The sequence below is a fragment of the Pseudomonas sp. GW822-FHT03F04 genome, assembly GCF_058801405.1.
The window spans coordinates 114961-171597 of the sequence record NZ_JBXANF010000006.1 but is presented as its reverse complement, the minus strand read 5'-3'; the positions used below and the strand labels follow the sequence as shown (position 1 = coordinate 171597).

Sequence of the window (56637 nt, the reverse complement as noted above, 5' to 3'; positions counted from 1 at the left end):
CCCGGCGAAGCCCGCTCCGGCGGCGCCGCGACCGTACGCAAGACGGATCAGAATTCATTTTCCCTGCCCTCCGCGAATCTTCCGCCCTCGCGTCGGGTGGACTTCAGCGTCGGCAACAGCTTCTTTCGCAGCCCTTGGGTGATCGCACCGTCGACCACCACCGCCCGCGACGGCCTCGGCCCGTTGTTCAACACCAACGCCTGCCAGGGCTGCCACATCAAGGACGGCCGCGGCCATCCGCCGACGCCGGATGCGCCCAACGCCGTATCGATGCTGGTGCGCCTGTCGATTCCCGATGCGCCGCAGTACGCCAGATTGATCGAGCAGGTCGGCGTGGTGCCGGAGCCGGTCTACGGTGGGCAGTTCCAGGACATGGCCGTGCCCGGCGTTGCACCGGAAGGCAAGGTGCGGGTCGATTACACGCCAGTGCCGGTGCGCTTCAAGGACGGCACCGAAATCGAGCTGCGCAAGCCGGTCTTACAGATCACCCAGCTCGGCTACGGCCCGATGCACCCGGACACACGTTTCTCCGCACGCGTTGCGCCACCGATGATCGGCCTGGGTCTGCTCGAAGCCATCCCCGAGGAAGCGATTCTCGCCAACGCCGCCGCGCAGGCCAAAGAAAACAACGGCATCAACGGCCGGCCCAACCGCGTCTGGGATGACGCACAGCAAAAGACGGTCATGGGGCGATTTGGCTGGAAAGCCGGCCAACCGAACCTCAATCAACAAAATGTTCACGCGTTTTCTGGTGATATGGGCCTCACCACGAGCCTGAGACCGTTTGATGACTGCACCGACGCGCAAATCGCCTGCAAACAGGCGCCGAATGGCAATGGCCCGGACGGCGAACCTGAAGTCAGCGATAACATCCTGCGCCTGGTGCTGTTCTACAGCCGCAACCTCGCCGTTCCCGCACGCAGGGGCGTCAACGATGCCCAGGTGCTGGCCGGCAAGAATCTGTTTTTCCAGGCTGGCTGCCAGTCCTGTCATACACCGAAATACACCACCGCCGCCAACGCGGCCGAACCTGAACTGGCCAATCAAGTGATTCGCCCGTACAGCGATCTGCTGCTGCATGACATGGGCGAAGGCCTGGCCGACAACCGCACCGAATTCCAGGCCAGCGGCCGCGACTGGCGCACGCCGCCGTTGTGGGGCATCGGCCTGACGCAGGCGGTCAGCGGTCACACTCAGTTTCTGCACGACGGCCGCGCCCGCAACCTGCTCGAAGCGGTGCTCTGGCATGGCGGCGAAGCCAAGGCGGCGCAGCAACAGGTTTTGTCTTTCAATGCCGAGCAGCGTGCCGCGCTGCTGGCGTTTTTGAATTCACTTTAAACACTTAAAAGAATCGGGAGCCCGACATGTTCCGTCCCAAGCTGTTGTTCACCAGCCTTGCCGCACTGGCCCTCGGCGCGTGCTCGCCACAAGACCCGCAAGCGGTCACCTCGGCCGCCATCGCCAAATCGGTGATCCTGCCGACTTACACCCGCTGGGTCGAAGCCGACAAGCAACTGGCTGTCAGCGCCCTCGCCTACTGTCAGGGCAAGGAAAACCTGGAAACCGCCCGCGCCGACTTCCTGCACGCGCAGAAAGCCTGGGCCGAGCTGCAACCGCTGCTGATCGGTCCACTGGCCGAGGGCAATCGCTCGTGGCAGGTGCAGTTCTGGCCGGACAAGAAAAACCTGGTCGGCCGTCAGGTCGAGCAACTGGTCACCGCCCAGCCGCAGATCGATGCCGCTGCACTGGCCAAGTCCAGCGTCGTGGTCCAGGGCCTGTCGGCCTACGAGTACATCCTGTTCGACGCCAAGCCTGACGTGGCCAACGACGCGCAGAAAGCCAAGTACTGCCCGCTACTGGTGGCCATTGGCGAGCGCCAGAAACTCCTGGCCGAAGAGATCCTCAGCAGCTGGAACAACACCGACGGCATGCTTGCGCAGATGAGCAAGTTCCCGAACCAGCGCTACGCCGATTCCCACGAAGCGATCGCTGATCTGCTGCGGGTACAGGTCACCGCCCTCGACACCCTGAAGAAAAAGCTCGGTACGCCAATGGGCCGCCAGAGCAAAGGCGTACCGCAACCGTTCCAGGCCGATGCGTGGCGCAGCCAGTCGTCGCTGACGGCCATGGAAGCCAGCCTCGCCGCCGCCAAGACCGTTTGGGAAGGCGTCGACAACAAAGGCCTGCGCGGCTTGCTGCCAACTGAGCAGAAACCATTGGCGGACAAGATCGACGCCGCTTACGCAGCCTCGCTCAAACTGTTCGGCAGCACTCAACGCTCGCTGACTGAAATGCTCGAAGACGACGCCGGTCGCCAGCAACTCAACGACATCTACGACAGCCTCAACGTCGTCCATCGCCTGCACGAAGGCGAACTGGCCAAGGCGCTGGGCATCCAACTGGGCTTCAACGCCAACGACGGTGACTGATGAGGGCAAGTGCCATGCTGCGACGCCAGGCTCTGACTTTAGGTAGTTTGCTGCTGGGAGCAGTGACACTGGGCGGCTGGACGCTGTTCAAGCGCAAGGATCAGAGCCCGCTGCTGCTGTCGGCGCGGGACGACACCGACGGCAAGCACTACGCCGTCGGCTATCGACTGGACGGCACGCGAGTGTTCGCCACTGAAGTCGGCCAGCGCTGCCACGACATCATCAATCACCCGACGCTGCCGATCGCGCTGTTCGTCGCCCGGCGTCCGGGCACCGAGAGCTACCTGATCGACCTGCGCGACGGTGCGTTGTTGCAGACCGTGCCCTCGCAGCCGAACCGGCATTTTTACGGCCACGCGGTGATCCACCACAGCGGCGATTACCTGTACGCCACCGAGAACGACACCACCGATCCGGGCCGCGGCCTGCTCGGGGTGTACAAGTTCGAGGGTGAACGGCTGGTGCACAGCGGCGAGATTTCCACCCACGGTCTCGGCCCGCATCAAGTGTCGTGGATGCCCGACGGTGAAACCCTGGTGGTGGCCAACGGCGGGATCCGCACCGAAGCCGAAAGCCGGGTCGACATGAACCTCGACGCCATGGAACCGAGCCTGGTGCTGATGCAACGCGACGGCACCCTGCTGAGCAAGGAAACCCTCGCCCAGTCGATGAACAGCGTGCGGCACCTGGGGATCGCCGGCGACGGCACCATCGTCGCCGGCCAGCAATTCATGGGGCCTTCCCAGGAGCGTTCCGAGTTGCTGGCGATCAAACGTCCGGGCCAGCCGTTCGTGGCGTTCCCGGTGCCGGAGCATCAGTTGCAGTCGATGGGTCATTACACCGCCAGCGTCGCCGTCCACAGCGACCTGCGTCTGGTGGCGCTGACCGCACCGCGTGGCAACCGCTTCTTCATCTGGGATCTGGACAGCGGCGAAGTACGCCTCGATGCACCGTTACCCGACTGCGCCGGTGTCGGTGCGGTGAAGGACGGTTTTGTCGTGACCTCGGGGCAAGGACGTTGCCGTTATTACGATTGCCGCCAGGACGAACTGCTGGCCAAACCGCTGGATTTGCCCGCAGGGCTCTGGGACAACCATCTTCATCTGATGGCCTGAAATTCGCCGCCGACCGCTCGGTCGGCGGCACCGCTTTTCTACACCTTCCTCCATCACACCCTGTAAAAACTGGCAGTTGGAATCCCTGCCGGAGTCGGGGTAATGTGCCCGCCTGTCTCGCCTGATTTTCTCCAAGGAACTGGAATATGCTGCGTCGCCGCATGCTGATCATGTTGGGTGTTGTACTGCTGATCGTTCTGCTCCTCGCCGGTTACAAGGCCTTCTCGATCTACACGATGATCCAGGGCTTTGCCAAACCGAAGCCGCCGATCAGCGTCGCCGTGGCCACCGCCGCCGAGCGCCCGTGGCAGATGCGCCTGCCTACCGTCGGCACGCTCAAGGCGCTGCAGGGTGTCGAGCTGAGCCTGGAAGTCGCCGGCACCGTGACCGAACTCAAGTTCGAATCAGGCCAGAAGGTCAAGGCCGGGCAACCGTTGCTGCAACTCGACAGCGCCGTCGAATCCGCACTGCTGGAAACCGCCAAGGCCGACCTCGGTCTGGCGCAACTGGACTTCGGCCGTGGCAGCCAGCTGGTTGGCAGCAGTGCCATTTCAAAAGGCGAGTACGACCGACTCTCGGCGGTCCTGCAAAAGAACAAGGCCACGGTCAATCAGCTCAATGCATCGCTGGCAAAAAAACGCATTTCCGCACCGTTCAGCGGCACCATCGGCATCCGTCAGGTCGACGTCGGTGACTATCTCGCCAGCGGCACGAAAATCGCCACCCTGCAGGATCTGAGCAGCCTCTACGCCGACTTCTATGTGCCTGAGCAATCTGTGCCGAAGCTGGCCATCGGTCAGCCAGTGCAGATTTCGGTTGCCGCCTATCCCGGGCAGAACTTCCCTGGCGCGATCAGCGCGATCAACCCGATTGTCGAAAGCACCACCCGCAACATTCTGGTCCGCGCGACGCTGGCCAATCCCGACGGCAAGTTGCTGCCGGGCATGTTCGCCAGCCTTGAAGTGCTGCTGCCGGACCCGCAGAAGCACATCGTCGTGCCGGAAAGCGCGATCACCTACACCCTTTACGGCAACTCGATCTACGTGGTCGGGCAGAAGAAAGCCGAGGACGGCAGTGTCGAGAAAGACGACAAGGGCCAACCGGTACTGATCGCCGAGCGCCGTTTCATTGAAACCGGTGAGCGCCGCGAGGGGCTGGTGATGATCAACAAGGGCGTGCAGAGCGGCGAACAAGTGGTGACGGCCGGCCAGATCAAACTGGACAACGGCGCGCACATCGCCATCAGTGACGACAAGACCCTCGGCGAGCAGAACAGTCCGCGCCGCGCTGACTGATCAAGGAATCCTCATGGCCTTTACCGATCCGTTCATTCGCCGCCCGGTGCTCGCCACCGTGGTCAGCCTGCTGATTGTGCTGCTGGGCTTCCAGGCCTGGAGCAAGCTGCCGCTGCGCCAGTACCCGCAAATGGAAAACGCCCTGATCACGGTGACCACCGCCTACCCCGGGGCCAACGCCGAAACCATCCAGGGCTACATCACCCAGCCGATGCAGCAGAGCCTGGCGAGCGCCGAGGGCATCGACTACATGACCTCGGTCAGTCGGCAGAACTTCTCGGTGATTTCGATCTACGCACGCATCGGTTCCAACAGCGACCGCTTGTTCACCGAACTGCTGGCCAAGGCCAACGAGGTGAAAAACAAACTGCCACAGGATGCCGAAGACCCGGTACTGAGCAAGGAAGCCGCCGATGCCTCGGCACTGATGTACATCAGCTTCTTCAGCAAGGAACTGAGCAACCCGCAGATCACGGACTACCTGTCGCGGGTGATCCAGCCAAAACTGGCGACGCTGCCAGGCATGGCCGAAGCCGAGATTCTGGGTAACCAGGTGTTCGCCATGCGCCTGTGGATCGACCCGGTGAAACTCGCCGGTTTCGGCCTCAGCGCCAGCGACGTGAGCAACGCGGTGCGCCAGTACAACTTCCTCTCCGCCGCCGGCGAGGTAAAAGGCGAGTACGTGGTCACCAGTATCAACGCCAACACCGAACTGAAGTCGGCCGAGGCCTTCGGCAAGATTCCGCTCAAGGTCAGTGGTGACAGCCGTGTGCTGCTCAGCGATGTGGCGCGGGTGGAAATGGGGGCGGAGAACTACAACTCCATCAGTTCCTTCGGTGGTACGCCCTCGGTGTACATCGGGATCAAGGCGACGCCCGGCGCCAACCCGCTCGACGTGATCAAGGAAGTGCGCAAGATCATGCCCGAGCTGGAGGCCCAGTTGCCGCCCAACCTCAAGAGCGAGATCGCCTACGACGCGACGCTGTTCATCCAGGCCTCCATCGACGAGGTGGTGAAAACCTTGTTCGAAGCGGTGCTGATCGTGATCGTGGTGGTGTTCCTGTTCCTCGGCGCCCTGCGCTCGGTGGTGATCCCGGTGGTGACCATTCCGCTGTCGATGATCGGCGTGATGTTCTTCATGCAGATGATGGGCTACTCGATCAATCTGCTGACCCTGCTGGCGATGGTGCTGGCGATCGGTCTAGTGGTGGACGATGCCATCGTCGTGGTGGAAAACATCCACCGACATATCGAAGAAGGCAAGACACCGCTGGACGCCGCACTTGAGGGCGCCCGGGAAATCGCGATGCCGGTGGTCTCGATGACCATCACCCTGGCAGCGGTGTATGCGCCGATCGGTTTCCTCACCGGGCTGACCGGGGCACTCTTCAAGGAGTTTGCGTTGACTCTGGCCGGGGCCGTGGTGATTTCCGGCATCGTCGCCCTGACCCTGTCACCGATGATGTGTGCCTTTCTGTTGCGACATGAAGAAAACCCCAGCGGACTTGCCCACCGACTCGACCGGATCTTCGAAAACCTCAAGCGACGCTATCAGAGCATGCTCCACGGCACCCTCAACACCCGGCCAGTGGTGCTGGTGTTCGCAGTGATCGTGCTGTGCCTGATTCCAGTGCTGCTCAAGTTCACCAAATCGGAACTGGCGCCGGATGAAGACCAGGGCATCATTTTCATGATGGCCAACGCGCCGCAGCCGACCAACCTCGATTACCTGAACACCTACACCGACGAGTTCGTGAAGATCTTCAAGGAATTCCCGGAGTACTACTCCTCGTTCCAGATCAACGGCTACAACGGTGTGCAGACCGGTATCGGCGGTTTTCTGCTCAAACCGTGGAACGAGCGCAGCCGTACACAGATGCAGATTCTTCCCGAGGTGCAGGGCAAACTCGGCAACATCCCGGGGTTGCAGATCTTCGGCTTCAACCTGCCTTCCCTGCCCGGCACCGGCGAGGGTCTTCCGTTCGAATTCGTGATCAACACGGCCAATGACTACGAGCTGTTGCTGCAGGTGGCTGACCGGATCAAGAAGCGTGCGATGGAGTCGGGCAAGTTCGCGTTCGTCGACCTTGACCTGGCCTTCGACAAACCGGAGGTGGTGGTCGATATCGACCGCGCCAAGGCGGCGCAGATGGGCGTGTCGATGCAGGATCTGGGCGGCACCCTCGCCACCCTGCTTGGCGAAGCGGAGATAAACCGCTTCACCATCGAGGGTCGCAGTTACAAGGTCATCGCCCAGGTTGAACGGGCCTACCGTGACAATCCGGACTGGCTGAACAATTACTACGTGAAAAACACCCAGGGCGAGTTGTTGCCGCTGTCGACCCTGATCACCGTGACCGACCGGGCACGACCGCGACAGCTCAACCAGTTCCAGCAGCTCAATGCGGCGAAGCTGTCCGGGTTCCCACTGGTCAGCATGGGCGAGGCCATCGAGAGCGTGGTGCAGATCGCCCGGGAAGAGGCACCCGCCGGTTTTGCTTTCGATTACGGCGGCGCTTCACGGCAGTTCGTACAGGAAGGCAGCGCGCTGTGGGTCACCTTCGCGTTGGCGCTGGCGATCATTTTCCTGGTGCTGGCGGCGCAGTTCGAGAGTTTCCGCGACCCGCTGGTGATCCTGGTGACCGTACCGCTGTCGATTTGCGGGGCGCTGATTCCGCTGTTCCTCGGCTGGTCGAGCATGAACATCTACACCCAGGTCGGGCTCGTGACACTGATCGGCCTGATCAGTAAACACGGGATCCTGATCGTCGAATTTGCCAATCAACTGCGCAAGGAAAAGGGCCTGACGCCCCGTGAAGCGGTCGAGGAAGCGGCGGCGATTCGCTTGCGACCCGTCCTGATGACCACCGCTGCCATGGTGTTCGGCATGGTGCCGTTGATCCTCGCCAGTGGCGCGGGTGCGGTGAGCCGCTTCGATATCGGGACGGTGATTGCCACCGGGATGTCGATCGGGACGTTGTTTACGTTGTTCGTCTTGCCCTGCGTCTACACCGTGCTGGCCAAACCCGATCCCAAACCCTCCACCTGACCGCCGCTTCCACACAAGCATAAAAAAAGGCCTCGCATGTGCGAGGCCTTTGGCTCTTGTAGACGTTTCAACTCTGCGGCCTCATCCCTTGAGAAAGTCCGAACATGAACAGCAGCAAATCATGGTCGGGCTTGGTTGCCACGGAGGCTTTCGCCACCCGCGGCATCGGACAATGGGCATCGTTGGTCGATGCCCCGATCACTTGCATGCGTGGCTGTTCCCAGGCCGCCACCGCCAAAGATGCAACTGCCAAGGCTCCTACCAGAAACAAACCTCGCGCAATTTCTAGTTTCATCGCTATAAACCTTTGATAGCGCTGCCAAACGCCGTCTCATAAAAATAGACGAGTTTCTTCCAGTCCGTAGGGCTGAACGACGAGTGGCGGCGCAATTGTTTCATGTCATGGGAGGCCGCGCGATGAGCGGTCAGGCGTTGACGGCACTTTTCCAGATCGATCAGGGCCACTTCGACTTTGGCTGACTCACCCTCGCCGGTGACGCGGACAAATACGTGCTTGATGTAAATGCAGCTGTGCTGCCAGCGACCCTTGTGCATGCGAGCCAGGTTCTCCGCGAGATCCTTGAGTACACGCTCATACACCGCTTCACCGTACTGCTCGCGGCCGCCTGCCGCTTCCCACTGTTCAAGCTCCTGAAAGCCGTCCAGCGACTTGGTGACCAGCAACGCCCGCCACTTGTGCTGCGGGTCAGGCTGAGCACCGCAAAAGACAATTTCCGGCACCCGGACGCCGAGTTTCGTTACACCGGTCAGTGCATCCAGTTCACGCAAAACAGTCGGTCGCCCGAACGGGTGCAGCCAACTGCGATAGATATGGCCTGTCTGGCGCTTGGCATACAGCAGTTGACCATCGCGCCCCACCACCCGCTGTACACCACTTTCACCACCACGACGCACGTTGGGTTCTTCCACCCATTCACCGCGCTGGTTCCAGTAGTAGTCAAAGCGATCCTGGGGAGCGACTCCCGTTTCTGCTGCAAATTGCACTGCCATCCTCTTACCTCTTGCGTAGTACGTAAACTCGCCACATGGCATAGAGCGGAATAAAGTCCAGTTGTTCCTGGATCCTGAATCCTGCCTCTTCGAATTCCTTTTCAACCGTAGCGGCCGGTAGCACAAATCGATTCTGGTAACCTTCCTGCCCGCGTTTTTTCTCGGCGCGCTTGCGTTTCCAGGCCTTGAAATTGCCATCTACCCACAACGAAATGATCACACTGTCCCGGGTAACGCGTTCGAACTCACGCAAAATCGTCTGCCGATGCTCGGCCTCGCCGATGTGGTGCAGCAGACGCATGCAGAAAATGCTGTCCACGGAGTTGTCAGGCAACGCAATGTCGAACGCCGATGTGTGCAAGGGTTGTACCCGTTTCACCACATCCGCCGGTTGGGCCTGCATCGCCGTCTTGATCATCGACTCGGAATTGTCTGCCCCGATGATCACCCGATTGGGCTTCTCTGCCAGCAATGGCCAGAAACGCCCGGCACCGCACGGCAGATCCAGCACCAGCCCCGGCTCACCGACCAGGGTCAGTGCCTTGCGAGCCAACTGCTGATCTCGCCAGTTGGACAAACGACGCCCCAGACCATCCTGATGCTTGCGCAGGTATTTCTGCGCGTGGTTGTCGTCGTACTTTTCGGAAAAATCGAGTTTGATCGGGCCGGCCATCGTCGGGACTCCTGAATGCTGATAGCTCCACCTTAGGCACGGGAGTGTCAGCGTCAGGTCATCCCTTTGTGAAAAAAACGTCGCGTAAACCCCCGAACTATTTCAAGGTTATACAGGATTCGTTCAGGTTGGCAGCTTTTTTACGTCGCCCGGGAGGGATTCAGCGCTTGCCAAGATCTACTTCGAAACGGCAGCCATTGGGCTCCATCGTACTCAATGTGACACTCCAGCCCTGGTTCTCGCAGATGCGCTGTACCAATGACAGACCGAGCCCCAGACCCTCTCCACGCTTTTCGCTGCCCCGTACGAAGGGCTGGAACATCGCCTCGCGTTTCTCCTCGGGAATGCCCACGCCCGAGTCCTCGACCACAAAGCCGTTGTCATTGAGCGTCAGCCGAATGAAGCCATGCTCGGTGTAGTGCAACGCATTACGCAGCAGGTTGCCCATCACGGCATTGAGCAGGGTGGCGTTGTAACGGGTTTCCGGCGGGTTGCCCGGTTCGAAAATCAGATTCAGGCCCTTGGACTCGATCGGCTCGCGCCACAGGCCCAACAGATTGTCCGCCACCTGGCCGAGACTGTGCTGGGGCGCTGCCCCCGCATCTTCGCGCTGGGCACGGGCCAGCATCAGGAAAGTCTGCACCAGTTCGCGCATTTCTTCGCTGGCACGGGCGATGCGTTCGACCTGGGCGCGGCCGCGCTGATCGATGCCCGGGTTTTCCAGCAGCAGCTCACAGGAACTGGCCAGCACCATCAGCGGTGTACGCAACTCATGGCTGACGTCACTGGTGAACAGCCGCTCACGCGTCAGCGCCTGACGCAAACGCCCCAGCGTCGCATCGAATGCCACCGCCAGTTCACCCACTTCATCGGCGGCGTAGTCCGGCGCCAGCGGCGGTGCGAGCCCCAGCAACTGATCGCGATGACGCACCTGACGCGCCAGCCGGACCACCGGCGCCATCACCTTGCGTGCCAGCACCCAGCCGAGGAAAACCGCCAGCGCCAGGCTGAGCACGAAGCCCACCAGCACCACGGCAAACAGTACGCGCTCACGCTCTTCGAAATCGCTTTGATCCTGCAGCAGCACATAGCGCCGGCCGTCGACGATTTCGACCATCGCGTGATACGACAGCTGCTCGCGGAAGACTTCGTGGAACCCGGAATCCAGATGCCGCAGATCCTTGGGCAACTCGAAGTCACCCGGGCCGCCGCTGAAATAGAACAGTTGATCCGGCTCCGGCCGATGGCTCCAGTCCGAGACGTTGTCCATCAACAACAGGCGCTGCAAGTCGCCGCCCAGTCCTGCGGAAATCAGTTTTTCTTCCACCAGGTGCACGGTCGCGACGATGCCCATGGCGAAGGCCCCTGCCACCAGTGCGCTCATCAGCGCAAAGGCGATGATGATCCGCTGGGCAAGGCTTTGCTTAAACTCCATCGCGGCCCTCGGCCAAGCGATAACCCACGCCGTGCACAGTGTGCAGCAGTGGTTTGGCGAACGGCTTGTCGATCACCTGACGCAATTGGTGGACGTGGCTGCGCAGGCTGTCGCTGTCCGGGCAGTCATCGCCCCACAGGGCTTCTTCGAGAATTTCCCGACGCAGTACATGCGGGCTCTTCTGCATCAGCACCGCGAGCAGCTTGAGGCCGACCGGGTTGAGCTTGAGCAGCTTGCCTTCGCGGGTCACTTCGAGTGTGTCGAGGTCGTAGCTCAGGTCACCGACCTGCAGGGAACGGCGACCGCCGCCCTGGGTCCGGCGCATCACAGCTTCGACCCGCGCGGCCAGTTCCGACAACGCAAAGGGTTTGACCAGGTAATCGTCAGCCCCGGACTTGAAGCCCTGCAGGCGATCGTCGAGTTGATCGCGGGCGGTGAGCATGATCACCGGCGTGTCGCGGCGCGCATCTTCGCGCAGGCGTTTGCACAGGGTGTAGCCGTCGATGCCGGGCAACATGATGTCGAGCACGATCAGGTCATAGTGCTCGGTAGCCGCCAGATGCAGGCCCGACAGACCGTCCTGGGCGCAATCGACGGTATAGCCCTTCAGGCCCAGGTAATCGGCCAGGTTGGCCAGGATATCGCGGTTGTCTTCGACCAATAGAATTCGCATGGGCACCTCTTCCGTACACAGTAACGGCCGTCATGGCCCGCGCAGCTTACGGCCAACTTCGGCTCAGGGCTAGGGTTGCAGCCCCGACAGATCGATTTGCTCAACCAACATAAATCTTTAACAAAGTTTTCACTATCGGTTCACAACCTCATTACAGTGGCTTCGCGAAACTCCCGCGCCATTGATAAAAGGAAAAGAAAACAATGGGTTTCTTCAAGACAGCGCCTATGCGCTATCTGCTGCTGGTCACCGGTGCCTGGCTGGTCGTGTTTCTCCTTACCCGTATCGTACTGCTGCTGACTCATCTGGATGAGGCCGGTGGCGGTGCGCTGTCCGTGTTCGGTGTCGGTCTGGTCTACGACCTGGGCTTCCTCGCCTATGCCGCTTTGCCGATGGGCCTGTATCTGCTGCTGTGCCCGCCGGCCTTGTGGCGCCGTCGCGGTCACCGCTGGTTCCTGCAGGGACTGCTGACCGTCAGCCTGTACGCCATGCTGTTCACGGCGGTGGCCGAATGGCTGTTCTGGGATGAGTTCGGGGTGCGCTTCAACTTCATCGCCGTCGACTACCTGGTGTACTCCGACGAAGTGCTGAACAACGTGCTGGAGTCATATCCGATCGGCAAGTTGCTGAGCATCCTGGCGGTTCTGGCCGTGGGGCTGAGTCTTGTCTTGCGCAAGGCATTCAATGCAGCGCTCAACGCTCCGCTACCGCCATTGCGCGGTCGGCTGCTGAATGCCTTGGCGCTGTTGGTGGTGGCGGGCCTCAGCCTGCAACTGGTCAGTCAGGACGCACCGCGTGCCCAGGGCGGCAACGCCTATCAGAATGAACTGGCGAGCAATGGCCCGTATCAGTTCTTCGCCGCGTTCCGTAACAACGAACTGGACTACAGCCAGTTCTACAAGAGCCTGCCAGCGGACAAGGTTGCCGGTCAGATTCGTGCCGAACTGAACGAGCCCAATGCCCGTTTCGTCGGCCAGGATCCGCAGGACATCCGTCGCAATATCGATAACCCCGGCGTCACCCGCAAGCCGAACATCGTGCTGGTGACCATCGAAAGCCTGAGCGCCAAATACCTGGGCAGCAATGGTGATGGCCGCAACCTGACGCCGAACCTCGACGCCTTGCGCAAGCAGAGCCTGTACTTCAACAATTTCTACGCCACCGGCACTCGCACAGACCGTGGACTGGAAGCCATCACCCTGGCCATTCCACCGACGCCGGGCCGTTCGATCGTCAAGCGCATCGGTCGCGAAAGCGGTTTCGCCAGCCTCGGCCAGCAATTGAGCGCTGTCGGCTATGACAGCGTGTTCGTGTACGGCGGGCGTGGCTACTTCGACAACATGAACGCGTTCTTCAGTGGCAACGGTTATCGCGTTGTCGATCAGAGCAGCGTCGATGAGTCGGAGATTCACTTCAAGAACGCCTGGGGCATGGCTGACGAGGATCTGTACAAACAGACCCTGAAGCTGGCGGACGCCGACTACGCCAAGCAGCAGCCTTTCCTGTTGCAGCTGATGACCACCTCCAACCATCGTCCGTACACCTATCCGGATAACCGGATCGATATCAAGTCCGGCAACGGTCGTGATGGTGCGGTGAAGTACACCGACTACGCCATCGGCCAGTTCCTGGCGCAGGCGCGTGAGAAGCCGTGGTTCGACAACACGATCTTCATCTTCGTTGCTGACCACACCGCCGGCAGCGCGGGCAAGGAAGACCTGCCGATCACCAACTACCAGATCCCGCTGTTCATCTATGCACCGAAGCTGATCGAAGCACGGGAGAACGCGCAACTGGCCAGCCAGATCGACCTCGCGCCGACTCTGCTGGGGCTGCTGAACCTGGATTACCAGTCGACGTTCTTCGGTCGCAATCTGCTGCAGGACAACCCGCTGCCGCCTCGGGTCGTGGTGGGCAACTATCAGCATCTGGGGCTGTTCGACGGCAAGGATCTGGCGATCCTCAGTCCACGCCAGGGCCTGCGCCGGCATGACGACGCACTGACCGAAAGCCGCGAGTCCCGGGTCAACAGCGACGACCCGCTGGTGAGTCGCGCCATCACGTATTACCAAACCGCCAGTTATGGCTTCAAGCAACAGCTGCTTGGCTGGAAAGCGCCCAAGGAGGGTGCCGCGCAAGTCAGCGATCGTTAATCGAAGCGCCCCGGGCTGATGCCCCGGGGCGTTTTCCCGTTCTGGATCCCTCATGTCATCAAGCGTTGTACGCCCTGCCCCTCGCCCGCTGAATTTTTGGCTGTGCCTGGGGATACCCGCCGTCGCGGCCGCCATTCTGGTCTTGCTCGAACTGACCGATCTGGACATGAACCTGGCCCGGATGTTTTACGACCCCGCCGCCGGCGACTTCATCGGGCGCCACAGTTACTTCCTGGAAAACATCCTTCACGACCGCGCCAAACAGGTGGTGATCGCGTTTTCGGTGTTTTCCGTCATTGGTTTCATCGCGGCGTTCTTCATCGCGCGGCTCAAGCCCTTCAAGCGTGAGCTGGGTTGCCTGGTGCTGTCGCTGGGCCTGGCGACGTCATTCGTGACACCGATGAAAGCCGTGACTGCCGTGCAGTGCCCGTGGAGCCTTGAGCAGTTCGGCGGCCATGAAACCTACAGCAAACTGCTGGATCACCGCCCGCCGACCGACAAGCCCGGACGTTGCTGGCCCGGTGGCCATGCCGCAACGGGTTTCACCTTGTTTGCGCTGTTCTTCGTGCTGCGTGACCGTCGCCCGCGACTGGCGCGGCAGGCATTCATCTTTGCCTTTGCGCTGGGCTCGGTGTTCTCGATCAGCCGGATGATGCAGGGTGCGCACTTCTTTTCGCACAACGTGTGGACGGCGATTTTCTGCTGGTTGATCTGCCTGGGGTCGTATTACTGGGTGCTCTATCGCCCGACCGTCAAAGCGGAAGCGGTCACGCAGGCACAACCGGTAAACGCCTGAGTACTTGAAGCTCTGCCTATAAAATCAGGGCAATAAAAAACCCCGCCTGCTCATCGCAGGCGGGGTTTTTCGTTTCGGGGTAAGGCTGGCTTACATCATGCCGCCCATGCCACCCATGCCGCCCATGTCTGGCATACCGCCGCCAGCAGCACCGTCTTTCTTCGGTGCGTCAGCAACAGCAGCTTCGGTGGTCAGGATCAGACCGCCGATCGACGATGCAGCTTGCAGAGCGGAACGGGTTACCTTGGTTGGGTCCAGGATGCCCATTTCGATCATGTCGCCGTATTCGCCAGTCGCAGCGTTGTAACCGAAGTTACCTTTGCCGTTCTTGACTTCGTTGACCACAACGCTTGGCTCGTCGCCGCTGTTGGCAGCGATCTGACGCAGCGGTGCTTCAACGGCACGACGCAGAACAGCGATACCTACGTCCTGGTCGGCGTTGTCGCCTTTCAGGTTGATGATCGCGTTCAGAGCGCGGATCAGCGCAACGCCACCGCCAGGTACCACGCCTTCTTCAACGGCTGCGCGGGTTGCGTGCAGGGCGTCTTCAACGCGGGCTTTCTTCTCTTTCATTTCAACTTCGGAACCGGCGCCAACCTTGATCACTGCAACGCCGCCGGACAGCTTGGCCAGACGCTCTTGCAGTTTTTCACGGTCGTAGTCCGAGGAAGTCTCGGCAACCTGGGCACGGATCTGGTTGATGCGTGCTTCGATGTCGCCCTGAACGCCAGCACCGTCAACGATGATGGTGTTTTCCTTGGACAGGGTCACGCGCTTGGCGCTACCCAGGTGTTCCAGGGTGGTGCTTTCCAGGCTCAGGCCGATCTCTTCGGAGATAACGGTACCGCCGGTCAGAACAGCGATGTCCTGCAGCATGGCCTTGCGACGGTCGCCGAAGCCTGGAGCCTTGACGGCTGCGACTTTAACGATGCCACGCATGTTGTTCACTACCAGAGTCGCCAGGGCTTCGCCTTCAACGTCTTCGGCAACGATCAGCAGTGGACGGCCGGCTTTGGCAACGGCTTCCAGTACTGGCAGCATTTCGCGGATGTTCGAGATCTTCTTGTCGACCAGCAGGATCAGCGCGCCTTCCAGCTCGGCAACCATGGTCTCTGGCTTGTTGACGAAGTATGGGGACAGGTAGCCACGGTCGAACTGCATGCCTTCTACAACCGACAGTTCGTTTTCCAGGCCCGAGCCTTCTTCAACGGTGATCACGCCTTCTTTACCGACTTTTTCCATGGCTTCGGCAATGATGTCGCCGATGGAGTTGTCGGAGTTGGCGGAGATGGTGCCAACCTGAGCGATCGCTTTAGTGTCGGTGCATGGTGCGGACAGCTTTTTCAGCTCGGCAACGACAGCGATGGTCGCTTTGTCGATACCGCGCTTCAGGTCCATCGGGTTCATGCCGGCAGCGACGGCTTTCAGGCCTTCGTTGACGATCGACTGAGCCAGAACGGTAGCGGTGGTAGTACCGTCACCAGCGTCATCGTTGGCACGGGAGGCAACGTCTTTGACCAGCTGCGCGCCCATGTTTTCGAAACGGTCTTCGAGTTCGATTTCCTTGGCGACGGAAACGCCGTCCTTGGTGATGGTCGGAGCGCCGAAGCTCTTCTCGAGGATCACGTTACGGCCTTTCGGGCCCAGGGTCGCTTTTACCGCGTCAGCCAGGACGTTTACGCCAACCAGCATTTTCTTGCGGGCGGAATCGCCGAATTTAACTTCTTTAGCAGCCATGATCGATATTCCTTAAATACTTTGTAGTAGCGGGAAAATGAACGGGGGTAATCAGCCTTCGATAACAGCGAGGATTTCGTTCTCGCTCATTACCAGCAGGTCTTCGCCGTCGACTTTCACAGTGTTGCTGCCGGAGTAAGGACCGAACACAACCTTGTCGCCTTCCTTAACGGACAGTGCGCGCACTTCGCCGTTTTCCAGAGCTTTGCCCGGGCCTACAGCGAGAATCACACCGTGGTTGGCTTTTTCAGCAGCCGAACCTGGCAGGACGATACCGCCAGCGGTTTTCTTTTCTTCTTCGCTGCGACGGATAACGACGCGGTCATGCAGAGGACGAAGCTTCATTGTCGATCTCTCCTAATTGTGGTTTTCATCGGCCGGTGTAGTCCCGGCGGGTTTAACGAATCCGGCCTGCGCCGGTTGCGGCTCGTCGAGCGAACCGCGGAAGTCTGTCCGACTCAAATGTCGGAAACCTTTCGGTGACCGATACATAAGGGCGCATAAGCTTATTACAAGGGCGGTGCTAAAAAAATTTCACTGCGGCTTCATGAATTGGCCCCACAAACGAACACGGCACCCGAAGGTGCCGTGTCGATGCAGAAGTTACTGGGTGTCGCGGTGTTCGAACTCGCCTTCGATCACATCGCCTTCGCGACCCAGAGGCTGGCGCGGTGCGGGACCGCCGCGAGGTTGCAGGTCATCGGCGAACGCGCGCTGACGCATGGCCTGTTCTTCGGCGCGCTGACGCATTTTGTTGGCGACCAGACGACGGCTGAATGGCAACAGCAGCACCAGACCGACCACGTCGCTGATGAAACCCGGCAGGATCAACAGACCACCGGCCAGGGCCAGCATCAGGCCTTCGAGCATGGTTTGCGCGGGCAGTTCGCCGCGGTTCAGGCTTTCACGGGCACGCAGGGCGGTTGCCAGTCCGGCGACGCGCAGCACAAATACGCCGAACATCGAGCCGAGAATGATCAGCAGCAGGGCCGGGAAAAATCCGATCGAACCTGCCACTTTGACGAATACGAACAGCTCCAACACCGGGAACAGCAGAAAGAGCAACAAAAAAGGGCGCATCAAAGTTTCCTCAACGCAAGAAATGCCTTGCAGTAAGCCTTAGATGACGTCGCCCTTTCGTGAATTCAAGCGTCGGCCACCGCATTTTTTGGCCAGACCTCGGCGTGAGCCAGAGAAACCAAGGCTTCGCGCACTTGTATCGGCGTATGACAAGGCGCTTGAAACGGCAGCCAGTACAGCACCTGACCGATGCGCAGGTGCATGCCTTCGGTGTCGATCCCGGCCATTTGCGCCGGGACGGTTTTCGGCAGCCCGGCGAGGTCGACGTAATGCGCGATGGCCTTGGCGTGGTCGCTGTTCATGTGCTCGACCATGCTGATTTCGGCCTTGCCGGCGAACGGGTTGGCCAGGGTCAGGTGATCGACCCAGTGGATCGCGCCGAAACCGCCGATGTAGCGATGACGTACCGGAGTGAGCACCCAGAAGTCGAAATCGTGGGCCTTGTGGTAATTCTGCGAGTCGGGGAAATAGCGGTAGTAGCGCTCGGCGGCGGCTTCGATGGCAGCCGCATCTTCGAGCTTTTGAGCCTCGGCCAGATAGGTCAGGCGACCGACGGCTTGCACGTCATCGGCCTCGCGCTCGCCCACCAGCAGCGAACACTTCGGATCTTTCTGCAGGTTGTGGGTGTGCTGGGCGATGCGGCTGATCAGGATCAGCGGCCGGCCCTGTTCGTCCAGGCAGTAGGGAACCACGGAGCCGAACGGAAAACCGGGCATCGATTTGGAGTGGGTCGACAGCACGCCACGGTATTCCTTGAGAAGCAATTCTCGGGCATTCTTAGCCGCTTCAACGCTCAATTTATGACTCCTTAAATAGAATCCGTCGAAAAAACGGACGGGCGACATGGATAAGTTTCAGTCGCCACAGGGGCAGTTCTCATGTGCAGCCGGGCTTTGTCAGGCGCAGATCGAGAGGCTCTCTAAAGGACACCACTCTGACCTGCTCTCGGGGACATGCGAATGCAACTCAACGACAAAGTAATCATTATCACTGGCGGTTGCCAAGGCCTGGGCCGCTCGATGGCCGAGTATTTCGCAGGCCTGGGCGCGAAGCTGGCACTGGTCGACCTGAACCAGGAAAAACTCGATGACGCCGTCGCGGCCTGCAAGGCCAAGGGCGTCGAGGCGCGCAGCTATCTGTGCAACGTCGCCAATGAAGAGCAAGTGACGCACATGGTTGCCCAGGTCGCCGAGGACTTCGGCGCGATTCACGGCTTGATCAACAACGCCGGGATCCTGCGCGACGGCCTGCTGCTCAAGGTCAAGGACGGCGAAATGACCAAGATGAGCCTGGCCCAATGGCAGGCGGTGATCGACGTCAACCTGACCGGCGTGTTCCTCTGCACCCGTGAAGTGGCGGCGAAAATGGTCGAGCTGAAGAACAGTGGCGCGATCATCAACATCTCGTCGATCTCCCGCGCGGGCAACGTCGGCCAGACCAACTACTCCGCCGCCAAGGCCGGTGTGGCGGCAGCGACCGTGACCTGGGCCAAGGAGCTGGCGCGCTACGGCATTCGTGTGGCCGGCATCGCGCCGGGCTTCATCGAAACCGAGATGACCCTGGGCATGAAACCGGAAGCGCTGGAGAAAATGACTTCGGGCATTCCGCTCAAGCGCATGGGCAAGCCGGAAGAGATCGCCCATTCGGCGGCGTACATCTTCGAGAACGACTACTACACCGGCCGGATTCTGGAGATGGACGGCGGGCTGCGCATCTGACCTCTGTCGCGGAATGAAAAACGCCCCGGTGCTTAAGCACCGGGGCGTTTTTGTTTAAACCACAGGCATCAATCGTCGCTGATGGTGATGTTCGGCATCGCCGGCGATGCCGCTTCCTGCAACACGATCCGCGCGCCAACGTGGCGGGCCAGTTCCTGATAGACCATAGCGATCTGGCTGTCCGGCTCGGAAATCACCGTCGGCTTGCCGCCATCGGCCTGTTCGCGGATCAGCATCGACAATGGCAGCGACGCCAGCAGTTCGACGCCGAACTGGGTCGCCAGCTTCTCGCCACCGCCCTCACCGAACAGATGCTCGGCGTGTCCGCAGTTCGAGCAGATGTGCACGGCCATGTTTTCCACCACGCCCAGCACCGGAATGTTGACCTTGCGGAACATCTCCACGCCCTTGCGTGCGTCGAGCAGCGCCAGATCCTGCGGCGTGGTGACGATCACGGCGCCAGCCACCGGGACTTTCTGCGCCAGGGTCAGCTGGATATCGCCGGTGCCTGGCGGCATGTCGATCACCAGATAATCCAGGTCGCCCCACGCGGTTTGCGTGACCAGTTGCAGCAGCGCGCCGGAGACCATCGGCCCGCGCCAGACCATCGGCGTGTTGTCGTCGGTCAGGAAGGCCATCGACATGACTTCCACGCCATGGGCCTGAAGCGGCACGAACCACTTCTGATCCTTGACCTGCGGGCGGGTGCCCTCGGGAATGCCGAACATGATGCCTTGGCTCGGGCCGTAGATATCGGCGTCGAGAATCCCGACTTTCGCGCCTTCACGGGCCAGTGCCAGCGCCAGGTTGGCGGCGGTGGTGGATTTGCCCACGCCGCCCTTGCCGGACGCCACGGCGACCACGTTCTTGACGTTGGCCAGCCCCGGAATCTGCGCCTGGGCCTTGTGCGCGGCGATCACGCTGTTGACCTCGACCTTGGCCGACACTACGCCGTCGAGGTTTTCGATGGCCAGTTGCAGCAATTGCGCCCAGCCGCTCTTGAACAGACCGGCGGCATAACCGATTTCCAGCTGCACGCTGACGCGATCACCGGTGATTTCGATGTTGCGCACGCAACCGGCGCTGACCGGATCCTGGTTCAGGTAAGGGTCGGTGTATTGGCTGAGGACGGCTTCCACCGCTGCGCGAGTGACGGCGCTCATGGGCAACTCCGATAACAAGACTGGGAAAAGATGGCGGGTATCCTACCCCTTCTGTCCTCCGGACGGCATGCCCGGCAACGATTTGCAGGGGTGAAATATCTTTCCCGGCGCTTTATAGTGGCCGACCTCCGTTTCATCAAGTAGCGAAGCCCCACATGTCCGAACCACGCAAGATTCTCGTCACCAGCGCCCTGCCCTACGCCAACGGTTCGATTCACCTTGGCCATATGCTGGAATACATCCAGACCGATATGTGGGTGCGCTTCCAGAAGCATCGCGGCAATCAGTGCATTTACGTCTGCGCCGACGACGCCCACGGTTCGGCGATCATGCTGCGCGCGGAAAAGGAAGGCATCACCCCGGAACAACTGATCGCCAACGTCCAGGCTGAACACAGCGCCGACTTTGCCGAGTTCCTGGTGGACTTCGACAACTTCCACTCCACTCACGCTGAAGAAAACCGTGAGCTGTCGAGCCAGATCTACCTGAAGCTGCGTGACGCCGGACACATCGCCCAACGTTCGATCACCCAGTATTTCGACCCGGAAAAGAAAATGTTCCTGGCCGACCGCTTCATCAAGGGCACCTGCCCGAAATGCGGCACCGAGGACCAGTACGGCGACAACTGCGAAAAATGCGGTGCGACCTACGCGCCGACCGACCTGAAGGATCCGAAGTCGGCAATCTCCGGCGCCACTCCGGTGCTCAAGGATTCCCAGCACTTCTTCTTCAAGCTGCCGGACTTCCAGCAGATGCTGCAGACCTGGACCCGCAGCGGCACCCTGCAGGATGCCGTGGCCAACAAGATCGCCGAATGGCTGGACGCCGGCCTGCAACAGTGGGACATCTCCCGCGATGCACCGTACTTCGGTTTCGAGATCCCGGGCGAACCAGGCAAGTATTTCTACGTGTGGCTGGACGCGCCGATCGGCTACATGGCCAGCTTCAAGAACCTGTGCAACCGCACGCCGGAGCTGGACTTCGACGCGTTCTGGGGCAAGGACTCCACCGCCGAGCTGTACCACTTCATCGGCAAGGACATCGTCAACTTCCACGCCCTGTTCTGGCCGGCGATGCTTGAAGGCGCGGGTTTCCGCAAGCCGACCGGGATCAACGTGCACGGCTACCTGACCGTCAACGGCCAGAAGATGTCCAAGTCCCGCGGCACCTTCATCAAGGCCCGGACCTACCTGGATCACCTGTCGCCGGAATACCTGCGCTACTACTACGCGGCCAAACTGGGCCGTGGCGTGGACGATCTCGACCTGAACCTCGAAGACTTCGTGCAGAAGGTCAACTCCGACCTGGTCGGCAAAGTGGTCAACATCGCCAGCCGTTGCGCCGGTTTCATCCAGAAGGGCAACGCCGGCCTGCTGGTCGACAACAACGCCGCACCGGAACTGACCGACGCGTTCCTGGCCGCTGCGCCGAGCATCGCCGACGCCTATGAAGCCCGCGACTTCGCCCGTGCCATGCGCGAAACCATGGCCCTGGCCGACCGCGCCAACGCCTGGATCGCCGACAAGGCACCGTGGTCGCTGAACAAGCAGGAAGGCAAGCAGGATGAAGTCCAGGCGGTCTGCGCCACGGCGATCAACCTGTTCCGCCAGTTGGTGATTTTCCTCAAGCCGGTGCTGCCGCTGCTGGCTGCCGATGCCGAGGCGTTCCTCAACGTCGCCCCGCTGACCTGGAACGACCACACCACCCTGCTGGCCAACCACCAGTTGAACGAATTCAAACCGTTGATGACCCGCATCGACCCGGTAAAAGTGCAAGCCATGACCGACGCCTCGAAAGAAGACCTGACCGCCAGCCAGACCGACACCGGCGCCGCCGCGCCTGCCGGCAATGGCGAACTGGCCAAGGATCCGCTGTCGCCGGAAATCGACTTCGACACCTTCGCCGCCGTCGACCTGCGCGTCGCGCTGATCGTCAAGGCCGAACACGTTGAAGGGGCGGACAAGCTGCTGCGTCTGACCCTCGACATCGGTGACGAACAACGCAACGTGTTCTCGGGGATCAAGAGCGCCTATCCGGATCCGTCGAAACTCGACGGTCGCCTGACCATGATGATCGCCAACCTCAAGCCACGGAAAATGAAGTTCGGCATCTCCGAAGGCATGGTGATGGCGGCCGGCCCTGGCGGTGAAGAAATCTACCTGCTGAGCCCGGACAGCGGCGCCAAGCCGGGTCAGCGCATCAAGTAAGGTTCTGCACTGACCGATCCCACAGGCGTACCCCGTGCGCCTGTGGGATTTTTCATATCTGGCCCACCCGTCATGGCCGCCGGATAATGCCTAATCTTAAGTGACACCCGCCCGCTCTCACCGGCAGAACCATGACCGAACTCGTGCTTACGCTCTTCAGTGCTGCGCTGATCAACAACTTCGTGTTGCACTGGCCGCTGGGCGTCGATCCGCTGCTGGCTGGCGAGCGCCGTCAGGTGCATGCGCTGGGGCTGGCGACGTTGTGTCTGATGTTGATTGTCGGTGTGGCGGGTTACGCGATCTGGCATTGGCTGCTGGTGCCATTGCAACTGGAATTCCTGCGTCTATTCGTATTCCTGCCGCTGAGCGTCCTGCTGATCACACCGTTGCTGAAGTTGCTGGCGCGCTGGCGACCCGCCCTGCCGTTCGACGGTTTGTGGCCGTTGCTGCTGGGCAATGCCGGTGTGCTGGGGCTGACGCTGATCAACGCGCAAACGGATAAAGGCCTGTTTCATGCAACTGCGCTGAGCCTTGGCGCCGGCCTGGGTTTCTGGCTGGTGTTGAGCCTGTTCAGCGATTTGCGTGAGCGCACGGCCGACAACGATATTCCCCTGCCCTTTCGTGGCCTGCCGATCCAGTTGATCGGCGCCGGATTGATGGCCGTGGCTTTTCTCGGATTCAGTGGACTGATCAAAACATGAGTCTGATTCAACGCATCGATGCCTTGCTGCCGCAGACCCAATGCGGCAAATGCGGCCATCCCGGATGCAAACCCTACGCTGAAGGCATCGCCGACGGCGAGCCGATCAACAAATGCCCGCCGGGTGGTGACGAAACCATCGCGGCGCTGGCCGAACTGCTGAAAATCCCGGTGCTGGAGCTGGACATCAGCCGTGGCGCGGCACCGCCGCAAGTGGCGTTCATCCGTGAAGCCGAGTGCATCGGCTGCACCAAGTGCATCCAGGCCTGCCCGATCGACGCCATCGTCGGCGCGGCGAAACTGATGCACACGGTGATCATCGACGAGTGCACCGGTTGCGATCTGTGCGTGGCGCCGTGCCCCGTCGATTGCATCGAGATGCACCCGCTGCCGCTCGGAACGCTGCCAGTGGTGGGCGGCCTGGCCAACAGCCTCGAAGAACAACAGGCGCGTACCGCCAAGCGCGATCACGCCCGGCAACGCTTCGAACGGCGTAACGCCCGGCTGCAAAGAGAAGAGCAGCAGAAGCAGGCCGAACGCGAAGCCCGTGCGAAACGTGCGGCGCAGGTTGAAGTCGCAGCCACCACACTCGATCCGGTGCAAGCGGCGCTGGAACGGGTACGTGCGCAGAAAGCCGCGACAGCCGACGCCGCGCTGAAGAAGGCCAAGATCGATGTGGCGATGAGCCGCGCTCAATTGCACAAATCGTTGAAAGCCTTCGGTCATCCGCCGACCTTCGAACAACAGTCGCAATTGATCGTATTGCAACAGCAGTTCGAAGCCGCCGAACAAGCGCTGGCGAAACTGGAAAGCAGCGCCGCACCTGCGCCGGTCGTGACAGCCCCAGCAAAAGACGCCGACCTGAAACGAGCGAAAATCCAGTTGGCGATGCGCCGTGCCGAGCTGAAAAAGGCGCAGACCGCAGAGGCTCCGCCGGAGCAGATTGCAGCGCTGGAACAAGCGCTGCGTGACGCCGAACAAGCGTTGCACGACGCCGAAGCCACGAGCGATCAACCGCTGCCCGACCTTGTGCGCGTGGAGAAACGTCCGATCGACAACCAGCTTCGTCAGCTGAAAACCGAACTGGCCTACGCTCGCGCCGACCTGAACAAACTGCAACGACGTGACGGCACGCCAGCCGAGATCCTCGACAAGGCCCGCACCCGCCTGCAAGAGGCGGAGCGGCAGGTAGAAGCCCATGTCATCCATTGAAACCAGAGACGAACGCCTGCAACAGGCAATGAAGCTGGTTTTGCTGGCGACATTGCCGGGGTTGTTGGCGTTGTTCTGGTTTTACGGATGGGGTGTGTTGATCAACCTGATCCTGTCCGTCGTCACAGCCTTGAGCGTCGAAGCCGCCGTGACTCGTCTGCGCCGGCAGCCGGTGCAAGCCACTCTCACCGATGGCAGCGCAGTGGTCAGCGCCACACTGCTGGCAATCGCCTTGCCGCCTTACTGCCCGTGGTGGCTGACGGTCACGGCGATCGGCTCGGGCCTGCTGTTAGGCAAACACTTGTACGGTGGCGTGGGCAGAAACCCGTTCAATCCGGCCATGCTCGGTTTTGCTTTCGCGATGGTGATGTTCCCGCAGCCGATGACCCATTGGCCGGCCCATGGCATGGATCTGACGACGGCCATTGAACAGGTGTTCAACCTGGGCGTGGCGCCGGACGCCTGGGTTCAGGCCACCGCACTGGACAGCCTGCGCATCAACAAAAGCCTGACCATCGATGAGTTGTTTGCCAGCAACCCGGCATTCGGCCACTTCGGCGGGCATGGCGTGGAGTGGGTGAACCTGGCATTTCTTGCCGGTGGATTGTTCCTGTTACAGCGCCGGGTGATCGGCTGGCACGCACCGGTCGGCATGCTTGCCAGCCTGTTCGTCATCAGCCTGCTGTGCTGGAACGGTTCGGGGTCCGACGCTCATGGCTCGCCGCTGTTTCATCTGCTGAGTGGCGCGACCATGCTGGGTGCGTTCTTCATCGTCACTGAACCGGTGTCGGGGGCAAAGAGTCCGCTCGCCCGCTTGTTGTTCGGCGCCGGCGTCGGCCTGCTGACCTATCTGATTCGCACCTGGGGCGGCTATCCGGATGGCGTGGCGTTCGCAGTGTTGCTGATGAATCTGTGCGTGCCGGCGCTGGAACGCATTGCAGCCGCTCGTCAGTCGCAGGTGATGCCATGAACCGCACAAGCAGCCTGATCACCCTGGCGCTGCTGGCAACGATTGGTGTCGGCGCGACTTATGTTGTGCAACGCAGCAATGCGCCGCAGATCGCCGCCGAGCAGCGCCAGCTCGAAAGTCGCAAACTGCTGGATGTGCTTTCAGTCGACGCCTATGACAATCAGCCTCTGGAACAGCCTCTGGCGCTGACCGACACCCACCTGAGCCACAGCGAGTTGCTGGGCGGTTATCGGGCGACCAGGGCCGGCCAACCCGTGGCGGTGCTGCTGCGCAGCCAGACCGAGGGTTATGCGGGTCGCATCGAGTTGCTGATTGCCATCGATGCCAATGGCCGATTGCTCGGCGTGAAAACCCTTGAGCAAACTGAAACGCCGGCGCTGGGCGGGCATCTCGGTGACTGGCCAAATAGCTGGTTGCAGGCGTTTATCGGCAAATCCAGCAGCCAGCCGACCGATGCCGGATGGGCCTTGAAAAAGGATCAGGGGCAATTCGACCAGATCGCTGGCGCAACCATCACATCTCGCGCGGCCATCAACGCCATCCACGATGCCCTGCGTTACTTCGACGACCACCGGACGAGCCTGCTGGGGAGCGCGCCATGAACGCATCAGCGACTCTGTCGAACTCAATGATGCTGGTGCTGTTGATCGGCGCCACTGACTCCGTGGCCGGCGCACTGGCGATCCTGCTGATGTTCGCCGTTGTGGTGAGTGCTTACGGTTTGTGCATGACAGCACTGCGGACTCGACTGAGCTCCGAGAGCCTGTTGCCGGTCGGTCTGGTGCTGGCCGCAACACTGGCGGGGTGCGCCGATATTCTGCTGCAGCGCGCCGCTATGCAGTGGCAACAACTGAGTAGCCTTTACGCCGGCCTGATCGGTTTGCAGTGCGTCATTCTGGAACACAATGGATTCTTTCGATTGCCAGCCCGAGGGCGTCTGACACTGTGTGGCGTGTTTGCCGCCCTGATGACCGTGCTGGCGGTGTTGCGCGAGCTGCTCGGTCAGGGCAGCATCGGCCATCACCTGTCGGATCACTGGCAAGGTTTTATTCTGTTCGGCGACGGCCTGCATTTCGCGACGCTGGCTCCCGGCGCCTTCATACTGCTGGGGCTGGTGCTCGCCGCCCGTCAGGCCTGTTCTCGCCCTGCCGCCCTACCCGAGGAAACGCATCACCCATGAATGCCGCAAAACGTCTGGAGATCTTCCGCAGGCTTCACGAGGATAATCCCGAACCCAAGACCGAACTCGCCTACTCTTCGCCTTTCGAGTTGTTGATCGCGGTGATTCTGTCCGCACAATCGACTGACGTCGGGGTGAACAAGGCGACGGCGAAACTTTACCCGGTGGCCAACACGCCGGCCGCCATTCATGCCTTGGGCGTCGAAGGTTTGTCCGAGTACATCAAGACCATCGGCCTCTATAACAGCAAGGCCAAAAACGTGATCGAGACCTGTCGCATGCTGGTCGAGTTGCACAATGGCGAAGTCCCACAGACGCGCGAAGCGCTGGAAGCCCTGCCCGGCGTCGGCCGCAAGACCGCCAACGTCGTGCTCAACACCGCGTTCCGTCAATTGACGATGGCGGTGGACACCCACATTTTCCGGGTCAGTAACCGCACCGGTATTGCGCCGGGCAAAAACGTAGTCGAGGTGGAGAACAAACTGATGAAGTTTGTACCCAAGCAATACCTGCTCGATTCGCATCACTGGCTCATTCTTCACGGGCGCTACGTGTGCCTGGCCCGCAAGCCGCGGTGCGGCAGCTGTCGGATCGAAGACTTGTGCGAATACAAGGACAAAACTTCGGACGATTGAGCGTCTATTAAGTTTATTGATATTTCGATTGAAAAAATCTTTTTTACGATCTGCTGGAATATCGATATAAGGAGCGCCAAAGGCAGCCTTAGCCTGGAGTTAACCTTATGAGCACCAGCAAAGAGCAAGTGGACGTAGAAGACGATTTCGTCGCGGAGTCGGACGACGAACCGGTGGTTGAGGTCGCCAAGACCAACCTGAGCAAACGCCGCACCATCGATAACATGCTTGAGGAACGCCGACTGCAGAAGCAATTGGCCGATTACGACTTTGATCTCTGACATTTGAAAGCCTCCCGCAACGGAGGCTTTTTCGTTTCTGCTGCAAGCTGATGCCGACCTGCCCAGGATCCGTCAGCGACTGAAGCGGTCAGACCAGGCCATTGCGCTGGGCCAGTTCGATCAGATCCACCAGTGAACGCGCATTGAGCTTCAGCAGCAACCGCGTCTTGTAGGTGCTGACGGTCTTGTTGCTGAGAAACATGCCATCGGCGATTTCCTTGTTGGTCTTGCCGCGTGCCAACTGCTGCAACACCATCATCTCCCGCCCGGACAAACGATCGACCATGTCGGCTTCACTGGCATTGCCCAGGCTGGTACGTACGGTGTGCAACGCCTGATTCGGAAAATAGCTGTACCCGGACAGCACAGCCTTGATAGCGCTGAGCAGTTCGGTCAGATCCTGTTGTTTGCAAACATATCCCGCCGCTCCCGACTGCATGCAGCGCATGGAAAAATGGCCCGGGGCCTGGGACGTCAACACCAGCACCTTCAGAGGCATCGCGCTGGTTGTAAGACGCGCAATGACTTCCAGCCCATCAAGTTTCGGTATACCGATATCCAGAATGACAATATCAGGCATCTGGTCGCGAGCCAGTTGTAATGCATCCACTCCGTTATCCGTTTCTGCAATGACTTCGTAGCCATGACGTTCCATCAGCATACGCACCGCAAGACGAATGACGGGGTGATCATCCACGATCAGCACTTTATTCATGGGCAAGTCCAGTTTCGCTGTTCGAATTTTTAGAACCGGCACAATAACGTAGTCATTTCACCCATGGCATAGCGAAGTTCCCTTGCATTGGCAGCGAGAGACACTTCCTACAGGCAATAAAGATTTCTCCTACAGAAAAGACTCATAAATGTAGCGACAAGTCATCCAGACCAAGTGACCACTTGAAAATTATTTGACCTGCGACACTCGCTTATCGAGTAACGAACCCTGACAAGAGAAACTCGATACGACAAAAAACCGAAACAACATACTTATATCCAACCGGCCACTTTTAATATAAATACCAGACATCGGGGACAAAAATATCTCCACCCCCTTACAGCAACTTAAACGACCCAACATAAAGAGAAAGACCATACTCATGAGTAAAGAATATGTTAAAGATCAACAAGAAAATCACCAACCCCATCAGTGTCATTGCCATATTCGCGTTCATCTCCGAAACGTCCGCAGCAGTGTCCCTGCCCTTCCTTGACAATGACGAACGGGAAATCTACATCTGGTTTCTGATCAGCTTTCCATTCTATTTACTGTTCCTGTTTTTCATCACCTTGAACTTCAACTACCGATCCCTTTATGCACCTTCGGACTTTGGTGACGACAAGAATTTCCTGAAAGCTTTTGAAGATAACAACGCTGATTTCCCCGGCGAATCGACTGACCCATCAACTACCGAAATTCAGACTGTAAAACTACCAAAACCGCTGAGTACGCTGTGCATCATTGACATTCGAGGCATGAACACCGAATCAAAAATAAACACACTTCTGGAAAAAGTCCCACAACCCGTCAAGCACTCGCTCAGAATATTCCTCGTTTTAACGGATGATATGTCAGAGATTTTACCGAAAGAAAACATCGCCAAATCGCTCAAACGAGGAAGGAAAGCCATGGGGACGACGTACTGTATTATTTACGACGTTCACTCGCTGAACATCAGTGTATTGGGAAGAGTTTAAATTGAGGCGCAGAGACACGAAGTACATCAATACGATGCGCACAGTACAACAGATGAGTTCGGGAACGCTGATCCACTACGATCAGGTAAACAGAAGGGTTTTGCAGCATAGCGGTCTTGTCAGAGCGACAAGACCGCTATTTCACGTCTGGTCCGAAGGACTCAGAACAGCTTGCGGCCTTTGTTGGCAGCAATGCGCATACGCAGCGCGTTGAGCTTGATGAAGCCCGCCGCGTCGGCCTGGTTGTAGGCGCCGCCGTCTTCTTCGAAGGTCGCGATGTTGGCGTCGAACAGCGAATCGTCGGACTTGCGGCCAGTCACGATCACGTTGCCCTTGTACAGCTTCAGGCGCACGACGCCATTCACGTTGACCTGGGAGGCGTCGATCATCTGTTGCAGCATCAGACGCTCCGGGCTCCACCAGTAACCGGTGTAGATCAGGCTGGCGTACTTCGGCATCAGCTCGTCTTTCAAGTGAGCGACTTCGCGGTCCAGGGTGATCGACTCGATGGCGCGGTGAGCGCGCAGCATGATGGTGCCGCCCGGGGTTTCGTAGCAGCCACGGGACTTCATGCCGACATAACGGTTCTCGACGATGTCGAGACGGCCGATGCCGTGTTGGCCACCGATCTTGTTCAGGGTCGCCAGTACGGTGGCCGGAGTCATTTCGACGCCGTCCAGAGCGACGATGTCGCCGTTGCGGTAGGTCAGTTCCAGGTATTGCGGCTTGTCGGGTGCGTTCTCCGGGGAGACGGTCCAGCGCCACATGTCTTCTTCGTGCTCGGTCCAGGTGTCTTCCAGCACGCCGCCCTCATAGGAGATGTGCAGCAGGTTGGCATCCATCGAGTACGGGGATTTCTTCTTGCCGTGGCGCTCGATCGGGATCGCGTGCTTCTCGGCGTAGTCCATCAACTTCTCGCGGGACAGCAGGTCCCACTCGCGCCAAGGGGCAATCACTTTTACGCCTGGCTTGAGCGCGTAGGCACCCAGTTCGAAACGGACCTGATCGTTGCCCTTGCCGGTTGCACCGTGGGAAATGGCGTCGGCGCCGGTTTCGTTGGCGATTTCGATCAGACGCTTGGCGATCAGCGGACGCGCGATGGAAGTACCCAGCAGGTACTCGCCTTCGTAAACGGTGTTGGCACGGAACATCGGGAACACGAAGTCACGCACGAATTCTTCGCGCAGATCGTCGATGTAGATTTCTTTGACGCCCATGGCCTGAGCCTTGGCGCGAGCCGGTTCGACCTCTTCGCCCTGACCCAGGTCAGCGGTGAAAGTCACGACTTCACAGTTATAAGTATCCTGCAGCCACTTGAGGATCACCGAAGTGTCCAGGCCGCCGGAATACGCCAGAACGACCTTGTTTACGTCCGCCATGCCATCACTCCACGGGGTTCTACGGAAAGCCGAGGAGTCTACCGCTCAAACGCGATAATTTACAGAGGCGCGACAGCTTAAGACGACAAAGCGACAGAATCTGTCGAGAGGGCGACGATGACCGGCGGGTCAGGACGTCGCCGCAGCGTTGGCCGGTGTGCTGGCCTGAGGCGCAGGAGCGGTGGTCGGTGCCACCCGCGCAAGGTGCACGTTGACCCGACGGTTCTTGGCACGGTTGGCGGCATTGGTGTTCGGCACCAACGGGTAACGCTCACCATGGAAGCGCACGGTGATCTGCGATTCCTGGATGCCGTTGGCCTTGAAGAAATCGACCACCGCCAGGGCGCGCCGGCGCGACAGTTCGCGGTTGGTCAGGCGATTGCCGCTGTTGTCGGAGTGGCCGTCGAGCTCGATGTGGTTGACCGTCGGATCGGCCTTCATATATTCGAGCATGACTTGCAGCTTGGCCTTGGCGGCGGCGTCCAGTTCGATGCCTTCGCCAGGGAAACCGATCTGCGATTGTTTGACCTGCTCGAAATTCTGCGGGAGCAGTTTCGCCACGCAGGCCTGATAGTCGTTGAACGCCTTGCTGAACTTGACCGGCAACAGACGCACTTCCGACACACGGCCATCGCCCGATGCATGGCGCACCACGGGGCTGCGTCCGTCCATCAGGCCGCTGATCAACTGTCCGGCCTGCGCCTGAGAACTGTTGAAGAGGATATTGCCACTGCCGATCCTGACCGTGCCCAGATTGATATCGCCACGGCCCGGCTGCCAGGGCGCCGCTGCCGCCATCAAAGTCGCCGAACCGCCGCCGAGCATGGCGTTGTAGGCGTTCAGGCGGAAAGTCGCCTGCTCGCCGGCCTTGCGCACGAACTGGCCCGAGCCGAAATCGGTGATCGGCTGCGTCAGGCGGCATTCGAACTTGTCGCCCTCGACCGTCCACTCAATGTTCTCCAGACGGGTCTGGTAGGTCAGCGCCATCGCCGGAAGGCTGGCAAACACACTGAGCAAGGCTAAATAACGCTGGCGCACGGGAGGCTCCATTGGCTTCTACAACAAAAAGACCGATACATACATGTTTACGGCATACCTATGGGATATCGGACGCTCGTCGCAAAACTTGATAGCGAGTGCCTGCAAGAGTCTTTTCCGGTAGCATTCGCCTCAGTTTGACCCGCCTGGAATCCCCTCATGTCCGACCGCCTGACCCTGCTGCGTCCCGACGACTGGCACATTCATCTTCGCGATGGTGCCGTGTTGACCAATACCGTTGCAGATGTTGCGCGCACCTTTGGTCGCGCCATCATCATGCCTAACCTGGTACCTCCGGTGCGCAACGCCGCTGAAGCCGACGGCTATCGCCAGCGGATTCTCGCTGCCCGCCCGGCCGGCAGTCGTTTCGAGCCGTTGATGGTGCTGTACCTCACCGACCGTACCCAGCCCGAAGAAATTCGTGAAGCCAAGGCCAGCGGTTTTGTCCACGCGGCCAAGTTGTACCCGGCCGGCGCCACCACCAACTCCGATTCCGGGGTCACCAGCATCGACAAGATCTTCCCGGCGCTGGAAGCCATGGCCGAAGTCGGCATGCCGCTGTTGATCCACGGTGAAGTCACCCGTGGCGACGTCGACGTGTTCGACCGCGAGAAAATCTTCATCGACGAGCACATGCGTCGTGTGGTCGAGCGTTTCCCGACGCTCAAGGTCGTGTTCGAACACATCACCACCGGCGACGCCGTGCAGTTCGTCAACGAGGCTTCGGCCAACGTTGGCGCGACGATCACCGCGCATCACCTGCTCTACAACCGCAACCACATGCTGGTAGGCGGAATCCGGCCGCACTTCTATTGCCTGCCGATCCTCAAGCGCAACACCCACCAGGAAGCCCTGCTCGACGCCGCCACCAGCGGCAGCGCGAAGTTCTTCCTCGGCACCGACTCGGCGCCGCACGCCCAGCACGCCAAGGAAGCCGCCTGCGGCTGCGCCGGCTGCTACACCGCGTACGCCGCCATCGAGTTGTATGCCGAAGCCTTTGAACAGCGCAATGCGCTGGACAAGCTCGAAGCCTTCGCCAGCCTCAACGGCCCGCGTTTCTACGGCCTGCCGGCGAACACCGATCGCATTACCCTGGTCCGTGAAGAATGGACCGCCCCGACCAGCCTGCCCTTCGGCGAGCTGACCGTTATCCCGCTGCGCGCCGGTGAAAAACTGCGCTGGCGCCTGCTGGAGGAACACGCGTGAGTGAAGACCATTTCGACGACGAACTGGACGGTCAAGGTGGCGGCGGTTCGCGCCATCCAATGGCAGCACGCTTTCGCGGCTACCTGCCGGTTGTCGTCGACGTAGAGACCGGTGGCTTCAACTCGGCCACCGACGCCTTGCTGGAGATTGCCGCGACCACCATCGCCATGGATGAAAAGGGTTTCGTCTACCCGGATCACACCTACTTCTTCCGTGTCGAGCCGTTCGAAGGCGCCAACATCGAAGCGGCCGCTCTGGAGTTCACCGGGATCAAGCTCGATCACCCGTTGCGCATGGCGGTCAGCGAAGAGACGGCCCTGACCGATATCTTCCGTGGCGTGCGCAAGGCCTTGAAGGCCAACGGTTGCAAACGGGCGATCCTGGTCGGCCACAACAGCAGCTTCGACCTGGGCTTCCTCAACGCTGCCGTTGCGCGGCTGGACATGAAGCGCAACCCGTTCCACCCGTTCTCCAGTTTCGACACCGCAACCCTCGCGGGTCTGGCGTACGGTCAGACCGTACTGGCCAAGGCCTGTCAGGCAGCCGACATCGATTTCGATGGCCGTGAAGCGCACTCCGCGCGTTACGACACGGAAAAGACGGCCGAGCTGTTCTGCGGCATCGTCAACCGCTGGAAACAGATGGGCGGCTGGGAAGACTTCGACGACTGAGGGTCGTCGGATTAAATCCCGCGCATGAAAAAACCGGCTCAAGAGCCGGTTTTTTTGTACCTCGACGTTGCGCCTTACAGGGCAGCAGCGTTTTCGGTCAGGTAAGCCGCAACGCCTTCTGGCGAAGCGTTCATGCCTTTGTCGCCTTTTTTCCAGTTGGCAGGGCAGACTTCGCCGTGCTCTTCGTGGAATTGCAGAGCGTCGACCAGACGGATCAGCTCTTCCATGTTACGGCCCAGCGGCAGGTCGTTGATGATCTGCGAGCGGACAACGCCTTTGTCGTCGATCAGGAACGCGCCACGGAAAGCCACGCCGCCTTCGGACTCAACGTCGTAGGCCTTGGCGATGTCGTGCTTCATGTCGGCAGCCATGGTGTATTTCACCTGGCCGATGCCACCATTGTTGACCGGGGTGTTGCGCCAGGCGTTGTGGGTGAAGTGCGAGTCGATCGACACAGCGATCACTTCTACGTTGCGTGCCTTGAAGTCGGCCATGCGGTTGTCCAGAGCGATCAGCTCGGACGGGCAGACGAAGGTGAAGTCCAGCGGGTAGAAGAACACCAGGCCGTATTTGCCTTTGATGGCCGAGGACAGGGTGAAGCTGTCAACGATCTCGCCATTGCCGAGTACGGCCGGGACGGTGAAGTCAGGGGCTTGTTTGCCTACGAGTACGCTCATTGATATCTCCTGGTGTAGAAACTTGAAGTTCAGGGTTCGCGTCAGCCTGTCACCCTCAGGCGACAGCCCTGTGACACGAACCCCCCTTCGCAAGGGCCGACCATCATACACTGCGTTTTTCGACTGTCCTTAACGGTTTTTCGCGAAATCCCGGCTGGCATTCAGCCATGCACCACCGTTCGTCAGTCACAGCCGTTGGCGATGAAAACCGTTGGGAAAGCACTTTGACAATCATTCTCGTTAACATTAAGATCCATCGCAATTGAGCCACAACCAGCGACGGTTCTCACTTATGTATGTTTGCCTCTGCACTGGCGTCACCGACGGACAGATCCGCGAAGCGATCTATGAAGGTTGCTGCAGCTATAAAGAAGTCCGTCAGGCCACCGGCGTAGCCAGCCAATGCGGCAAATGTGCCTGCCTTGCGAAGGAAGTGGTACGCGAAACCCTGACCAAGCTGCAAACCGCCCAGGCCGCGATCCCCTACCCTGTAGAATTTACTGCCGCGTAACTGCACCCATTTCAAAGAACCGGACTTATGTCCGGTTTTTTTATGCCTGAAAATCAATTGCTTAGCGACTAGACGCGGAACACAAACATTCTTATTCCGATTAATTTTCATATATTATTCAATAACTTAGGTTTGACACTTATAAGTACCAAGCTCAAACTCCGCCTTATATACCGCTACTTAGGGCAGGACTCCCATCATGAAAGGCGACGTAACAGTCATCCAGCATCTCAACAAGATCCTTGCCAATGAGCTGGTCGCGATCAATCAGTACTTCCTGCATGCGCGCATGTATGAAGATTGGGGCCTGAACAAGCTCGGCAAGCACGAGTACAAAGAATCCATCGACGAGATGAAGCACGCGGACAAGCTGATCAAGCGCATCCTGTTCCTCGAAGGCCTGCCGAACGTGCAGGACCTGGGCAAGCTGCACATCGGCGAGCACACCAAGGAAATGCTGGAGTGCGACCTGCGTATCGAGCGCACCGGCCATGCCGATCTGAAGACCGCCATCGCTCATTGCGAATCGGTTGGTGACTTCGGCAGCCGCGAACTGCTTGAAGACATTCTCGAATCCGAAGAAGAACACATCGACTGGCTGGAAACCCAACTGGGCCTGATCGATAAAGTCGGTCTTGAGAACTATCTGCAATCGCAGATGGGCGAAGACGAGTAATTAGCGAGCGCTAAACTCGAGACACTAAAAAGCCCCGCCCTCTTTCGAGAGGCGGGGCTTTTTATTGCCCGGACTTCAGACTCGCCGAAATCCGGGCAGAAACCAATCAGGCTTCGGACTTGGCCGCAGCAGCCTTGGCGGATGCTTCCTTGACCAGAGTCTGCAGCTCACCGTTGGCGAACATTTCAGCCATGATGTCGCTGCCGCCGACCAGTTCACCGCCGACCCACAGCTGCGGGAAAGTCGGCCAGTTGGCGTACTTCGGCAGGTTGGCACGGATTTCCGGGTTCTGCAGGATGTCGACGTAGGCGAACTTCTCGCCACAGCCCATCACAGCCTGCGCAGCTTTCGCGGAGAAGCCACACTGCGGGGCATTCGGCGAGCCTTTCATGTAAAGCAGAATGGTGTTGTTGGCAATCTGCTCTTTAATCGTTTCGATGATATCCATGGAGCACCTCGGCTGAACTTTCCGACTCATGGGTCGGCACGGTGGCGCATTGTAACGGAATCCCGAGCGCCCTGCTCGGTCTCCCCGACAGACTTGCTCAAGCCGCTGCCACGGTCACCGGCACGCCATTGAGCGCCGCGTTGCCCGAGAGCTCGTCGAGCTGACATTCATCGGTCAGGTCGTTGGCGCTGGAGCCCGGCTGGCCGCTGGCAATCGCCATCTGCACGCCCGGGCGCGCATGGCCCCAACCGTGTGGCAGGCTGACCACGCCCGGCATCATGTCCGCACTGCCCAGCACTTCAACCTCGATCTGTCCGACCCGTGAGCTTACGCGCACAAGCTGGCCATCGCTGAGCCCGCGACTGGCGAGATCCTCCGGGTTCATCAGCAACTGATGGCGCGGCTTGCCCTTCACCAGTCGATGATAGTTGTGCATCCACGAGTTGTTGCTGCGCACATGGCGACGGCCGATCATCAACAGCTCATCGGCAGCCGGCGCCTGCAATGCGGAAAAGCGCGCAAGGTCGGCAAGAATTTCCGGCGGTGCCGCCTGGACTCGTTGATTGGTGGTCTTCAATCGCGGTGTCAGGTTGGGTTTCAGCGCCCCCAGATCCACGCCGTGCGGATGATCGAACAGCGTCGCCAGCGACAACTTGTGTTCGGATGCATCGCCATACAGGCCCATGCGCAGACCCATGTCGATCATCTTCGCCGGCGGCATCGTCGGCTTCAGTTCCTTGTCGGTCTTCGCTGCAAAGGCCTTGGCCAGGCCGACGAAGATCTCCCAGTCATGCAGCGCGCCCTCGGGCTTGGCGAGGATCGCCCGGTTGAAACGGGTAACGTTGCGCACCGCGAACAGGTTGAACGTGGTGTCGTAGTGATCGTTTTCCAGCGCTGAGGTGGACGGCAGGATCAGGTCGGCATAACGGGTGGTTTCGTTGATATAGAGGTCGACACTGACCATGAACTCCAACCCGTCCAGCGCCTGCTCCAGTTGCCGGCCGTTGGGCGTCGACAGCACCGGATTGCCGGCCACGGTGATCAACGCACGAATCTGGCCCTCGCCTTCGGTGAGCATTTCTTCGGCCAGCGCCGAGACAGGCAGCTCGCCGCCGTACTCGGGACGGCCCGAGACACGGCTCTGCCATTTGTTGAAGTGCCCGCCCGAAGTGGACGCCACCAGATCCACCGCCGGCTCGGTGCACAGTGCACCGCCCACGCGGTCGAGGTTGCCGGTCACCAGATTGATCAGTTGCACGACCCAATGGCACAGCGTGCCGAAAGCCTGGGTGGAAACCCCCATCCGGCCGTAGCAGACGGCGCTTGGCGCCGCGGCGAAGTCCCGGGCCAGTTGGCGGATCTGTTCGGCAGGAACGGCGCACAGCGGGCTCATGGCCTCGGCCGTGAACGCCGCCACCGCTGCGCGCACGTCGTCCAGACCGTCCACCGGCAGATGGCTGTCCGTTGTCAGGCCCTCGCTGAACAGGGTGTTGAGCACACCAAACAGCAACGCCGCATCGCCACCGGGACGCACGAACAGGTGCTGGTCGGCCATCGCCGCTGTCTCGCTGCGCCGCGGATCGACCACCACCACTTTGCCGCCCCGGGCCTGAATCGCCTTCAGACGCTTTTCCACGTCCGGCACGGTCATGATGCTGCCGTTGGAGGCCAGCGGGTTGCCGCCCAGGATCAGCATGAAGTCTGTGTGATCGATATCCGGGATCGGTAGCAGCAAACCGTGGCCGTACATCAAGTAACTGGTCAGGTGATGGGGCAACTGGTCGACCGAGGTCGCCGAGTAGCGATTGCGGGTTTTCAGCAGGCCCAGAAAGTAATTGCTGTGGGTCATCAGCCCATAGTTGTGCACACTCGGATTGCCCTGATACACGGCAACCGAGTTCTGCCCATGACGCGCCTGAATCGCCGACAGTTTTTCAGCCACCAGCTCAAAAGCCTCTTCCCACCCGATCGGCAACCATTCACTGCCGACCCGGCGCATGGGTTGGCGCAGGCGATCCGGATCGTTCTGGATATCTTGCAGCGCCACAGCCTTGGGGCAGATATGCCCGCGACTGAAGGTATCCAGTGCGTCACCCTTGATCGAGGTGATCTGCACTTGGCCGTCGGTTTCAGTGGTTTCAATGCTCAAGCCGCAGATGGCTTCGCACAGGTGGCAGGCACGGTGGTGGAGAGTCTTGGTCATGGCCAGTCTCTGTCTTGTTCTGGGCAGGTAATAACGCCTGCGGGAACAAAACTATGGCGCTTGGCCGGGCGCGGCGCCAGCGACGTTCGTCTTGTGAATCGACGACCATCAGGCGAGCCGATAGCCCGACGCAATCAACTGGAGGGTAACTGGGGCGGCGCTGCCAGCTGGATTTCCTGGATGGTTTCGATCTGCTCGTGGGCGACGTGCACCCCGGTGAGTTCGCCAATCAGTCGCCAGTGCTCGTCGAGCCCGGTGCTGATGGTGGCCATGCGATCGATCATGTGGCGGCCGGCCGTCTTGACCACTTCGTCTTCACTGCGCAGCAGTTCGAAGGACAATGAGGTGACCGAAGCGGTCAGATGAGTCAGTGAGCGAGCCGTGTGGCCCAGCAATTCCATTAACAGTTTTTCTTTCGATTCCATGCGGAGGCTTCCTGCGTCGCTCGTGAGTTATTTATAACCCAGCACTTTGCTTTAGCAAATGTTTCAGGTCTGACATCCGACCGGCGAATCCATGGCTGGCCGGTCGCAAACCGACCAGGTCTGCTCCATCCCCGCCCCGCCTGATTGCCAAGCCCTGCGGCGCCAGTGTACAAAGGGTTGGAAATCCGGCTTCAAACCAGCGCTTCGTGTGACCTCGTCACCCCCGCACAATCCGCAAAAATCGTAGCCTATTGGAAAAACGCGACATTTAGTGTCAATATCGCGCCTCCCCCTATTTCGTCGCCCCGTGCGGCTTACGCCGCAGGTCTCGCCCGTTGTTCCGATAAACAAGGCTTTGAGCATCTGCGGTTTGTAGCAAAAAGGTAGTCAATGATGAGCGCAAGGCACTTTCTCTCCCTGATGGATTGCACGCCCGAAGAGCTGGTCAGCGTGATCCGTCGAGGCGTTGAGCTCAAGGACCTGCGTAACCGCGGCGTACTGTTCGAGCCTCTGAAAAACCGCGTCCTGGGGATGATCTTCGAGAAATCCTCGACCCGCACCCGGATCTCCTTCGAGGCCGGCATGATCCAGCTCGGTGGCCAGGCGATCTTCCTTTCGCCCCGCGACACCCAACTGGGCCGTGGCGAGCCCATCGGCGACTGCGCCATCGTCATGTCGAGCATGCTCGATGCGGTGATGATCCGTACCTTTGCCCACAGCACCCTGACCGAATTTGCCGCCAACTCCCGCGTGCCGGTGATCAACGGCCTGTCCGATGACCTGCACCCGTGCCAGTTGCTGGCCGACATGCAGACCTTCCTCGAGCACCGTGGCTCGATCCAGGGCAAGACCGTGGCCTGGATCGGCGACGGCAACAACATGTGCAACAGCTATATAGAAGCGGCGATCCAGTTCGACTTCCAGTTGCGCGTCGCCTGCCCTGAAGGCTATGAGCCAACCCCTGAATTCCTGGCCAGGGCCGGTGATCGCGTGACCATCGTCCGCGATCCGAAGGACGCCGTGCGCGGCGCGCATCTGGTGAGCACCGACGTCTGGACTTCCATGGGCCAGGAAGAGGAAACCGCCAAGCGCCTCAAGCTGTTCGCGCCGTTCCAGGTCACCCGTGCCCTGCTCGACCTGGCTGCCGAGGACGTGCTGTTCCTGCACTGCCTGCCCGCCCACCGCGGCGAAGAAATCAGCCTCGACCTGCTTGATGACCCGCGCTCCGTCGCCTGGGATCAGGCAGAAAACCGTCTCCACGCACAGAAGGCCCTGCTCGAGTTCCTCGTTGAACCGGCATATCACCACGCATGAGCCATGAATTACTGCTGAACCTGCGCAACCTCGCTTGCGGCTATCAAGATCAACGTGTGGTGCAGAACCTCAACCTGCACCTCAACGCCGGCGACATCGGTTGCCTGCTCGGCTCTTCGGGCTGCGGCAAGACCACCACCCTGCGCGCCATTGCCGGTTTCGAACCGGTGCACGAAGGGGAAATCCAGCTGGGCGGTGAAGTGATCTCCAGCGCCGGTTTCACCCTCGCCCCGGAGAAACGCCGGATCGGCATGGTCTTCCAGGATTACGCGTTGTTCCCGCACCTGAGTGTCGCGGACAACATCGCCTTCGGCATTCGCAAGCACCCGAACAAGGAGCGCGTCGTCGAAGAACTGCTGGAACTGGTCAACCTGAAGAACCTCGGTAAACGCTTCCCGCACGAACTGTCCGGCGGGCAGCAACAACGTGTCGCCCTCGCCCGCGCCCTGGCACCGGAGCCACAACTGCTGCTGCTCGACGAACCATTCTCCAACCTCGACGGCGAGCTGCGACGCAAGCTCAGCCATGAAGTGCGCGACATCCTCAAGGCCCGTGGCACCAGTGCGATTCTGGTGACTCACGACCAGGAAGAAGCCTTCGCCGTCAGCGATCACGTCGGTGTGTTCAAGGAAGGCCGGCTGGAGCAGTGGGATACGCCCTACAACCTCTATCACGAACCGGCGACGCCGTTTGTTGCCAGCTTCATTGGCCAGGGTTACTTCATTCGCGGCCAGCTCGGCAGCCCGGAATCGGTGCACACCGAACTCGGTGAACTGCGCGGCAATCGCGCCTACACCTGGCCGATCGGCGGTGCGGTGGATGTGTTGCTGCGTCCGGATGACATTGTTTATGCACCGGACAGCGGGTTGAAAGCACGGATCGTCGGCAAGACCTTCCTCGGCGCCTCGACCCTGTATCGCCTGCAACTGCCAACCGGCGCGCAACTGGAGTCGATCTTCCCGAGCCACGCAGACCATCAGGTCGGTGTGGATGTAGGGATTCGCGTGGCGGCGGAGCATCTGGTGTTGTTCCAGGCATCCGGCAGCACGGCTGCGCAGATCCCGGCGGTGGAAAACGGTGTTCGCCGGTACAGCACCGCACACTGATCTACACAAAAACAAAGAGGGAGCCTGATGGCTCCCTCATTGTTTTGGCCTCAGCCCAGCATCAATGTGCCGCTGGCGACCAGCGTCGCATTTCCGCCGATCTTCACCCGCTCGCCTTCCAGCCGACAGAACAACTCCCCGCCCCGCGCCGAACGCTGGCACGCGGTCAGGCTCGATTTGCCCAGACGTTTTGACCAATACGGAATCAGGCTGCAATGGGTCGAGCCGGTCACCGGGTCTTCATTGATACCGATGGCCGGAGCGAAGTAGCGCGAGACGAAATCATGCTGGTTACCCCGGGCCGTGACGATGGCGCCGAGCCAAGGCAGTTTGGCCAGGGCGACCATGTCCGGCGTGCAATCGAGCACTGCCTGCTCCGACTCCAGCACCACGAACAGTTCGTTGGAACCGAGCACGTCCACGGCTTCGACGCCCAATGCCCGCTCGACATCCAGCGTCACACCGATTTCCGACGGCACGATCGAAGGGAAATCCAGCCACAAACGACCCTCTTCGCGACTGACACTCAACGGCCCGGACTTGCAGGTGAAATCCAGACGCTCGGCCGTTTCCTTATAGATCTCGAACAATACATACGCGCTGGCCAGCGTCGCGTGACCGCACAATGGCACCTCGGTGGTCGGCGTGAACCAGCGGATATGCCAGGCCTGGCCTTCGCGCACCAGAAACGCAGTTTCCGCCAGGTTGTGCTCGGCGGCGATCTTCTGCATCAAGTCGTCCGCGAGCCAGGCGTCGAGCCGATAGACCATCGCCGGGTTGCCACTGAACGGCCGATCACTGAAGGCGTCGACCTGATGAAACTCTAGCTGCATAACGTTCTCCCTGAATTCGTCAACGGAGCATGCCGCTACGGCTCGTTCATCGCCAGTGACAGAACCGGTCAATTTTCCTCATACAGACCTCAGGAACGGCCGATGTCGGCGAATTTGGCCTGGGTGTGCTCGGCCAGAACGGCGGGCGCCAGCTCAACTTCCAGTCCACGTCGCCCGGCACTGACATAAATGGTCGCAAAAGCCTGGGCGGAATTATCGATGAAGGTACGCAGGCGCTTTTTCTGCCCCAGCGGACTGATGCCGCCCAACAGGTAACCGGTGGAACGCTGCGCAGCGGCCGGGTCGGCCATCTCCACTTTTTTCACGCCGGCGGCGTGGGCCAGCCCCTTGAGGTCGAGGCTTCCGACGACCGGCACCACCGCCACCAGCAATTCACCTTTTTCGCTGGCCGCCAGCAGCGTCTTGAACACCTGCGCCGGCTCCAGGCCCAGTTTTTCCGCGGCCTCCAGCCCGTAGGACGCCGCCTTGGGGTCATGTTCGTAACTGTGCACGCGATGTTCGGCACGAACTTTTTTCAACAAGTCCAACGCAGGGGTCATGGCAGCTCCGGGCTCGGCAGTGGCAAAAAATCCTGCGCCGGATTCTAGGCCATCGCCATACAAAAGGCTCTACCACGCGCCACGTTTCCCGGGGCTTGCAGGCCGATAACAGGATCGTCAGGCCAGTGACCCGCAGGATCATTCACACGGCTGATAGTTTATTTGTGACTGACGGTTCACTTTCGACCTTTGACAGCTTTGTTTCTTGTCTATATTTTTTCGAATCTGAATAATGTAAGAATTATCGTCACCGCAGCACCCAGCAGTAAACCGGGAACAGGATGGGGATCCTGCCCCGGCGAAAATCGCGCCTTGCCCTGTCGGCAAACGCGCCAGACAACAACAAAAACCGAGGTTTTCAATGACAACTGCGTTACAGCAACCATCGCTCTCGAGCCAGTGCCTGGCCGAGTTTCTGGGTACTGCACTTCTGATCTTTTTCGGTACGGGCTGCGTCGCCGCGCTCAAGGTCGCGGGCGCGAGCTTCGGCCTGTGGGAAATCAGCATCATCTGGGGCGTCGGCGTGAGCATGGCGATCTACCTCACCGCCGGGGTTTCCGGTGCGCACCTGAACCCTGCCGTCAGTATCGCCCTGAGCATTTTCGCCGACTTCGAAAAGCGCAAACTGCCGTTCTACATCCTCGCTCAGGTTGCCGGCGCCTTCTGCGGCGCGCTGTTGGTTTACACGCTGTACAGCAACCTGTTCTTCGATTTCGAACAAACTCACCATATGGTTCGTGGCTCGGCCGCCAGCCTGGAACTGGCGTCGGTGTTCTCCACCTTCCCGAACCCTGCGCTGTCGACTGCCCAGGCGTTCCTGGTCGAGGTGATCATCACGGCGATCCTGATGGGCGTGATCATGTCCCTGACCGACGACAACAACGGCCTGCCGAAAGGCCCGCTGGCGCCGCTGCTGATCGGCCTGCTGATTGCCGTGATCGGCAGTTCGATGGGCCCGCTGACCGGCTTCGCGATGAACCCGGCCCGTGACTTCGGTCCAAAACTGATGACTTTCTTCGCGGGCTGGGGTGAAATTTCCTTCACCGGCGCACGTGAAATCCCGTACTTCCTGATTCCGATTTTTGCACCGATTGTCGGTGCCTGCCTCGGCGCTGCCGGGTATCGCGGGCTGATTGCCCGTCACCTGACCGGCGCCACACCTGCTACAAAGGATGCAGAACCGGCCATTGACGGCAAACCAAGAACTTCTTGAAACAGTCGGCGCAGGTTCCTGCCCATTCGAACCTGCGCCACGGCCCACTCTCCCTTATTTCGTCCAAGGCAATCGACATGACCGACATTCAGAATAAGAACTACATCATTGCCCTCGATCAGGGTACGACCAGCTCCCGCGCGATCATTTTCGACCGCGATGCGAACGTGGTCTGCACCGCGCAGCGCGAATTCGCCCAGCATTACCCACAAGCCGGTTGGGTCGAACATGACCCGATGGAAATCTTCGCCACCCAGAGCGCCGTGATGGTCGAAGCGCTGGCCCAGGCCGGTCTGCATCACGACCAGGTGGCCGCCATCGGCATCACCAACCAGCGTGAAACCACCGTGGTCTGGGACAAGACCACCGGCCGCCCGGTCTACAACGCGATCGTCTGGCAATGCCGCCGCAGCACCGAGATCTGCCAGCAGCTCAAGCGCGACGGCCACGAAGAATATATCCGTGACACCACGGGCCTGGTCACCGACCCGTACTTCTCCGGCACCAAACTGAAGTGGATCCTCGACAACGTCGAAGGCAGCCGCGAACGTGCGCGCAACGGCGAACTGCTGTTCGGCACCGTCGACAGCTGGCTGATCTGGAAATTCACCGGCGGCAAGGTTCACGTCACCGACTACACCAACGCCTCGCGCACCATGCTCTTCAACATCCACACACTTGAGTGGGACGCGAAGATGCTGGAGATTCTCGACATCCCGCGCGAAATGCTGCCGGAAGTCAAAGCCTCCTCGGAAATCTACGGTCGTACCAAGAGCGGCATCGCCATCGGTGGTATCGCCGGCGACCAGCAGGCTGCGCTGTTCGGCCAGATGTGCGTGGAGCCCGGCCAGGCGAAAAACACCTACGGCACCGGCTGCTTCCTGCTGATGAACACCGGCGACAAAGCGGTGAAGTCCCAGCACGGCATGCTCACCACCATCGCCTGCGGCCCGCGCGGCGAAGTGGCTTACGCGCTGGAAGGCGCTGTGTTCAACGGCGGTTCGACCGTGCAATGGCTGCGTGATGAACTGAAAATCATCAACGACGCCCACGACACCGAATACTTCGCCAATAAAGTGAAGGACAGCAACGGCGTTTATCTGGTGCCAGCCTTCACCGGCCTCGGCGCTCCGTACTGGGACCCGTATGCCCGTGGCGCCCTGTTCGGCCTGACTCGCGGCGTGCGTGTGGATCACATCATTCGCGCTGCGCTGGAATCGATTGCCTACCAGACCCGCGATGTCCTCGACGCCATGCAACAGGACTCCGGCGAACGCCTCAAGGCCCTGCGCGTGGACGGCGGTGCAGTGGCGAACAACTTCCTCATGCAGTTCCAGGCCGACATCCTCGGCACTCAGGTCGAGCGCCCGCAAATGCGCGAAACCACGGCGCTGGGCGCGGCGTACCTGGCCGGTCTGGCGTGCGGTTTCTGGGGCAGCCTGGAAGAACTGCGCGGCAAGGCAGTGATCGAACGCGAGTTCGAACCGAGCCTGGACGAAGCGGCGAAAGAGAAGCTCTATAAAGGCTGGAAAAAAGCCGTCAGCCGTACCCGTGACTGGGAACGTGAAGACGCCGAATAAGCCACGAACCGGACTCGTATCCGTATGTAACTGGTAGGGAGCGGATTCCTGCGGCATCATGGGCAAATTTTGCATGGCAGCCCAAAGGAAGCCCCATGAATCTGCCTCCCCGTCAGCAGCAAATCCTCGAGCTGGTCCGCGAACGCGGCTATGTGAGCATCGAGGAAATGGCCACGCTGTTCGTTGTTACCCCGCAAACCATCCGCCGCGACATCAATCAACTGGCGGAAGCCAATCTGCTGCGTCGCTACCACGGCGGCGCCGCCTATGATTCCAGCGTCGAAAACACTGCCTATGCGATGCGCGCCGATCAGATGCGCGATGAAAAACAACGCATCGGTGAAGCCATCGCCGCACAGATTCCCGATCACGCCTCGCTGTTCATCAACATCGGCACGACCACCGAATCCATTGCCCGCGCCCTGCTCAATCACAGTCATCTGAAAATCATCACCAACAACCTGCACGTCGCCTCGATGCTCAGCGCGAAGGATGATTTCGATGTGTTGCTCACCGGCGGCAATGTCCGTCGCGATGGCGGCGTGGTGGGTCAGGCGAGCGTGGACTTCATCAACCAGTTCAAGGTCGACTTTGCGCTGGTGGGCATCAGCGGCATCGATGAGGACGGCAGCCTGCTCGACTTCGATTACCAGGAAGTCCGGGTGTCCCAGGCGATCATCGCCAATGCCCGGCAGGTGATCCTCGCGGCGGACTCCAGCAAGTTCGGCCGTAACGCGATGATCCGCCTCGGCCCGATCAGCCTGATCGATTGCCTGGTCACCGACCAGCAGCCGGTGCCGGCCCTGGCGCAACTGCTGAGCCAGCACAAGATTCGCCTGGAAGTCGTTTAACCTTCCCCCGCATAAGGCGCCTGCACCGGCGCCTTATGCGCATCTGATGTTCGAATATTTTCTTTTAGCCGCCCTTCGATGAGTTTTTTCAATCGAAGTCGGCTGGCTGTGCGCGTCTTTATGGGCTACCATTTTCGCAAATGAACATTCATGTTCGATTTCCAAGACAGAAAATCAAAAGAGCCCGAGGCCAGCCGATGTCCACATCTACCTTGCGTACGCCCCCTATCTCCGAGATCTACGATATCGCCGTCATCGGCGGCGGGATCAATGGCGTGGGGATCGCAGCGGATGCCGCCGGTCGCGGTCTTTCGGTGTTCCTTTGCGAAAAGGACGACCTGGCCAGCCACACCTCGTCGGCCAGCAGCAAGCTGATCCACGGTGGCCTGCGCTACCTCGAACATTATGAATTCCGTCTGGTGCGCGAAGCCCTGGCCGAACGCGAAGTGCTGCTGGCCAAGGCCCCGCACATCGTCAAGCCGATGCGTTTTGTACTGCCACACCGTCCGCACCTGCGTCCGGCGTGGATGATCCGTGCCGGCCTGTTCCTCTATGACAACCTCGGCAAGCGCGAAAAACTCGCAGGCTCCAAGAGTCTGAAGTTCGGCGCCGACAGCGCACTGAAGAGCGAAATCACCAAAGGTTTCGAATACTCCGACTGCTGGGTCGATGACGCCCGCCTCGTCGTGCTGAACGCCATGGCCGCCCGTGAGAAAGGCGCGCATGTCCACACCCAGACCCGTTGCGTCAGCGCCCGCCGTGCCAAAGGCCTGTGGCACCTGAACCTGGAACGCGCCGATGGCAGCCTGTTCTCGATCACCGCCAAGGCACTGGTGAACGCCGCCGGCCCATGGGTCGCCAAGTTCATCCGTGACGACCTGAAGATGGAATCGCCGTACGGCATCCGCCTGATTCAGGGCAGCCACGTCATCGTGCCGAAACTGTACGAAGGCGATCACGCGCACATCCTGCAGAACGAAGATCAGCGCATCGTTTTCACCATTCCGTACCTGAACCACTTCACCCTGATCGGCACCACCGACCGCGAATACACCGGCGATCCGGCCAAAGTAGCGATCACCGACGGCGAAACCGATTACCTGCTCAAAGTGGTCAACGCCCACTTCAAGAAGCAGATCAGTCGCGAAGACATCCTGCACAGTTACTCGGGCGTGCGCCCACTGTGCAACGACGAGTCCGACAATCCTTCGGCCGTGACCCGCGACTACACCCTGGCGCTGTCCGGCAGCACCGAAGAAGCGCCACTGCTGTCGGTGTTCGGCGGCAAGCTGACCACCTACCGCAAACTCGCCGAGTCGGCGATGGCGCAACTGATGCCGTTCTTCACCCAGATGCGCCCGAGCTGGACCGCCAGCGCCACCCTGCCGGGTGGCGAAGACATGACCACGCCGCAGGCCCTGAGCGCGCTGATCCGCGACAAGTTCGACTTCGTGCCAAGCGAGATCGCCCGCCGCTGGGCCACCACCTACGGCAGCCGCACCTGGCGCATGCTGGAAGGCGTCGACACCCTCGCCGACATGGGCGAGCACATCGGCGGCGGTCTCTACACCCGTGAAGTCGATTACCTGTGCAGCGAAGAATGGGCGACCACCGCGCACGACATCCTGTGGCGCCGCAGCAAACTGGGGCTGTTCACCACCCCGGCCGAGCAGGAAAAACTCGCGGCGTACCTGAACAAGGTCGAGCAGAACCGCAAGATCGAAGCGGCCTGATCGATCCGCCCGTAAAACGAAAAGCCCCTGAATCGAGAGATTCAGGGGCTTTTTGCATCCCGGCTGAAACACGGGATGATGAATGCCGTTCGGTTTTCCGAACGCGACCTGTCAGTCGATTCGGATAACCGGATCAGAAACGCAGAAAAACACCATCACAAAACATTAATCATCAAATAAATCAACAAGTTAACTTGTAGCAACTGGTCTGGCACGAGTCATGCTCTACACTCCTTCGACGAATGCCTGTTGCGCCAACACAACAGGAGCCGTCAGGCATTCGAAGCACAAAAGGGCCCGCTCAACCGGCTCCATAAAAAAAACAATGTCGAGGAAAATTTGATGCGCATCGTTCCCCATATCCTGGGCGCAGCCATTGCTGCCGCTCTGATCAGCACACCAGTTTTCGCTGCCGAACTCACCGGCACCCTTAAGAAGATCAAAGAGTCCAACACCATCACCCTGGGGCACCGCGACGCCTCCATTCCGTTTTCCTACATCGCTGACGCCTCCGGCAAACCGGTCGGCTACTCCCACGATATCCAGCTGGCCATCGTCGAAGCGATCAAGAAAGACCTGGACCTGCCAAACCTGCAGGTCAAATACAACCTCGTGACCTCGCAGACCCGTATCCCGCTGGTGCAGAACGGCACCGTGGACGTCGAGTGCGGCTCCACCACCAACAACGTCGAGCGTCAGCAGCAGGTCGACTTCTCCGTCGGCATCTTCGAAATCGGTACCCGTCTGCTGTCCAAGGCCGGTTCGCAGTACAAGGATTTCGACGATCTGAAAGGCAAGAACGTCGTGACCACCGCCGGCACCACCTCCGAGCGCATCCTCAAGGCGATGAACGCCGACAAGCAGATGGGCATGAACGTCATCTCCGCCAAGGACCACGGCGAATCCTTCCAGATGCTGGAATCGGGTCGTGCCGTTGCGTTCATGATGGACGACGCGCTGCTGGCAGGCGAAGCCGCCAAGGCCAAGAAAGCCACCGACTGGGCCGTGACCGGCACTCCACAGTCCTATGAAATCTACGGCTGCATGGTGCGCAAGGGCGACGAGCCGTTCAAAAAGGCTGTGGATGACGCCATCGTCTCCGTCTACAAGTCGGGCGAGATCAACAAGATCTACACCAAGTGGTTCATGTCGCCGATTCCGCCAAAAGGCCTGAATCTGAACTTCCCGATGAGCGACGAGCTCAAGAAGCTGATCGCCGAGCCAACCGACAAAGCGGCCGACGACAAGAAAGCCTGATTTCTGACTAACCTTGTTCCCTGAGGAGGCGCCTGCCTTCTCGGGGAATGGTCACTCCCTGCTGGCATTTTCTGGAAACACTCGAACCGGTGGCTGTCGAGCCGATCGCGTGTGCCTGACCGTCAAGATCAGGCTGGGAACGGAGCTTCCCCAGGCGGGCACTTGTACATCGATCGAATCGAGGGGAGACCCTAATGAATTACAACTGGGACTGGGGCGTGTTCTTCAAGTCCACCGGCGTGGGCAGCGAGACCTATCTCGACTGGTTCATTTCCGGTCTGGGCTGGACCATCGCCATCGCCATCGTGGCCTGGATCATCGCCCTGCTGCTGGGCTCGCTGCTGGGCATCATGCGCACCGTGCCGAACCGCATCGTATCGGGCATCGCGACCTGCTACGTCGAACTGTTCCGTAACGTACCGCTGCTGGTTCAGCTGTTCATCTGGTACTTCCTGGTACCGGACCTGCTGCCGCCGGATCTGCAGGAGTGGTACAAGCAGGACCTGAACCCGACCACCTCGGCCTACCTGAGCGTTGTCGTGTGCCTGGGCCTGTTCACCGCCGCCCGTGTCTGCGAACAGGTTCGCACCGGTATCCAGGCGCTGCCACGTGGCCAGGAATCCGCCGCCCGCGCCATGGGTTTCAAGCTGCCGCAGATCTACTGGAACGTGCTGCTGCCCCAGGCCTACCGGATCATCATTCCGCCGCTCACCTCGGAATTTTTGAACGTGTTCAAGAACTCCTCCGTGGCGTCCTTGATCGGCCTGATGGAACTGCTGGCGCAAACCAAACAGACCGCCGAGTTCTCGGCCAACCTGTTTGAAGCCTTCACCCTGGCGACCCTGATCTATTTCACCCTGAACATGAGCCTGATGCTGCTGATGCGCGCGGTCGAGAAGAAAGTCTCCGTGCCCGGCCTGATCTCCGTAGGGGGTAAATGATGGACTTCGATTTCAGTGGCATCGTCCCGGCCATTCCCGGCCTGTGGAACGGCATGCTGATGACCCTCAAGCTGATGGCGCTGGGCGTGGTCGGCGGGATCATTCTCGGCACCCTACTCGCGCTGTGCCGCCTGTCGCATAACAAACTGCTGTCGAACCTCGCCGGCGCCTACGTCAACTATTTCCGCTCGATCCCGTTGCTACTGGTCATCACCTGGTTCTACCTGGCGGTGCCGTTCGTGCTGCGCTGGATCACCGGCGAAGACACCCCGATCGGCGCGTTCACCTCGTGCATCGTGGCCTTCATGATGTTCGAAGCGGCGTACTTCTGCGAAATCGTCCGTGCCGGCGTGCAGTCGATTCCGAAAGGCCAGATGGGTGCCGCACAGGCACTGGGCATGAGCTACGGCCAGATGATGCGCCTGATCATCCTGCCCCAGGCGTTCCGCAAGATGACCCCGCTGCTGCTGCAGCAGAGCATCATCCTGTTCCAGGACACCTCGCTGGTCTACACCGTGGGCCTGGTGGACTTCCTCAACGCCTCGCGCGCCAGTGGCGACATCATTGGCCGCTCGAATGAGTTCCTGATCTTCGCAGGTCTCGTGTACTTCACCATCAGCTTTGCCGCCTCGGTGCTGGTCAAGCGTCTGCAAAAAAGGTTCGCCGTATGATCTCTATCAAGAACATCAACAAGTGGTATGGGGACTTCCAGGTGCTGACCGATTGCAGCACCGAGGTCAAAAAGGGTGAAGTGATCGTGGTCTGCGGTCCGTCCGGTTCGGGCAAGTCGACCCTGATCAAGTGCGTCAACGCGCTGGAGCCGTTCCAGAAAGGCGACATCGTGGTCGACGGCACGTCGATTGCCGACCCGAAGACCAACCTGCCGAAACTGCGCTCGCGCGTCGGCATGGTGTTCCAGCACTTCGAACTGTTCCCGCACCTGACCATCACCGAAAACCTGACCATCGCGCAGATCAAGGTGCTGGGCCGCAGCAAGGAAGAAGCGACCAAGAAAGGTCTGCAACTGCTTGATCGCGTCGGTCTGGCTGCCCATGCCCACAAGCACCCGGGCCAACTGTCCGGCGGTCAACAACAGCGTGTGGCGATTGCCCGTGCGCTGGCGATGGACCCGATCGTCATGCTGTTCGATGAACCGACCTCGGCGCTGGACCCGGAAATGGTCAACGAAGTGCTCGACGTGATGGTGCAACTGGCCCACGAAGGCATGACCATGATGTGCGTGACCCACGAAATGGGCTTCGCCCGCAAAGTGGCCGACCGGGTGATCTTCATGGATGCCGGCAAGATCATCGAAGACTGCAAGAAAGAAGAGTTCTTCGGCGACATCAGCCAACGCTCCGAACGCGCGCAGCATTTCCTCGAGAAAATCCTGCAGCACTAAAAACCTGCCGGATTCCCCGACAGCAACTGTCGGGGAATCCGGGTGGTTGACCCAAGGCATCTGTGATGAAATGCGACCCCAATCTCTATCGCGCAACCACGCCATCACTTGCCGTGAAACCCCGTCTGATCCGCCATTTGTTCCTGCCGCCGCTGGTCATCATTTTGATGGTCGGACTGGGTTACGCCGGCTTCTGGATCAGTGAACACTTCGGCATTCGCAGCCTCAGCGAAAACGGCCAGCGTCAGCTCGAACTGAACGCCCGTGCCGTCGAAAGCGAAATCAGCAAATACACCTACCTGCCCAGCCTGCTGGAACTCGAATCGAGCGTTTCGCAGTTGCTGGACGACCCGACCCCGGAACACCGGCAAACGGTCAACGATTACCTGGAAGGCCTGAACCGGCGCAGCCGCAGTCGGGCCATCTACGTCATGGACACCACTGGCCGCGTCATGGCCACCAGCAACTGGCGCGATGTCGACAGCTACCTCGGCGAAGACCTGTCGTTCCGCGCCTATTTCCAGCACGCCATCCGCGGCCAGCCCGGACGTTTCTACGGGATCGGCAGCACCAACGGCGAACCCGGCTATTACCTGGCCCACGGCCTGGAAGAACACGGCAAGATCATCGGCGTCGCGGTGGTCAAAGTGCGCCTGGAAGCCATGGAAGAGCGCTGGCAACGGGCGCGCCTGGAAGCCTTCGTCAGTGACGAGAACGGCATCATCATTCTCTCCAGCGATCCGGCCCGACGCCTGAAATCCGTGGTGCCACTGAGCGACGAGACCAAGGAAAAACTCGCCCGCAGCCTCCAGTACTACTGGTTCCCGCTCAACGAACTGCAACCTCTGGCCCGGGAAACCCTGGCCGAAGGCGTGGAAAAACTGACCTTCCCGGCCAACAGCGAAGTCGATGCCGACGAGGAGAACATCAGTTACCTGGCGCAAACCCGGCCGCTGAGCGACACCCCGTGGAATTTCACCCTGCTCACACCGTTGCAGGACCTGCGGCGCGAAGCGATCAATCAGGGGATTCTGGTGGCGGTCGCCTTTGCCCTCGTGGCGTTCCTGCTGATTGCCTGGAACGAGCGTCGCAAGGTCATCGCCACGCGCCTCGCCGCCCGGGAAGCCCTGCAGGAAGCCAACAATCAGCTGGAGCGTCGGATTACCGAACGCACCGCCGACCTGCGCGCCAGCAATGACCGGCTCAAGAGTCAGATCCGCGAACGCCGTCAGGCCGAAGAAACCTTGCGCCGTGCCCAGGACGAACTGGTGCAGGCCGGTAAACTCGCGGCCATCGGCCAGATGTCCACCAGCATCGCCCACGAACTGAACCAGCCACTGGCAGCGATGCGCACCTTGTCCGGCAATACGATTCGCTTTCTGGAACGTGGTCAGCTCGACGTCGCCAGCACCAACCTGAAAACCATCAACGATCTGATCGACCGCATGGGCCGGATCACCGCCAGCCTGCGCTCGTTCGCCCGGCGCGGCGACGACAAGGGTCGCGCCAGCCTCGGTAAAGCCGTGGACGCCGCGCTGCAAGTACTCGGTGCCCGTGTCGAAAAAGCCGCCCTGCAAGTGCATCGTCAGTTCATTGATGAGCAAGTGCAGATCGACCAGACACGGCTGGAGCAGATTCTGGTCAACCTGATCGGCAACGCCCTCGACGCCATGCAGGCACAACCGCTACCGGAACTGTGGCTGGAAGGCGAAGAATTCGACGGCAAATATCGCCTGCGGGTACGCGACAACGGCCACGGCATCGATGCCGAAGCGCGCAAACATCTGTTCGAGCCGTTCTTCACCACCAAACCCGGCGAACAGGGCCTGGGCCTCGGCCTGACCCTCTCCGCCAGCCTGGCCGCCGCCACCGGCGGGCACCTGGGTGTCGAGCACCCGGCCAGCGGTGGTACCACCTTCGTCCTCAGTTTACCGTTGGTAAGCCCTACTCCTGCCGAGCCAATATGAACAACGACCTTAGTGTGCTGATCGTCGAAGACGATCCCCATGTGCTGCTCGGCTGCCAGCAGGCCCTGACCCTGGAAGACATTCCCTGCATCGGCGTCGGCAGTGCCGAAGAAGCGCTGGAGCGGGTCGGCGACAATTTCGCCGGCATCGTCATCAGTGACATTCGCCTGCCCGGCATCGATGGCCTGGAACTATTGACCCGTCTCAAGCAACGCGACCGCAGCCTGCCGGTGGTGCTGATCACCGGTCACGGCGACATCTCCATGGCGGTCGGCGCGATGCAGAAAGGCGCCTACGACTTCATGGAAAAACCGTTCTCCCCGGAACGGCTGGTGGACGTCGCCCGGCGTGCGCTGGAGCAACGCAGCCTGGCTCGCGAAGTCTCGTCTCTGCGCCGGCAACTGGCCGAGCGCGACTCCCTTGAAGGACGGATCATCGGTCGCTCGCCAGCCATGCAGAACCTGCGCGAACTGATCGCCAACGTCGCCGACACCTCGGCCAACGTGTTGATCGAAGGCGAAACCGGCACTGGCAAGGAACTGGTCGCCCGTTGCCTGCACGACTTCAGTCGCCGCCACACCAAACAGTTCGTCGCGCTGAACTGCGGCGGCCTGCCGGAAAACCTGTTCGAAAGCGAAATCTTCGGCCACGAGGCCAACGCCTTCACCGGGGCCGGCAAACGGCGGATCGGCAAGATCGAACACGCCGACGGCGGCACGCTGTTCCTCGATGAAGTGGAAAGCATGCCGCTGCCGCTGCAGATCAAACTGCTGCGGGTGTTGCAGGAGCGCACCCTCGAACGCCTCGGCTCGAACCAGAGCGTGGCGGTGGATTGCCGGGTGATCGCGGCGACCAAGTCCGACCTCGACGAATCGAGCAAGGCCGGGGAATTCCGCAGCGACTTGTACTACCGCCTCAACGTGGTGACGCTGGAACTGCCGCCCCTGCGCGAGCGCCGCGAAGACATCCTGCAACTGTTCGAACACTTCACCCAGCAATCGGCCCTGCGCTTCGACCGCGCACTGCCGGAGCTGGACAACCAGACGCTGTCGAGCCTGATGAGCCATGACTGGCCGGGCAACGTGCGTGAACTGCGCAACGTCGCCGAACGCTTCGCGCTTGGTTTGCCGGCGTTCAAGAAGTCCGGTGCCGGCAGTGGCGGCCAGGGCCTGGCGTTCGCCGAAGCGGTCGAAGCCTTCGAACGCAACCTGCTCAGCGACGCCCTGCAACGCAGCGGCGGCAACCTGACCCAGGCCAGCCTGGAACTGGGCATGGCCAAGACCACGCTGTTCGACAAAGTGAAAAAATACGGCCTGAGCCATTAAGCGAGAACGATGTGGATCTGATTTTCAAGGCAATGATCGGTGCGGCGGTGGTGGTGATCCTCGCCATGCTGGCCAAGACCAAAAACTACTACATCGCCGGCCTGGTGCCGCTGTTTCCGACCTTCGCCCTGATCGCCCATTACATCGTCGGCAAGGGCCGTTCGGTCGACGACCTGAAGACCACCATCGTGTTCGGCATGTGGTCGATCATTCCGTACTTCGTGTACCTGGCGACGCTGTACGTGATGGTTGACCGGATGCGTCTGGAAGCTTCACTGGCCGTGGCGGCTGTCGCGTGGCTGATGGCGGCGACGGTACTGGTCAGCGTCTGGGTACGTCTGCACGCCTGACGGCCGCCGTATGGGAGAGGGCCTGGCCCGTCCCTTGCATTTACCCCCGAAAGCCCGCCCGGCCGGCGCTCATGTTCGATGAGGCCGGTGTCTGGGAGGGGCTGCCAAGGGTGAATTGCGACCTTGAACATTTTAGATCTCGACCACAGCCTGACCGGTCAGGCGTCCATCGCGCGGCTGCTCGACAGCGGCCGCGCCCAACGCCTGGACCTGCTCGACCTCGGCCCGAAACTGCGGCTCTGGTCCAGCGAACGGACCTTTCGCCGCTTTACCGAACGCCTGCGTGAGCGGCCCCGGCACAGCGGCCCTGCACCGGAAATCTTCTTCGTCGGCTCCGGCGACTATCACCATCTGACGCCGGCCTTCCTGACTGACCTGCCCGAGCCGGTAAGCCTGATCCACTTCGACAATCATCCCGACTGGGTTCACTTTGCCCCCCGTCGCCACTGCGGCTCGTGGGTCAATCAGGCCCTGAAACTGCCGAACATCGAACGTATCGTCACCCTCGGGCCGTGCAGCGACGATCTGCAAAATCCGCAGATCAAGGGCGGCAATCTCGGTGCCCTGAAACGCGGTGTGTTGCAGCTGTTCCCGTGGCAGCACCCGCCGTCGAAAGTCTGGGGCCGGGTCGGCGATGGCGCCGGTCATCAGCAACAGGAAAACCTGCTGCACTGGCACAACCTGGCCGATCAGGACTGGACAGCGTTTCTCGACCAGATGATCGCCAGCCTGCCCACCCAGGCGGTTTGGATCACCATCGACAAGGACGTGCTGGCCAGCGAAGACGCCGCGACCAATTGGGATCAGGGCCAGATGCGCCTGAGCCACTTGCTCCAGGCGATCCGCAGCCTGGCCGCCAGCAAGCGCATCCTCGGTATCGACATCTGTGGCGAGTTTGCCCGCCCGGCCTTCAGCAACGCGTTCAAACGCTGGGAAGCCAAGTCCGATCAGCCGCCGGCCGAACGCTGGAGCGAAACCGATCTGCTGCGCAACTCGGCAACCAATCAAGCGTTGATCGAGTTGTTCGAGGAGCTGTTCCCATGACCCTGACCGTGATTTTGCTGGTGGCGTTTTCCATTGTGCTCGACGTGATCGGCCAGCTCTGTTTCAAACTCGGCCTGGACCGTTTGCCTGAGCTTGAGGGCGGTTTTCGGCTGGGGGCGTTCTGGGGCCAGGTGTTCAACGCACCGCTGCTGTGGTGCGGGATCGGCGCCTACGTGATCGAGTTTTTCGTCTGGCTCGAAGCGCTGTCCCGGGCGCCGCTGAGCCTGTTGTTTCCCGCCGCCGCGCTGGCGTATTGCGGCGTGGTGCTGGCCGGCAAGCTGTTCCTCGGCGAGACCGTCAGCCGCCGCCGCTGGATGGGCACACTGGTGATTACGGCGGGCGTGATGCTCGTGTGTGTCGGCCATGCCTGATTCTCAACTGATACTCAAAAGGAATGGCTCGATGGATTGGCTTCACGGCCGTCTCGGCACCGTGGTGCTCTGGGCGTTGCTGATTATTCTGGAAAGTGGCGGGCAGATCGCGACCAAGGTCGGCGGCGATCAACTGGGGCAAATGGACTTCACCCTGCAATGGTTGCTCAACGTCGCCCAGGCACCCGGTGTGCTGTTGGCGATTGCCTGTTACATCGGTGCGTTCTTTGTCTGGATGCTGATTCTGCGACGCAGCAGCCTGTCCCTGGCGTTTCCACTCAGTTCGCTGGTGTTCGTCGGTGTACTGCTGGGGTCGTGGCTGGGGCTGGGAGAACAGATCAGCGTGCTG

56 protein-coding genes (2 of these 56 cut by a window edge) are annotated in these 56637 nt (G+C 60.3%); 37 read left to right on the top strand and 19 right to left on the bottom strand.

The window, feature by feature from the left end:
• The 5 genes from AC1RMX_RS15770 to AC1RMX_RS15750 all read left to right on the top strand — a co-directional run.
• On the top strand, positions 1-1338 hold the 3' portion of the coding sequence (locus AC1RMX_RS15770) for a di-heme oxidoreductase family protein (RefSeq protein ID WP_493072513.1). Its footprint begins 90 nt before the window's first position; only the last 1338 of its 1428 coding nucleotides appear in the window; its start codon lies beyond the left edge, outside the window; it ends in the stop codon at positions 1336-1338.
• A gap of 26 nt (positions 1339-1364) precedes the next feature.
• Positions 1365-2429, top strand: coding sequence for an imelysin family protein (locus AC1RMX_RS15765; RefSeq protein ID WP_096818414.1), 1065 nt, complete (start codon positions 1365-1367; stop codon positions 2427-2429).
• 14 nt (positions 2430-2443) lie between these two features.
• Positions 2444-3544, top strand: a complete 1101-nt coding sequence (locus AC1RMX_RS15760; protein ID WP_493072512.1) for a DUF1513 domain-containing protein — start codon at positions 2444-2446, stop codon at positions 3542-3544.
• Positions 3545-3690: 146 nt separating this feature from the next.
• Entirely contained in the window at positions 3691-4839 is a 1149-nt protein-coding gene (locus AC1RMX_RS15755; RefSeq protein WP_096818418.1) for an efflux RND transporter periplasmic adaptor subunit, read from the top strand.
• A gap of 13 nt (positions 4840-4852) precedes the next feature.
• Complete coding sequence (locus tag AC1RMX_RS15750; RefSeq protein ID WP_096818419.1) at positions 4853-7888, top strand: multidrug efflux RND transporter permease subunit; 3036 nt, start codon at positions 4853-4855, stop codon at positions 7886-7888.
• A gap of 67 nt (positions 7889-7955) precedes the next feature.
• Here AC1RMX_RS15750 and AC1RMX_RS15745 read toward each other — a convergent pair whose 3' ends face one another.
• The 5 genes from AC1RMX_RS15745 to colR form a co-directional block, all read right to left on the bottom strand.
• Entirely contained in the window at positions 7956-8183 is a 228-nt protein-coding gene (locus AC1RMX_RS15745; RefSeq protein ID WP_102620748.1) for a hypothetical protein, read from the bottom strand.
• Positions 8184-8185: 2 nt separating this feature from the next.
• Positions 8186-8899, bottom strand: a complete 714-nt coding sequence (locus AC1RMX_RS15740) for a lipopolysaccharide kinase InaA family protein (RefSeq protein ID WP_096818422.1) — start codon at positions 8897-8899, stop codon at positions 8186-8188.
• A 4-nt stretch (positions 8900-8903) separates the two neighbouring features.
• The gene (locus AC1RMX_RS15735; protein WP_096818423.1) at positions 8904-9572 is read right to left on the bottom strand and encodes a class I SAM-dependent methyltransferase; all 669 of its coding nucleotides are present in this window, start codon (positions 9570-9572) and stop codon (positions 8904-8906) included.
• A gap of 160 nt (positions 9573-9732) precedes the next feature.
• Positions 9733-11007 (bottom strand): sensor histidine kinase, encoded by a 1275-nt coding sequence (locus AC1RMX_RS15730; RefSeq protein WP_493072511.1) that lies wholly within the window; start codon positions 11005-11007, stop codon positions 9733-9735.
• Positions 10997-11680, bottom strand: coding sequence for a two-component system response regulator ColR (colR, locus tag AC1RMX_RS15725; RefSeq protein WP_065258608.1), 684 nt, complete (start codon positions 11678-11680; stop codon positions 10997-10999). The genes AC1RMX_RS15730 and colR overlap by 11 nt, the downstream gene beginning before the upstream one ends.
• Before the next feature lie 203 nt (positions 11681-11883).
• Here colR and AC1RMX_RS15720 point away from each other — a divergent pair, with 203 nt between their 5' ends.
• Together AC1RMX_RS15720 and AC1RMX_RS15715 are read left to right on the top strand one after the other, a co-directional pair.
• A complete protein-coding gene (locus tag AC1RMX_RS15720) occupies positions 11884-13833 on the top strand; it encodes an LTA synthase family protein (RefSeq protein WP_096818427.1) in 1950 nt (649 codons plus the stop codon).
• 52 nt (positions 13834-13885) lie between these two features.
• Entirely contained in the window at positions 13886-14629 is a 744-nt protein-coding gene (locus tag AC1RMX_RS15715) for a phosphatase PAP2 family protein (RefSeq protein WP_493066024.1), read from the top strand.
• Positions 14630-14719: 90 nt separating this feature from the next.
• On the opposite strand, the gene groL is transcribed toward AC1RMX_RS15715, so the two are convergent.
• The 4 genes from groL to AC1RMX_RS15695 all read right to left on the bottom strand — a co-directional run bounded on the left by groL (position 14720) and on the right by AC1RMX_RS15695 (position 18243).
• The gene (gene groL / locus AC1RMX_RS15710) at positions 14720-16366 is read right to left on the bottom strand and encodes a chaperonin GroEL (RefSeq protein WP_493066025.1); all 1647 of its coding nucleotides are present in this window, start codon (positions 16364-16366) and stop codon (positions 14720-14722) included.
• Between the two features lie 51 nt (positions 16367-16417).
• On the bottom strand, positions 16418-16711 hold the full coding sequence (locus AC1RMX_RS15705; RefSeq protein ID WP_007916610.1) for a co-chaperone GroES: 294 nt from the start codon (positions 16709-16711) through the stop codon (positions 16418-16420).
• Positions 16712-16969: 258 nt separating this feature from the next.
• Entirely contained in the window at positions 16970-17446 is a 477-nt protein-coding gene (locus AC1RMX_RS15700) for an FxsA family protein (protein WP_096818434.1), read from the bottom strand.
• A gap of 65 nt (positions 17447-17511) precedes the next feature.
• A complete protein-coding gene (locus tag AC1RMX_RS15695; RefSeq protein ID WP_493072510.1) occupies positions 17512-18243 on the bottom strand; it encodes a HugZ family pyridoxamine 5'-phosphate oxidase in 732 nt (243 codons plus the stop codon).
• Positions 18244-18405: 162 nt separating this feature from the next.
• Here AC1RMX_RS15695 and AC1RMX_RS15690 point away from each other — a divergent pair, with 162 nt between their 5' ends.
• The gene (locus AC1RMX_RS15690; protein ID WP_085709540.1) at positions 18406-19164 is read left to right on the top strand and encodes an SDR family oxidoreductase; all 759 of its coding nucleotides are present in this window, start codon (positions 18406-18408) and stop codon (positions 19162-19164) included.
• 68 nt (positions 19165-19232) lie between these two features.
• Here the strand turns inward: AC1RMX_RS15690 and apbC are convergent, their stop codons facing one another.
• The gene (gene apbC / locus AC1RMX_RS15685; RefSeq protein ID WP_096818437.1) at positions 19233-20327 is read right to left on the bottom strand and encodes an iron-sulfur cluster carrier protein ApbC; all 1095 of its coding nucleotides are present in this window, start codon (positions 20325-20327) and stop codon (positions 19233-19235) included.
• Positions 20328-20482: 155 nt separating this feature from the next.
• Between apbC and metG the strand changes: the two genes are divergently transcribed.
• The 8 genes from metG to AC1RMX_RS15645 all read left to right on the top strand — a co-directional run bounded on the left by metG (position 20483) and on the right by AC1RMX_RS15645 (position 27512).
• Positions 20483-22534 carry a methionine--tRNA ligase gene (gene metG, locus AC1RMX_RS15680; protein WP_493072509.1) on the top strand — a complete coding sequence of 684 codons (2052 nt, stop codon included), beginning with the start codon at positions 20483-20485 and terminating at the stop codon, positions 22532-22534.
• A 131-nt stretch (positions 22535-22665) separates the two neighbouring features.
• A complete protein-coding gene (locus AC1RMX_RS15675; protein WP_493072508.1) occupies positions 22666-23235 on the top strand; it encodes an electron transport complex protein RnfA in 570 nt (189 codons plus the stop codon).
• Positions 23232-24446, top strand: a complete 1215-nt coding sequence (rsxB, locus tag AC1RMX_RS15670) for an electron transport complex subunit RsxB (RefSeq protein ID WP_273539299.1) — start codon at positions 23232-23234, stop codon at positions 24444-24446. The genes AC1RMX_RS15675 and rsxB overlap by 4 nt, the downstream gene beginning before the upstream one ends.
• Positions 24433-25416, top strand: coding sequence for an RnfABCDGE type electron transport complex subunit D (locus tag AC1RMX_RS15665; RefSeq protein WP_493072507.1), 984 nt, complete (start codon positions 24433-24435; stop codon positions 25414-25416). The genes rsxB and AC1RMX_RS15665 overlap by 14 nt, the downstream gene beginning before the upstream one ends.
• Positions 25413-26018, top strand: a complete 606-nt coding sequence (locus AC1RMX_RS15660; protein ID WP_096818448.1) for an RnfABCDGE type electron transport complex subunit G — start codon at positions 25413-25415, stop codon at positions 26016-26018. The genes AC1RMX_RS15665 and AC1RMX_RS15660 overlap by 4 nt, the downstream gene beginning before the upstream one ends.
• Positions 26015-26596: an Rnf-Nqr domain containing protein gene (locus AC1RMX_RS15655; protein WP_493072506.1), complete on the top strand. Its 582-nt coding sequence runs from the start codon at positions 26015-26017 to the stop codon at positions 26594-26596. Before AC1RMX_RS15660 ends, AC1RMX_RS15655 begins: the two co-directional genes overlap by 4 nt.
• Positions 26593-27231, top strand: coding sequence for an endonuclease III (gene nth / locus AC1RMX_RS15650; protein WP_096818452.1), 639 nt, complete (start codon positions 26593-26595; stop codon positions 27229-27231). Before AC1RMX_RS15655 ends, nth begins: the two co-directional genes overlap by 4 nt.
• 107 nt (positions 27232-27338) lie before the next feature.
• Positions 27339-27512, top strand: a complete 174-nt coding sequence (locus AC1RMX_RS15645; RefSeq protein ID WP_096818454.1) for a PA3496 family putative envelope integrity protein — start codon at positions 27339-27341, stop codon at positions 27510-27512.
• 88 nt (positions 27513-27600) lie between these two features.
• On the opposite strand, the gene AC1RMX_RS15640 is transcribed toward AC1RMX_RS15645, so the two are convergent.
• The gene (locus tag AC1RMX_RS15640; RefSeq protein ID WP_085730184.1) at positions 27601-28227 is read right to left on the bottom strand and encodes a response regulator transcription factor; all 627 of its coding nucleotides are present in this window, start codon (positions 28225-28227) and stop codon (positions 27601-27603) included.
• Positions 28228-28622: 395 nt separating this feature from the next.
• Between AC1RMX_RS15640 and AC1RMX_RS15635 the strand changes: the two genes are divergently transcribed.
• Positions 28623-29207 (top strand): hypothetical protein, encoded by a 585-nt coding sequence (locus AC1RMX_RS15635; protein ID WP_096818456.1) that lies wholly within the window; start codon positions 28623-28625, stop codon positions 29205-29207.
• A 161-nt stretch (positions 29208-29368) separates the two neighbouring features.
• Here AC1RMX_RS15635 and AC1RMX_RS15630 read toward each other — a convergent pair whose 3' ends face one another.
• Positions 29369-30586: an argininosuccinate synthase gene (locus tag AC1RMX_RS15630; protein WP_096818458.1), complete on the bottom strand. Its 1218-nt coding sequence runs from the start codon at positions 30584-30586 to the stop codon at positions 29369-29371.
• A 129-nt stretch (positions 30587-30715) separates the two neighbouring features.
• Positions 30716-31624, bottom strand: a complete 909-nt coding sequence (locus AC1RMX_RS15625; RefSeq protein WP_096818459.1) for a flagellar protein MotY — start codon at positions 31622-31624, stop codon at positions 30716-30718.
• A 159-nt stretch (positions 31625-31783) separates the two neighbouring features.
• On the opposite strand from AC1RMX_RS15625, the gene pyrC reads away from it, so the two are divergent.
• Both pyrC and rnt read left to right on the top strand, forming a co-directional pair.
• Positions 31784-32830 (top strand): dihydroorotase, encoded by a 1047-nt coding sequence (pyrC, locus tag AC1RMX_RS15620; protein WP_095190451.1) that lies wholly within the window; start codon positions 31784-31786, stop codon positions 32828-32830.
• Complete coding sequence (gene rnt, locus AC1RMX_RS15615) at positions 32827-33501, top strand: ribonuclease T (protein WP_085709496.1); 675 nt, start codon at positions 32827-32829, stop codon at positions 33499-33501. The genes pyrC and rnt overlap by 4 nt, the downstream gene beginning before the upstream one ends.
• Before the next feature lie 74 nt (positions 33502-33575).
• On the opposite strand, the gene AC1RMX_RS15610 is transcribed toward rnt, so the two are convergent.
• Complete coding sequence (locus AC1RMX_RS15610; protein WP_003227723.1) at positions 33576-34178, bottom strand: peroxiredoxin; 603 nt, start codon at positions 34176-34178, stop codon at positions 33576-33578.
• Between the two features lie 292 nt (positions 34179-34470).
• On the opposite strand from AC1RMX_RS15610, the gene AC1RMX_RS15605 reads away from it, so the two are divergent.
• Positions 34471-34689, top strand: a complete 219-nt coding sequence (locus AC1RMX_RS15605; protein WP_003227725.1) for a bacterioferritin-associated ferredoxin — start codon at positions 34471-34473, stop codon at positions 34687-34689.
• Between the two features lie 199 nt (positions 34690-34888).
• A complete protein-coding gene (gene bfr, locus AC1RMX_RS15600) occupies positions 34889-35365 on the top strand; it encodes a bacterioferritin (protein WP_096818460.1) in 477 nt (158 codons plus the stop codon).
• A gap of 106 nt (positions 35366-35471) precedes the next feature.
• Here bfr and grxD read toward each other — a convergent pair whose 3' ends face one another.
• The 3 genes from grxD to plzR all read right to left on the bottom strand — a co-directional run bounded on the left by grxD (position 35472) and on the right by plzR (position 38441).
• Positions 35472-35813, bottom strand: coding sequence for a Grx4 family monothiol glutaredoxin (gene grxD, locus AC1RMX_RS15595; protein WP_003227729.1), 342 nt, complete (start codon positions 35811-35813; stop codon positions 35472-35474).
• A gap of 97 nt (positions 35814-35910) precedes the next feature.
• A complete protein-coding gene (locus tag AC1RMX_RS15590; RefSeq protein WP_493072505.1) occupies positions 35911-38016 on the bottom strand; it encodes a molybdopterin oxidoreductase family protein in 2106 nt (701 codons plus the stop codon).
• A 134-nt stretch (positions 38017-38150) separates the two neighbouring features.
• Positions 38151-38441, bottom strand: coding sequence for a PlzR type 4 pili assembly inhibitor (gene plzR, locus AC1RMX_RS15585; protein ID WP_085730176.1), 291 nt, complete (start codon positions 38439-38441; stop codon positions 38151-38153).
• 393 nt (positions 38442-38834) lie between these two features.
• Here plzR and argF point away from each other — a divergent pair, with 393 nt between their 5' ends.
• Positions 38835-39755 (top strand): ornithine carbamoyltransferase, encoded by a 921-nt coding sequence (gene argF / locus AC1RMX_RS15580; protein ID WP_493072504.1) that lies wholly within the window; start codon positions 38835-38837, stop codon positions 39753-39755.
• A complete protein-coding gene (locus tag AC1RMX_RS15575; RefSeq protein WP_493072503.1) occupies positions 39752-40861 on the top strand; it encodes an ABC transporter ATP-binding protein in 1110 nt (369 codons plus the stop codon). The genes argF and AC1RMX_RS15575 overlap by 4 nt, the downstream gene beginning before the upstream one ends.
• A 50-nt stretch (positions 40862-40911) precedes the next feature.
• On the opposite strand, the gene AC1RMX_RS15570 is transcribed toward AC1RMX_RS15575, so the two are convergent.
• Complete coding sequence (locus AC1RMX_RS15570; protein WP_085730173.1) at positions 40912-41694, bottom strand: PhzF family phenazine biosynthesis protein; 783 nt, start codon at positions 41692-41694, stop codon at positions 40912-40914.
• Between the two features lie 89 nt (positions 41695-41783).
• Positions 41784-42254 (bottom strand): Cys-tRNA(Pro) deacylase, encoded by a 471-nt coding sequence (gene ybaK, locus AC1RMX_RS15565; RefSeq protein ID WP_096818466.1) that lies wholly within the window; start codon positions 42252-42254, stop codon positions 41784-41786.
• 361 nt (positions 42255-42615) lie between these two features.
• On the opposite strand from ybaK, the gene AC1RMX_RS15560 reads away from it, so the two are divergent.
• From AC1RMX_RS15560 to AC1RMX_RS15495, 14 genes are all read left to right on the top strand, one after another.
• On the top strand, positions 42616-43467 hold the full coding sequence (locus AC1RMX_RS15560; RefSeq protein WP_085730171.1) for an MIP/aquaporin family protein: 852 nt from the start codon (positions 42616-42618) through the stop codon (positions 43465-43467).
• 77 nt (positions 43468-43544) lie between these two features.
• A complete protein-coding gene (gene glpK / locus AC1RMX_RS15555) occupies positions 43545-45047 on the top strand; it encodes a glycerol kinase GlpK (protein ID WP_096818468.1) in 1503 nt (500 codons plus the stop codon).
• Between the two features lie 95 nt (positions 45048-45142).
• Positions 45143-45898, top strand: a complete 756-nt coding sequence (locus tag AC1RMX_RS15550) for a DeoR/GlpR family transcriptional regulator (protein ID WP_007953179.1) — start codon at positions 45143-45145, stop codon at positions 45896-45898.
• A gap of 197 nt (positions 45899-46095) precedes the next feature.
• Positions 46096-47631 (top strand): glycerol-3-phosphate dehydrogenase, encoded by a 1536-nt coding sequence (gene glpD, locus AC1RMX_RS15545; protein ID WP_192558883.1) that lies wholly within the window; start codon positions 46096-46098, stop codon positions 47629-47631.
• Positions 47632-47973: 342 nt separating this feature from the next.
• Positions 47974-48888 (top strand): glutamate/aspartate ABC transporter substrate-binding protein, encoded by a 915-nt coding sequence (locus tag AC1RMX_RS15540; protein ID WP_192558884.1) that lies wholly within the window; start codon positions 47974-47976, stop codon positions 48886-48888.
• 194 nt (positions 48889-49082) lie between these two features.
• On the top strand, positions 49083-49829 hold the full coding sequence (locus tag AC1RMX_RS15535; RefSeq protein WP_096818474.1) for an amino acid ABC transporter permease: 747 nt from the start codon (positions 49083-49085) through the stop codon (positions 49827-49829).
• Complete coding sequence (locus AC1RMX_RS15530; RefSeq protein WP_096818476.1) at positions 49829-50500, top strand: amino acid ABC transporter permease; 672 nt, start codon at positions 49829-49831, stop codon at positions 50498-50500. The genes AC1RMX_RS15535 and AC1RMX_RS15530 overlap by 1 nt, the downstream gene beginning before the upstream one ends.
• Complete coding sequence (locus tag AC1RMX_RS15525; RefSeq protein ID WP_102620770.1) at positions 50497-51231, top strand: amino acid ABC transporter ATP-binding protein; 735 nt, start codon at positions 50497-50499, stop codon at positions 51229-51231. Before AC1RMX_RS15530 ends, AC1RMX_RS15525 begins: the two co-directional genes overlap by 4 nt.
• Before the next feature lie 65 nt (positions 51232-51296).
• Positions 51297-53198 (top strand): two-component sensor histidine kinase AauS, encoded by a 1902-nt coding sequence (gene aauS, locus AC1RMX_RS15520; RefSeq protein ID WP_096818478.1) that lies wholly within the window; start codon positions 51297-51299, stop codon positions 53196-53198.
• On the top strand, positions 53195-54523 hold the full coding sequence (aauR, locus tag AC1RMX_RS15515; protein ID WP_085709473.1) for a two-component response regulator AauR: 1329 nt from the start codon (positions 53195-53197) through the stop codon (positions 54521-54523). The genes aauS and aauR overlap by 4 nt, the downstream gene beginning before the upstream one ends.
• 20 nt (positions 54524-54543) lie before the next feature.
• Positions 54544-54873 (top strand): GlpM family protein, encoded by a 330-nt coding sequence (locus AC1RMX_RS15510; RefSeq protein WP_173861349.1) that lies wholly within the window; start codon positions 54544-54546, stop codon positions 54871-54873.
• Positions 54874-54996: 123 nt separating this feature from the next.
• Positions 54997-55917, top strand: a complete 921-nt coding sequence (locus AC1RMX_RS15505; protein WP_102620772.1) for an arginase family protein — start codon at positions 54997-54999, stop codon at positions 55915-55917.
• Positions 55914-56288 (top strand): DMT family transporter, encoded by a 375-nt coding sequence (locus tag AC1RMX_RS15500; RefSeq protein WP_085730163.1) that lies wholly within the window; start codon positions 55914-55916, stop codon positions 56286-56288. The genes AC1RMX_RS15505 and AC1RMX_RS15500 overlap by 4 nt, the downstream gene beginning before the upstream one ends.
• A gap of 31 nt (positions 56289-56319) precedes the next feature.
• Positions 56320-56637 carry the 5' portion of a DMT family transporter gene (locus tag AC1RMX_RS15495; protein ID WP_373874115.1) on the top strand. It continues 66 nt past the right edge of the window, so only the first 318 of its 384 coding nucleotides appear in the window; the start codon lies at positions 56320-56322; its stop codon lies off the right edge, out of view.

Bases quoted from the DNA above. Each gene is read 5' to 3' on its own strand.
- AC1RMX_RS15765 (WP_096818414.1), top strand. From the start codon at position 1,365: ATGTTCCGTCCCAAGCTGTTGTTCACCAGCCTTGCCGCACTGGCCCTC.
- AC1RMX_RS15760 (WP_493072512.1), top strand. From the start codon at position 2,444: ATGCTGCGACGCCAGGCTCTGACTTTAGGTAGTTTGCTGCTGGGAGCA.
- AC1RMX_RS15755 (WP_096818418.1), top strand. From the start codon at position 3,691: ATGCTGCGTCGCCGCATGCTGATCATGTTGGGTGTTGTACTGCTGATC.
- AC1RMX_RS15750 (WP_096818419.1), top strand. From the start codon at position 4,853: ATGGCCTTTACCGATCCGTTCATTCGCCGCCCGGTGCTCGCCACCGTG.
- AC1RMX_RS15745 (WP_102620748.1), bottom strand. From the start codon at position 8,183: ATGAAACTAGAAATTGCGCGAGGTTTGTTTCTGGTAGGAGCCTTGGCA.
- AC1RMX_RS15740 (WP_096818422.1), bottom strand. From the start codon at position 8,899: ATGGCAGTGCAATTTGCAGCAGAAACGGGAGTCGCTCCCCAGGATCGC.
- AC1RMX_RS15735 (WP_096818423.1), bottom strand. From the start codon at position 9,572: ATGGCCGGCCCGATCAAACTCGATTTTTCCGAAAAGTACGACGACAAC.
- AC1RMX_RS15730 (WP_493072511.1), bottom strand. From the start codon at position 11,007: ATGGAGTTTAAGCAAAGCCTTGCCCAGCGGATCATCATCGCCTTTGCG.
- colR (WP_065258608.1), bottom strand. From the start codon at position 11,680: ATGCGAATTCTATTGGTCGAAGACAACCGCGATATCCTGGCCAACCTG.
- AC1RMX_RS15720 (WP_096818427.1), top strand. From the start codon at position 11,884: ATGGGTTTCTTCAAGACAGCGCCTATGCGCTATCTGCTGCTGGTCACC.
- AC1RMX_RS15715 (WP_493066024.1), top strand. From the start codon at position 13,886: ATGTCATCAAGCGTTGTACGCCCTGCCCCTCGCCCGCTGAATTTTTGG.
- groL (WP_493066025.1), bottom strand. From the start codon at position 16,366: ATGGCTGCTAAAGAAGTTAAATTCGGCGATTCCGCCCGCAAGAAAATG.
- AC1RMX_RS15705 (WP_007916610.1), bottom strand. From the start codon at position 16,711: ATGAAGCTTCGTCCTCTGCATGACCGCGTCGTTATCCGTCGCAGCGAA.
- AC1RMX_RS15700 (WP_096818434.1), bottom strand. From the start codon at position 17,446: ATGCGCCCTTTTTTGTTGCTCTTTCTGCTGTTCCCGGTGTTGGAGCTG.
- AC1RMX_RS15690 (WP_085709540.1), top strand. From the start codon at position 18,406: ATGCAACTCAACGACAAAGTAATCATTATCACTGGCGGTTGCCAAGGC.
- apbC (WP_096818437.1), bottom strand. From the start codon at position 20,327: ATGAGCGCCGTCACTCGCGCAGCGGTGGAAGCCGTCCTCAGCCAATAC.
- metG (WP_493072509.1), top strand. From the start codon at position 20,483: ATGTCCGAACCACGCAAGATTCTCGTCACCAGCGCCCTGCCCTACGCC.
- AC1RMX_RS15675 (WP_493072508.1), top strand. From the start codon at position 22,666: ATGACCGAACTCGTGCTTACGCTCTTCAGTGCTGCGCTGATCAACAAC.
- rsxB (WP_273539299.1), top strand. From the start codon at position 23,232: ATGAGTCTGATTCAACGCATCGATGCCTTGCTGCCGCAGACCCAATGC.
- AC1RMX_RS15665 (WP_493072507.1), top strand. From the start codon at position 24,433: ATGTCATCCATTGAAACCAGAGACGAACGCCTGCAACAGGCAATGAAG.
- AC1RMX_RS15660 (WP_096818448.1), top strand. From the start codon at position 25,413: ATGAACCGCACAAGCAGCCTGATCACCCTGGCGCTGCTGGCAACGATT.
- AC1RMX_RS15655 (WP_493072506.1), top strand. From the start codon at position 26,015: ATGAACGCATCAGCGACTCTGTCGAACTCAATGATGCTGGTGCTGTTG.
- nth (WP_096818452.1), top strand. From the start codon at position 26,593: ATGAATGCCGCAAAACGTCTGGAGATCTTCCGCAGGCTTCACGAGGAT.
- AC1RMX_RS15645 (WP_096818454.1), top strand. From the start codon at position 27,339: ATGAGCACCAGCAAAGAGCAAGTGGACGTAGAAGACGATTTCGTCGCG.
- AC1RMX_RS15640 (WP_085730184.1), bottom strand. From the start codon at position 28,227: ATGAATAAAGTGCTGATCGTGGATGATCACCCCGTCATTCGTCTTGCG.
- AC1RMX_RS15635 (WP_096818456.1), top strand. From the start codon at position 28,623: ATGTTAAAGATCAACAAGAAAATCACCAACCCCATCAGTGTCATTGCC.
- AC1RMX_RS15630 (WP_096818458.1), bottom strand. From the start codon at position 30,586: ATGGCGGACGTAAACAAGGTCGTTCTGGCGTATTCCGGCGGCCTGGAC.
- pyrC (WP_095190451.1), top strand. From the start codon at position 31,784: ATGTCCGACCGCCTGACCCTGCTGCGTCCCGACGACTGGCACATTCAT.
- AC1RMX_RS15610 (WP_003227723.1), bottom strand. From the start codon at position 34,178: ATGAGCGTACTCGTAGGCAAACAAGCCCCTGACTTCACCGTCCCGGCC.
- AC1RMX_RS15605 (WP_003227725.1), top strand. From the start codon at position 34,471: ATGTATGTTTGCCTCTGCACTGGCGTCACCGACGGACAGATCCGCGAA.
- bfr (WP_096818460.1), top strand. From the start codon at position 34,889: ATGAAAGGCGACGTAACAGTCATCCAGCATCTCAACAAGATCCTTGCC.
- grxD (WP_003227729.1), bottom strand. From the start codon at position 35,813: ATGGATATCATCGAAACGATTAAAGAGCAGATTGCCAACAACACCATT.
- AC1RMX_RS15590 (WP_493072505.1), bottom strand. From the start codon at position 38,016: ATGACCAAGACTCTCCACCACCGTGCCTGCCACCTGTGCGAAGCCATC.
- plzR (WP_085730176.1), bottom strand. From the start codon at position 38,441: ATGGAATCGAAAGAAAAACTGTTAATGGAATTGCTGGGCCACACGGCT.
- argF (WP_493072504.1), top strand. From the start codon at position 38,835: ATGAGCGCAAGGCACTTTCTCTCCCTGATGGATTGCACGCCCGAAGAG.
- AC1RMX_RS15575 (WP_493072503.1), top strand. From the start codon at position 39,752: ATGAGCCATGAATTACTGCTGAACCTGCGCAACCTCGCTTGCGGCTAT.
- AC1RMX_RS15570 (WP_085730173.1), bottom strand. From the start codon at position 41,694: ATGCAGCTAGAGTTTCATCAGGTCGACGCCTTCAGTGATCGGCCGTTC.
- ybaK (WP_096818466.1), bottom strand. From the start codon at position 42,254: ATGACCCCTGCGTTGGACTTGTTGAAAAAAGTTCGTGCCGAACATCGC.
- AC1RMX_RS15560 (WP_085730171.1), top strand. From the start codon at position 42,616: ATGACAACTGCGTTACAGCAACCATCGCTCTCGAGCCAGTGCCTGGCC.
- glpK (WP_096818468.1), top strand. From the start codon at position 43,545: ATGACCGACATTCAGAATAAGAACTACATCATTGCCCTCGATCAGGGT.
- AC1RMX_RS15550 (WP_007953179.1), top strand. From the start codon at position 45,143: ATGAATCTGCCTCCCCGTCAGCAGCAAATCCTCGAGCTGGTCCGCGAA.
- glpD (WP_192558883.1), top strand. From the start codon at position 46,096: ATGTCCACATCTACCTTGCGTACGCCCCCTATCTCCGAGATCTACGAT.
- AC1RMX_RS15540 (WP_192558884.1), top strand. From the start codon at position 47,974: ATGCGCATCGTTCCCCATATCCTGGGCGCAGCCATTGCTGCCGCTCTG.
- AC1RMX_RS15535 (WP_096818474.1), top strand. From the start codon at position 49,083: ATGAATTACAACTGGGACTGGGGCGTGTTCTTCAAGTCCACCGGCGTG.
- AC1RMX_RS15530 (WP_096818476.1), top strand. From the start codon at position 49,829: ATGGACTTCGATTTCAGTGGCATCGTCCCGGCCATTCCCGGCCTGTGG.
- AC1RMX_RS15525 (WP_102620770.1), top strand. From the start codon at position 50,497: ATGATCTCTATCAAGAACATCAACAAGTGGTATGGGGACTTCCAGGTG.
- aauS (WP_096818478.1), top strand. From the start codon at position 51,297: ATGAAATGCGACCCCAATCTCTATCGCGCAACCACGCCATCACTTGCC.
- aauR (WP_085709473.1), top strand. From the start codon at position 53,195: ATGAACAACGACCTTAGTGTGCTGATCGTCGAAGACGATCCCCATGTG.
- AC1RMX_RS15500 (WP_085730163.1), top strand. From the start codon at position 55,914: ATGACCCTGACCGTGATTTTGCTGGTGGCGTTTTCCATTGTGCTCGAC.